Below are 57,671 nucleotides of genomic sequence, written 5' to 3'. Positions count from 1 at the left end.
AAATCGTACCTTAATGCAGCGCTCAACACTGAGCCTAACAACGAAAAGCTACGCGCAAAATTGGTTGAACTACATATAGGGCTTAGTGAGTATTCACAAGCCACTAACGAACTTGAAAAACTACCAAGAGGTGAGCGCAAAGCAACTCTAGAAATAAAGCTGCTTTACTCATTATGGCTAGCAAGCGGGGCTAAAGTTGACGATCGCTTTGAAGATCTATCTTTAAAAATAGGTGTCCATAAGCATTGGGACGAACAAATACTAACTATTGCAAAAGCAGTTGGGTTAAACGCAAAAGTTGCTCTGTACTATCAAAAAAATAAACAACCACTACTTGCAGCTGATTACTGGTTGAGCGCTGGCGAACCAGCCAAAGCTCTCGCTATTTATAAAACAAATATAAATGCTGACATTGCAGCTAAAGCGATTGAGACTGCACTTGGCGCAAATAATCCGATACAAGCTTACGCCTGGTGGAAAACTTATGGCGACCAAGCTAATGTTAAACGCACCCTTTATTTAGCTAACTTAGCTGGCAATACAGAAGATTCAGCTCAAGCCATTGAAAGCTTATTAAAGAGCGATCCAAATAACACCGAGTACTTAACAAAAGCCATGCACCTGCGTTTAGCAAATGGGAATGCAAAAGGGGCTGAGCAATTACTCGCCAAGCTATTACTACAAACTCCAAATGACAAAGAGCTACGCTTACTAAATTGGAAAATAAAGCGCTGGCAGAACAAGCCTAAAGAAGCGCTTAAAGAGTTTAAATGGCTAATGTCGAACAGAGCTGTAACCCCAGCGATGCTTACTGACAGTGTTAATGACGCTGCGGCATTATATTTATACCAAGACGCCAACGATATATATGAATACAAAGCACAAAACCGACAATTAAAAGGCAATGGCTTTGCTAAGTGGATGCAAACAAACGAATTTATAGGCAACACAAAACAAGAACTCAGTAATATTGACCGTTTTGAACAAATAAATGGTAAGAGTGCATTATCGCAATATTGGAAAGCGAAAGTACTTCACGATTCCGGAAATTTAAAAGCACTAAGAGCTTTATGGCCTAAATATAAAGGGCCTAAAAATGAAGAAGACTTACTTTGGATAGCTCGTGCATTTTGGCTTGAGGATGACTTTAAAACAGCATTGTCTATTTTAAAAAACAAGCAACAAAGTACTAATGGAGAATTTTGGACTGCACGAGTAGATATGGCAATGCGTGTTCAAGATAAAAAAGATGAGCTTTATGCTTTTGAGCAACTAAAAGCAATCAGCACACTAAGTGTTGGCGACACGCTTTATTACCAACAGCTGCGCTTTGAAGGACGGCCTCAAGAGCTTCTCGATTATCTATGGGAAAATGAGTCACTTACAGACCGCCAACTGATACAAATTGCATTATTAAGCACGCAAGTAAACGATGCTAAATCGGTTGCCCGTATTCACACAGAGCTTGATAAACAACGTTATAATAAAGCTCTCTACCCTGCTTGGGTTATTCTTTCAAATTGGTATCAAAATCAAAGTGATTTAAATTCGGCTTATACAACTCTAAACCGCGCCGCTAAATTAAGTGAATACGACCCCGATGTTGTACTCGCACAAGGTTGGTTAGCGCTACAAATGCACGACACTATAATGATCAGCCGTATTTTAACTCGCTATTCGGACAGCGATCCTACCTACGCGTGGACGCAATTATTAGCTAGCCTATCTATTTATGAAAAATCATATAACAGTGCTTACTTTTATTTACGAAAACTAGCTGTTGCAGATCCAAGTGACTTAACAACACTGGTTAACTTAGCCGATGTAATGAAGCAGCTTGGTTATTATGCGAATGCTGCCGAGCTAAATCACTATTTATTACAGCATTTACCTAAAGATAAATACGCATACAGAGGCCTAATGTACCGCTGGGCAGGTGCAATGGCTGTTCCTCATTTAATGCAATTAAACTCCATGGATGAGCTCGCGCCCGACACTATTGGTGAGCCTCAAGCAAACTGGTGGTTAGCACGTCGAGCTGCACAAAAGTTAGAACCTTGGCAAAAACTACAGCTTTATATGACCAACGGCGAGTTTAATAAAGCGAAACAGCTTATAGCTGAAGGTTCACTAAGCAAATTAGATGAGCTAAACGCCCTACTCTATTTAAAACAACCCTATGCCACCATGCAACGTTGGTACGAAGAACTTACTGGCGAGGCAAATGAATCGCAATTGAGTTTACTCAGAAATGCACGCGCATCCTATTTTAGAGCACTTGAAATAAACCTATCGCCAGTGGCTGGTTTAAACAGTAGCCAGTACGATGTAAACGTTTATTTTCCTTATGCTAATGGGCAATGGAAATTAAGTTTAAGTAATCAGCAAAATCTTGATAACAACGGATTACTGTTTGCGATAGAAGATAAGATGACATTTGGTCGTTGGTATTTTGATGCAAAAATAGATTCTCACCAAGGCAGCTTAGTTAGTCGCCAAGGTCTTAGCTTAGACTCTCGTTATCAATGGGATTCGCGTACTCAGGTAGGTTTAAAGCTTGAATATAATGTTGAAAACCGCCAATCAGAAGCGCTACTTAGCTATGCTCAGCTAGATAAAGCCACGGCCTATGTTAACTACAATATTGATGGTAGACAAAATGTACAGCTATCAGCAGCAGCGATGTCTTTTTCTCGAAGAAGCGATGGCAGCTCACTAATAAATGGCCAAGAATATAATGCACGTTACCAATACAGTATTTTAAAAGACCGCCCAATTTGGAACGCTTATTTTAGTGCACAGTGGCAAGACTTTGAACGTGTTAATGCATTAATAAATACAGATGCAAGTAGAAGACCGCTAAGAGTTGACCTTCAACCATTTAGACGTTTTGCACTAGGGACCTCATTTGCTTCAACAGGTTCGTTGGAGCCGCCTTATTTAGGCGCAAGCCCTTCATGGTTATTTGATATAAGTACTGGCTATCAAACACTTAACGATACAGTAGATGTATCAGTTTCAAGTGGCGCTGGTTGGTCTGTACTGGGCGATGATTTATTTAAATTACAGCTGGGTTACCAAAGTAGTAATAAAGTGGGTAACTCAGATACACAATTACAATTAGGTTATTACGTACATTTTTAATGTTAGGAGAGAGTATGTTTCGTTTAATTATACCGTGTTTGGTATTACTATTATCAGCATGTACCACCAGCAGAGTTGCTGATGATGTAGAGCTTAGCCCTTCAAAAATTGTGGCATTAATGCCACTTGTTAATCATGCTCAAACACCGCTTGCTGGTGAGCGTGCTGAAGATATTTTGGCCAGTATTTGGCAGCAAAATAAATTGCCAACTCTTATACGCGCTCCTCGCGTAAACACTAAAGAGCTTCCACCACTGGACGATCAATACCGTTTAGACAATGCTATGCAATGGTTAAGCACTCAACAAGCTGACTATGTACTAACAGGTAGCATTGAAGAGTGGCGCTATAAAGCCGGTCTTGACGGAGAACCTGTTGTAGCACTGACCTTATCACTCACAGTTAACGGGCAAACAACGCCAATTTGGACGGGAACTATTGCTAAAAGTGGCTGGGGTCGCGATAGCATTGCAGCAACAGCACAAGATGTGATTGCCGATTTAATTTCTTATATAGAGGTTAGTGAGTGAAAACACATTTCCTTAGACCAAGAGACGTTCCTGAGCTACAAATATGGGCTGAGGTATTTATATTTACCGCGCTTGCTTTAGGGCTGCCTGTATTATTTAACGCAGAGGACCCATTTTGGACTGAGGGAGGGTTTTCGTGGCCTGTACTTGGCCCACTTTTAGTTTCTCTACGTTATGGCTTTTCAAAAGGCTTTATTAGTATTTTATGTTTGCTTGTTGGTCAACTTTGTTTACTTCAAGCAAATATTTTATCACCACAAAGCGACTTCAATATTAACGCCATGATTGGCTACATTATTGTAATTATGATCACTGGCGAATTTAGGGATGTGTGGGAACGTACTAATCAACAACAAAGTATTCAGCTTGAGTACGTAACCGATCGCCTTGAAACATTTACTCGTCAGTATCACTTAATTAATTCATCTCACGATAGAATAGAGCAAATGCTTGCTGGCCACACGTTAAGTTTGCGTGAATCGCTACAAGCAGTAAGAACCTCTATCGGGCTATTAAAAGAAAGAAGGCTTGATAGCGCAGCGCAAAAAATAATCGACCTATTCGTTGAATATGGCTTATTAGAAAGAGCGGGATTATATAAAGTTGAAAACGACACTGTTTTAGAGCCACCACTTGCCTCTATTAGCCAAATGGGTCAAATAGCTGAAAATGATCCTCTTATATTAGCGATGATTGAAGAAAAAGAATTAGTATCAGTAAAAGACGCAAAAACTGCATTAGGTATAAGTAAATACCATATGGCAATCCCACTTATCGACGTAAATAATACAATTTACGGCGTTATTTTAGTTGAAAGAGTACAATTTTTTGCACTTAAAAATACCACTCTTACACTACTTGCTGTTATGGCTGGGCATATTGGCGACCTGCTGCGCCATGAAATAACAAACCCAGTAATGACGTATGAAGAGTCTCCATACTTTATTCGCCAAGTTAAACGCGCGAATAAAGAAGCAAAACGATACAACATTCCATCGCAGCTGCTAAAAATAAAAGCCAATAATATTACTGATAAATCGACTCAACTTATGAGTTATTTAAGTGAAGCACGCCGTGGTTTAGACATTTATTTGTATGATAATCAAAATCAGGTATTACTGCTATTAATGCCATTAGCTGATGAACTTGAAAAAGCAGGCTTTATTGCCCGAATGAACACGTGGTGTAAAGAGCGCACTGGTAGCACTTTAGCTGAGCTTGATATTGTTATTGAGCAACAACTTGCACTACCAATAAGCTCAGATGATATAAAGAGATTGGTTTCACTTTCATGATTATAATTATTATAGCGGCTATTTTAGGGTGTATTTGTCAGTACTTTGCACTAATAGAAGTACTGGAAACACCTAATTGGTTTTTAGCTATACTATTGCATGCTATTGCTAGCATCCTTTTTGCTATTGTTAGTTATGTGTTTATACCTAAAAAATACAAAACGACTCCTTATAGCTCTTTTTTGCTCATGTTTTTATTATTGTTTACATTACCAGTACTTGGAATTATAGGTGTTGTAGTAGCGCTTACGTTTGCTCTGTGTAAACCTCTAAAAAACGATGATATAGAAATTGAAGAGCATAAAATACCTGAGCTTCCTTTTGAAGCCAGAGCTATATCAGCAAATCCAACCTATTCTATGGGCGGGCTTAAAGCAATTTTAAAGCACGCGAGTGAACCAAATAAACGTTTAAGTGCTGTAATGGCAGCTCGTCACATGAGTGACTCACAAGCTATTCCTATTTTAAAGCTAGCACTTAAAGATTTAGAAGATGATATTCGCCTACTCGCCTACTCAACCCTTGATGGTAAAGAAACCAAACTCAACGAAAAAATCAGTTTATATCAGCAAGAAATAGCCGTTACGACTAAGCAGCCTAAATTGAGTCATTTACAAAAACAACTAGCCGAACTTTATTGGGAACTTAGCTACTTAGGTTTAGCCCAAGGTGCACTGCGAAAATACGTTTTAGAAAAAGCCGAAACACTTGCACAGCAAAGTATTGAGCACGTAAAAACACCTGCAACCTTTATATTTTTAGGCCGTATATCTTTAGCCTTAGACAAATACGAAATAGCCCATGAGTACTTACTTAAAGCAACCGAATTTGGTATGGCAAGGCGTCATGTTCTCCCTTATAAAGCCGAAGTTGCCTTTTGTATGAACAAGTTTGACGACTGTAAACGCTACTTAAAAGAACTCCCAGAACAACCTAAAGGCAGTGAATTACGTCATTTGCAGGAGTATTGGCATGAGTAATAAAAATGCAGACATTTTACTGCTTTTGGAAGGTACCTACCCTTACATACGTGGTGGTGTATCTAGCTGGGTTCATCAAATAATTGAAGGGTTACCTCATTATAACTTTGAGCTTGTTTTTATAGGTGGAGCGCCAGAGCATTATGGCGAGATTCAATATACTTTACCTAAAAACGTTACCAAGCTGCATGTTCATTATTTAGTGGAAAATGACACTTCTGAAATAAAAGCTAAGCATGGCATTAAATATAAAAAAGAGCTCTTTGATTTTTGGCAGCAACTACAAAATTATTTTAGAGATTGTAACGAGCCTATTCCGAGTGAATTGTTAAAATTTGCATTTGAAACTTTGGCTAAAAAAGACGGTATTAACGAAGCCGACTTTTTATATAGTGAATCATCGTGGCAAGTGCTCATCAATTACTATTCAACTTTTTGTGATGAATCCTCTTTTATTGACTTTTTTTGGTCATACCGCAATTTATATAAACCGCTATTTAAAATAGCCGAAATTGCACGTGGACTTCCAAAAGTTAAACTTATTCACTCAATATCTACCGGGTATGCTGGTATTTTAGGATCTGGTGCCAGTGTAATAAGCGATACTCCCTTTTTGTTGACCGAGCATGGTATTTACACCAAAGAGAGAAAAATAGATCTTATTCAAGCCAGTTGGATCAAAGAGTCTGAACAAAGCCTAGGTAAAAACTTAAATACCGAGATGGGCTTTATTCGCCGAATGTGGATCAGCTTTTTTGAGCAAATAGGCCGAACAACATACCAAGAAGCAGATAAGATCATTTCGCTATACGATGGTAACAGACAGCGCCAAATAAAAGATGGTGCAGCGCCTGAAAAAGCATTTGTTGTACCTAATGGTATTAAAACAGTGCGCTTTATTGAAGCGCTTGAGCAGCGTCCAAAACAGATACCACCGGTTGTTGGATTAATTGGACGTGTAGTTCCTATAAAAGATATTAAAACCTTTATACGTGCGATTAAAGAAGCGCAATCGATATTACCAGAGGTCGAAGGCTGGATCATCGGCCCTTATGAAGAAGATCCGCAATATTACAAAGAGTGTGAACTACTTGTAGGCAGCCTTGATTTACAAAACAGTGTTAAGTTTTTAGGTATGCAAGATATTACCAAAATTTTACCTAAGCTCGGAATTGTTGCTTTAACCTCGATTTCCGAAGCGCAGCCTTTAGTGCTTTTAGAAGCAATGGCGGCCGGTGTGCCTGTACTTGCTAGTGATGTTGGCTCGTGCCGCGAAATAATCGAAGGCGGCACCGATGAAGATAAAGCATTAGGTAAAGCTGGTGAAGTTGTCTCAATTGCTTCACCTAGCGAAACAGCACAACAAATATCAAATATGCTAACAAATGAGCAAGCTTGGCTTGAGTATCAAAAAAGTGGTTTAGACCGCGTACAAAAATTTTATGACGAGAGCCACATGTTTGCCCGTTACGATAAACTTTATAAGGATACAATGGCATGGCCGGAATAGGTTTTGAGATACGAAAAATTCTCAAAAAAAATACCCTGCTCTCAGTTTTTGAAGCATACGGCTACGCAGGGTTAATAGGCTCAGGCCCCTGGCTGCTCTCTATTGTAGCGTTAATGCTAATTGGTATTTTAAGTTTAGGAATTGTATTACCTAAAGTACTTATTATTCAGTTTTTAACGCTTGTTACCTACATGATGGCAGCCTCACTTATTTTAACGGGTGGCTTGCAGTTATTACTAACTCGGTTTATTGCCGATTTGTTTTTTCAAAAAGAAGAGGCAAAAGTACTCCCTAATTTACTTGGTGCGCAACTTGTAACAACAATAGCTGCGTTATTGGTGGGCTTAGCTGTATGGCCTATGCTCCCTATACCCGTTGTTACTAAGATTATAATTTTAGGTGCCTTTGTAAGCTTATGTAATCAGTGGCTTGGCGCTATTTTTCTATCAGGTATGAAAGAGTACCGGTTAATTTTAATAACTATGCTAAGTGGTTACGCCTTTATGGTATTGCTTGCATATTTATTAAGAGACTGGCAGCTAGACGGCTTATTTTTTGCGTTTTTTGCAGGCGAAGCACTGCTCTTTTTTAGCTTTTTATTTATGATTATTCGCCGCTACCCAGGTGAAAAACTTATAAGCTTTGACTTTTTAAGCAATAAAAAAGTGTATTACAGCCTATTCTTTTGTGGTCTGTTTTATAACATTGGTGTATGGGCTGATAAAATCATTTTTTGGTATTCTCCAAGCACATCAATTCAAATTATTGGTACATTAAGAGCCAGCCCAATTTATGACTTACCTATATTTTTGGCTTATTTGTCTATTATCCCCGGTATGGCGGTATTTTTAGTAAAAATGGAAACAGACTTTGTAGAAGAGTACGACCGTTTTTACACCGCTATTCGTGGTGGCTCATCTCTTGAAGAGATCTACATATTAAAAGACAGTATGATCCAAACTGCGCGTGCCGGTTTATACGATATATTTAAAATTCAGGGTATTACCGTTGCCTGCTTATTATTATGGGGTGAGCAAATACTTACCTTTATTGGCATTGATCCAAACTATAAAACGCTTTTATTTATTGATGTAGTAGGTGTAGGCGTACAAGTTATATTTTTATCTATTTTAAATATTTTGTTTTATTTAGATAAACGCTCAACAGTGCTATTTTTAGCGGGGTTATTTTTGGTAATAAACGTTGTTTTAACTTTGTTATCAATTGCTTTTGGACCGCAGTTTTATGGCTATGGCTTTGCATTAGCAACCATTATTACCTCGGTAGTAGGATTATTTTGGCTTTCAAAACAATTTGAAGATTTAGAATACGAAACGTTTATGCTGCAATAGCATAATATAAAAACTTAGCATAAAGGCTGTAAGCTACAGCCTTTATCGTTACGTTAAAAACTCTAATAAACCGCGCTCAAACCGACTAAGATACTTTGTTTTACGGGGTAATTTAAAATTGTCGCGCCAATGAGTTTGTTCTGATTCATTTTTCTTACAAAGCTCAATAACATCAGGATGAATATAAGAATTACGCGCTATTGTTGGCGTATTCCCAAGCTTTGAAGACACTTCATCAAGCATTTTTTTTAATGTAATAGCGCCTTTTGCTTCATACACTTCTTTAAAAGCAATCACACTTGCTCGCCATGTTCTAAAGTGTTTTGCGCTAAATTCTTCACCCATTATATTTTGAATATACTGATTGATTTCAGTAGAGGTAACGTTAGAGCGCTCCCCCTCTTCTATATATTGAAACAAGTGTTGCCCGGGTAAGTCCTGAAGCTCCTTAATAACACTACTCAATGCTTTATCCGTTATATTTACTTCCCTTTCTTTGCCTGACTTTGCACGGTATTTTAATCTAATATTTTTTCCTGTTAATTTTGCATGCCTTGATCTTAGGGTTGTCGCACCAAAACTTTTATTTTGTTTTACATTACGTTCATTCCCCACCCGTAAAGCACTTAAATCCATTAATCTAACAATGGCTGCTAAAGTACGTTCATAATCGAGCTCATCACCTTGCAATGCTTCCTTTAATTGAGCCCTAAGTAACGGCAGCTTATGTCCAAACACACTACAAGCTTGATACTTTTTAGCATCTTGTTGTTGTGTAAATAATGGATGATATCGGTACTGCTTTCGTCCTTTACTGTCGTAACCTGTTGCTAAAATATGCCCATTTTCTTCAGGGCAAAACCATACACTTTTATAAGCAGGCGGGAACGCGAGTGAATTTAAGCGCTCAATAACGGCCTTCTCTTTAATTATTTTTCCTATTGGGTCAAAATACTGCCAATGTTTGTTTTTTTTCTTTCGGGTAATTCCGGGCAAACTATCATCAACGTAAATCAATTCCATCATTCCTCCTCAAGCATTTAAAAGAGATATTGTTAACTCGCTTAAGCTTATATTTCAAAGCATAGAATGTACCACTTTAAAATAACCTTAAACTGAACGACTTTATTGATATATAATCAAAAATTGAGCAAAAACAAAAATACGATATATATAATGGTTATTATAACTACGCTTATATTCTCCCTTAATTGGGCATGCTGTTTAAAAGGAGCATTCAATGGCTTTTGATTATGGATCGATTGATCTTGGACTAAAAAACCCCTTCAAACTTGAAGGTAAAGTAACAGCTGTAAGAGGACTCATTGAGTCTATAGCGGGTATTAGTTTACTTGTTATTGCTGCGGGATCAGTAAAAGAAGATACAACCGCTGGATGGATTTTAATGGTGTTTGGCATGCTTATTTTAGCATTCGGCATTCGCTCACTTTCAAGTGGTATTTATGCAACTCTTAAGTATTTTGTAGGCAGAAACCACCCTACTTCACTTGCTTATAACTACAGCAAATCACAAGCATCAACCGCCCAAGAAGAACAAAAAGAAGTAGCCTACACCGCGCAATCACTCGAAGAAATGCTGGTTGGTCGTAAAAACAGTACGTTTAAAGAGCCTAATGGTTTTTTATCACGTTTACTTCACAGCTTAATCCCTAAGTTATTATTCCTACCTTATCCTATTCGTAATGTTGCTCAGCGCTTATTTGGCTCATGGGTAAGTACCCTTGTTGCACTTATTGCTTATGGCCTTGTAGCATTTGTATCTTTATCGGGTTTTACCGGTGAAGCAGGCGAATTAGCATTTCCTGTTTATAGTGCCATATTAATGTTCTACGTGCTTTTTTCGTGGCGCTCTACGGGTAAACCTATTTCTAGAAACGCTGAAAAAAATATTGAAGCACTTGGTACTGGTGCACTCGCTAAAATTATTTCTTTATCTTTTATTCTACCAATCGCTATTGGCCTTTCTATGTCATGGCTGATGAAAGAACAACACATTAGCAAACAAGAAATAGATGGCTGGATTGAGCAACTACCTAGTCTTCATGCTGGCATGTACTTAATTGCGATTATTGTATTAGCCACTCTGAGCTGCGCAATTGCTTTTATTATGATTAAAGCGCGTTTAAATGCAGTTACCCCTTCTGCTGAAGTATCAGAACTACGTGAAAACTGGCAAGAGTCTGTTCATCCAGACGAAATTTTTATAAACCTAGACAATCTAGTAATGGCTAACCGTCGTTATAAAGAAGTACCTAACAGAGTTTATCGCGAATTAGATCCTAAGCTTCAAGAACAAATTGAAGGTAAAGGCGGTTTTAAAGGTGAAATGATCCAAGAGATTCAACCTAAACTGCACTCAATAGACTTAGGTAAAAACTTTACGCTAGCAAGGTTACTTGCTTTAGTAAGTGGTAACTTGCTTTATATTATAGCCTTAGCGTTTACTGTGTTTTTAGCGTATTCGTTTATTAATATTTATCATTACGTTGACGCTGCAAATATTAGTAGCTTTAAACAAGCATTTAATAACCAACATGTTATTCAATTTAGTGAGCTATTAATGACAAGCTTTCACTTATTGCTAATAAGTATACTTATTAAAGCATTTGCGCAATTGCTTACAAATACAGCTCATCTATTTTTTGCTGAAATGCAATTTGAATCACTACTAGTGTACTTTAAATGCGAAGGCACATTTACTGAGTCTAAAATATCAACAGGTACTGGTATTCATGATAGTACCCGCTCAGAAAATACTTTAGTACGCAGTAGCATAACGCCTTGGATTATTGTTTCTCGTGTTATTTCTACTACGTTTGCAGCAACAGGTATGAAAAATCTTGAACATCCTCGCCATATTATGGAAATGCATAAAGACGAAGGACAATTACAAGCAATCAAAAAAGACGTTATCGCGTTCTTGAAAGACCGTGAATCTATCGCCTCAATCACCAGTGAGCGTGATTTAGGTAATGCTTCACAAATACATCAATTAAATCAGCAAACGCGTGCTATACCTACTCAGCAAGCGATAGCTAAAGATGACGAAGAAGCTGCCGGGTATTTAAGACAAGAAGAAAGCTTATCTCCCGAGCCAAAGGGTTAATTAACTTAAACTCTGGATTATTAGTATTAATGCCACCTTGTAAATTAGGTGGCATTTTTTTATCCTTTATTAACCTCTATTCAATACCTTTTAACTTTACTACCTCTTTTATACTCAACAACATGATTAATATTGGATTAGTCCACAAAGCCCTTGCTTTATGTGCCAAAACACAAATAATGAAGTATTAATCACAGGGTAAGAATGAGGACAATGAGCTATATACTAACCACCCAATGTGCTGACGACGTAGGCTTAATAGCTAAAATCACAGGGCTTTGTCATAAAAATAATTTAAATATTACGCGTAACAACGAGTTTGTAGATAAAGACGCACAGCGATTTTTTATGCGCACAGAGCTTACAGGCAAGCCACAAAGCGACTTTTTAGATCAACTACGCGCACTGTTGCCACAAGGCGCTAAACTTGCCCTACATTGCGGTGCAAAAACTAAAGTAGTTTTACTTGCAACTAAAGAAGCCCATTGTTTAGGTGGTATGTTGCTAAAGCAATTTGAACAAACTCTTAATATTGAAGTATTAGCAGTTATTGCTAACTACGCTGATTTAGAGCCTTTAGCAAAAGGGTTTGATGTGCCGTTTCATGTTGTATCGCACGAAGGACTAACTCGTAGCGAGCACGATCAAAAAGTAGGTGATTTAATTGCCAGCTACAACCCTGATATTATTGGTCTTGCCAAATACATGCGTATTTTAAGCCCTGAATTTGTGGGTCGCTTTGAAGGCAAAATAATTAATATTCATCATTCATTTTTACCCGCATTTATAGGTGCTAAACCTTATCATCAAGCATTTGAGCGCGGCGTAAAAATCATTGGTGCTACCGCTCACTTTGTGAATAATGAGCTTGATGAAGGACCTATCATTCTTCAAGACGTAACAAGCGTAACGCACGCTAATACTGCAGAAATGATGGCTAAAATGGGTAAAGATGTAGAGAAAACAGTGTTTTGTAAAGCACTCCAACTTGCATCAGAGCATAAGCTATTTATTAATGGTAATAAAACTGTAGTGTTTTCTTAGCATTGTACCAATTCGCTTAATTAAGTAGTTTATTTTGAGGTAATAAAACAGTGTTGATAACAAGGTATGCATTTTGTTATTAACCTGAATTCTGATTAACTATTCTACACATAAAAATATGCCAGCATTGTTGCTGGCATTTTTTTGCTCATAATTAAGCAAGTGACTTTTTAAATGTAAATTATGCCTGCTCTATTGGCTCGAGTTTTAATTTCGCGGCAATTAAAACGGCTTGGGTACGATTGTACACGCCGAGTTTTCTAAATATGGCTGTAATGTGTGCTTTTACTGTTGCTTCTGATATGTGCAGTTCATAAGCAATTTGCTTATTAAGTAAACCTTCGTGCAGATATTGCAGCACTCGGTATTGTTGAGGTGTTAATGAGGCAACTTGCGCTGCTATTTCTCGGTCTTCACCTTCAATTTCAGCTACTTTGTTTTTTAACTCTTTTGGTAGCCATGTATCGCCTTCAAGTATTTGGTTAATTGCACTGGCAATATCATCAGACGATGACGATTTAGGAATAAAACCCATAGCGCCGTAACCCATTACTTTAGAAACTATATTAGCGTCTTCACTACCCGAAACAACGGCAATAGGTAAGCTTGGGTATTCTTCTCTAATACGAATAAGACCATATAAATCACCATTACCTGGCATGTGAAGGTCTAGCAGTAATATATCAAGATCCTCTTGCTCGCTTAACACTTGCAGTGTGCTGTCAAAATCGGATGATTCAAAAACCTCTAAACCTTCAAATTTTGCGCTCAATGCGCCCTTTAGTGCTTCACGAAATAACGGATGGTCGTCCGCTATTAAAAACTGACTCATGGTTCACTCCTAATAAATTCGGCTGCCAGTTAGGTATAAAACCCTTACTGACAGCCGATATACTACGTTTAGAATCAACTTGTAATCAAGTTTTTAACGCACATTTAACGATTTAATCTGTTCTCGATTAGTTCATCGACTACAGATGGATCTGCAAGCGTTGACGTATCACCGAGTTGTTGGTGCTCATTTGCAGCGATTTTACGTAAAATACGACGCATAATCTTGCCTGAGCGCGTTTTAGGTAAACCTGGAGACCATTGAATCATATCTGGTGATGCTATTGGGCTAAGCTCTTTACGAACCCAGTTACGTACCTCTTTGGTTAACTCATCGCTTACTGTTACACCTTCATTTGGCGTAATATAAACATAAATACCTTGGCCTTTAATATCATGCGGGTAACCTACAACAGCGGCTTCTGCTACTGCTGGATGTGATACAAGAGCACTTTCAATCTCCGCAGTACCTAAGCGATGACCTGATACGTTAAGTACATCGTCCACACGTCCTGTGATCCAGTAATAACCGTCTTCATCACGACGACACCCATCACCAGTAAAGTAAACACCTGGGTAGGCGCTAAAATAAGTTTGTTCAAAACGTTCATGGTCGCCATAAACAGTTCGCGCTTGCGATGGCCAACTATCTAAAATAACTAAATTACCATCTACGGCACCTTCGAGTGTATTACCTTCAGCATCAAATAATGCTGGCGCAATACCAAAAAATGGATGGGTTGCAGAGCCAGGCTTTGTATCAGTTGCACCCGGTAAAGGCGTAATCATTATGCCACCGGTTTCTGTTTGCCACCACGTATCAACAATCGGACAATTAGATTTACCAATACTCTCGTAATACCACGTCCATGCTTCTGGATTAATTGGCTCACCAACCGAGCCTAAAATACGTAAACTATCGCGATTTGACGAAGCAGTTGGCTCATCACCTTTCGCCATTAGCGCACGAATTGCTGTAGGCGCAGTATATAAAATAGTTACACCGTGTTTATCAACAATTTCGCCCATACGTCCTGCAGTTGGATAAGTTGGTACACCTTCAAATAATACTTGTGTACAACCGTTTACTAATGGCCCGTATGCAATGTAACTGTGGCCTGTGATCCAACCTACATCGGCACTACACCAATACACATCGTCTTCTTTTAAATCAAATACGTATTCATGTGTCATTGATGAGTAAACTAAGTAGCCACCAGTAGTATGCACAACACCCTTCGGCTGACCTGTTGAACCTGATGTATATAAAATAAACAATGGATCTTCAGCGTTCATTGGCTCTGGTTCACACTTTGCTGGTAAATCAGCAACTAGGTCATGCCACCATATATCGTGCTCATTCCAATCAACTTCACCGCCGGTTAATTGGTGCACAATAACATGCTCAATTGAGGTTACAGTTTCTTGCGCTACCGCTTCATCTACATTTGCTTTTAATGGAACACAATTACCTGCTCTGCGCCCTTCATCCGAAGTAATAACAATTTTGGCACCCGAATCTCGAATACGATCTGCAATCGCAGAAGGTGAAAAGCCACCAAATACAACCGAATGAATAGCACCAATACGTGCACAAGCCTGCATTGCATAAACAGCTTGAGGCGTCATAGGCATATAAATCGCTACACGATCACCTTTTTGAACACCTAGCTTTTTTAAACCATTGGCAAACTTAGCCACTTCATCATGCAATTGTTGATAAGTAATATTCTCACTTTGAGATGGGCTGTCACCTTCCCAAATAAGCGCCGTTTTGTCTGCTTTGGTTTTTAAGTGACGATCGATACAATTGTACGAAGCATTAAGGTAGCCATCCTCATACCATTTAATATTTATATGTCCTTTGTCGAATGATGTGTTTTTAACTTTTGTATAAGGGGTAGACCAATCAAGACGTTTGCCATGCTCACGCCAAAAACTTTCTGGGTCATCAATAGATTGCTTGTAAAGCGTATTATATTTATTTTTATCTACAAGAGTCGCATCTTTAATATGCGCCGGAACTGGATAGATACTTTGTGACATCTTCGTCTCCATTAAATTACTTGCCTTAGGCTCTTATCAAGGATTACTCAGCAGTACTTTATTAAGTATTAGACCTTAGTTGTATTCCTCACCAATTTGCTCATTTGTAGTTTATAATCCTTCTGCTTTCAATTTTTTTACATAAATAATACAACGCGTTAAATGTAAGTGAATACAAACTTATCAACTCTAAAACCTTAGTCTTATAGACCAATAGGTAATTGAGTAAATATTGCGCATATTCAACAGTGTTCGGTACTGTAATAAACGTATTTACTGCAGTACTTAATAAAAGCTTTATTTAACGAATGAAAACAATATGTGTATTGAAAAGCTAAATTAACACCCTTTTTATTCGTAAGTAATACTCGTAGCAAGTAATACAACCTTACATGAAAAAAAAAGTAACAGACAACAAGTAGCCTATAAAGGACACCACAATGAAATTTATCCCATTAAAAACATTGGCAGCAAGCGCTGTACTATGTGCACTATCAAGTACTGCATACGCGGCAACTGCTGCAAAAATTGGTGATACCGAATTTACTTACGGTGGATACATCAAGCTAGACACAATGTGGAGTGATTACTCCGCAGGTGCACCGGCTGGTACAAACGTTGGCCGTGATTTTTACGTACCAAGCACGCTAACCGTTGGTGACGACAATAGCTCTGATGCAGTATTTGATATGCATGCACGCGAGTCACGCTTTAATTTTGGTACATCAACTTTAATGGATAACGGCAAAACCGTTAAGACTAAAATTGAGATTGATTTTTTAGCCTCGGCTGCTGGCGGTAATGAGCGAGTTTCAAACTCTTACGCACCACGTATTCGCCACGCGTTTGTTACTTACGATGGTTGGTTATTTGGTCAAACGTGGTCTAACTTTCAAAACGTGGGTGCCCTTGCTGAAACGCTTGATTTTGTAGGGCCTGCTGAAGGCACTGTGTTTGTGCGTCAATCGCAAATTAAATATACCACTGGCGCATGGTCTTTCTCATTAGAAAACCCAGAAAGTACAATTTCTACGACTAGCGGTATGGTAGTCACTGATGATGCATCATTACCCGATTTTACAGCTCGTTACACACACAAAGCTGATTGGGGTAACATTGTTGTTGCCGCGCTTGCTCGCCAACTTACTTATAAAGTAGGCAGTGTTGATGCCGATGAAACATCTTTTGGTATTAGTGCATCGGGTAAAATAAACCTTGGTGAAGACAACCTTAAATTTATGCTTACTCAAGGCAAAGGCTTAGGCCGTTACGTAGGCTTAAACGTAGCTCACGGTGCAGTACTTAATGGCGATGAACTAGATGCGATTGACTCAACTTCTGGTTTTGTTGCTTACCAGCACAAGTGGACAAGCAAATGGCGCTCAACGTTCTTATACTCATTCTTTAGCGCTGATAACAACACTGATTTATTAGCTATTTCTGGCGATCCGACAGAATCAAGCCAAAGCTACAGCGCAAATATTCTATACTCACCCGTTAAACGTTTAACGTTTGGTGCTGAACTAAAGCATGCTGAACGTGAAACTGAAAGTGGCGTAGATGGCGATCTAGATCGCTTACAGTTCTCTGTTAAATACTCTTTTTAATAACTAAAAAGCTAACTACTTTAAAAAAGCGGCCTAGGCCGCTTTTTTATAAGGGATATTAAGTTCTATATAATTCATCAATTCGTACCCATAATCTCTTTATGTGACGCTAAAATCCAACAAAATAGAATAATAATAGGTAAAAACACACAACCTAATTGCAAATCGATATCATTTAGATTAAGTTACGCACTTCTTTTTGAACTAACTGGAAAAACTTATGTCGTCCCCTCAAGTTTTGCGTTTATCTAAATTAAGCTTTGCTACTTCTTTAATTCTATCTGGTTATGCACTTGCTGATGAAGCAACTGTAAAAGATGAACCTCTCGAAAAAATTGCGGTATATGGTCAACATCACAAAAACTACATAACAGAAGAAGCGCAATCAGCTACCAAACTAGGTCTAACAATTAAAGAAACACCACAGTCAATCTCGGTAGTATCACGCGCATTAATGGACGACTTTTCACTAGACGATATAAACTCAGTACTTGAAAGCACCCCCGGCGTAACAGTAGAGCAAATAGAAACAGATCGCACTTACTTTAAAGCTCGTGGCTTTGAAATTACTAACTTTCAAGTTGATGGCTTAGGTATTCCACAAAGCTCTGGATCTATTCAAGGCAGTCTTGATACTTCAATTTATGACCGTGTAGAAATAGTTCGTGGCGCTAATGGCTTAATGACCGGTGCCGGTAATCCTTCTGCAACTGTAAATATGGTTTTAAAAAAGCCAACTTACACAACACAAGCAAATGCATCAGCCTCGTATGGCTCATGGAATAAAAAACGTTTAGATTTAGATGTATCTACGCCAATAAATGAAGAACACGCCGTACGTGCTGTATTTACAAAGCAAAAAGCTGATTCATACCTAGATCGCTACGAAACAGATAAAACAATTATTTATTTAGCCTACGAAGGCAAATTAACAGACAGCACATTATTAAGCGTTAACTACGTTAACCAACAAAAAGATGCTAATAGCCCACTTTGGGGGGCACTACCTCTTTATTACACCGACGGCTCACCAACTAACTATGACGAATCAACCAGTACTGCTGCTGATTGGTCTTACTGGGATAACAGTGCAGAGCAAGTATATGTAACGCTTGAACAAAACTTATCAGCAACATGGGTGGCTAGAGCACGCTATGCTCACATCGAAAACAAGCAAAACTCAGAGCTGTTCTACGTATACGGTACCCCTGATAGAGATACTGAACTTGGTTTAACAGGTTATGCTAGCCGTTATGATTACGAAGATAAGCATGACTTATTTGATTTATACGCCAGTGGTAAGTTTGATTTATTTAATCAAGAGCACGACCTATCATTTGGTGTTAGCCAAGCTAAAATGGATTACAACGAGCAGTCTCTTTACGATTACACTACAGGCAATGGTTTTCCAGATATGCCATCACTTAAAACGTGGGATGGTGTAGTACCAGAGGCAACACTTGTTGATGGCGTAAATGGTAGTGATATTACTAACGAGCAAAAATCAGCTTACATATCTACTCGCATTAAATTAAGTGAGCCTTTAAGTGTGCTCGCTGGCGTGCGTTATACCGATTGGGAAACAAAAGGCACAGCCTATGGCGTTGCTCAAACTCGAAGTGACTCTGAGCTAATACCGTACATTGGTACAGTGTACGACTTTAACGAATCTCTATCGGCTTATGCAAGCTATACAGAAACATTTGTACCGCAAAAAGAACTAGACATAAATGCCAATCAACTACCTGCTGTTACTGGCAAAAGTAGCGAAATAGGTGTCAAAGCACAGCTTCTAGACGACCAGTTATTTGTAACGTTTGCTTATTTTGATGCAAAACAAGATGGCCTTGCTGTTGCTATAGCTAACTCATTACCAAGTGATACGCGTTATTATGCAGCTGATGGCATTAGTAGTAATGGTTTTGAAGTAGAGTTAAGTGGTAAATTTACAGATGATTTAAGTGCAAGTATTAGCTTTAGTAATTTAAATATTGATGGTGATGATTTAGTAAAAGATTACACACCAGAAAACCAACTTAAAGTGGCCGCAACCTACCAAGTGCCTTTAGTTGATGGCTTATCATTTGGTGCAAACTATCGCTGGCAGGATTCAACTAGCCGAGTTCAAGTTAAAGATGCTAATGGTATTGCAAGTGTTACTACCAACCAAGATGCATACGGGTTACTTGATTTAATGGCCACTTACAAAATTACAGATAACGTAGGAGTCACTTTCAACGTTAATAACACCACAGGTGAAAAATATTTGCACAGCCTATACTGGGAACAAGGTTACTACGGTGCACCGCGTAACTACGCTCTATCTGTAAATTGGCAGTTATAAATATATTTGATTAATTAAAGGCTGTAGATTTTTGCGGTTAAATTAAAAAACGACACATTTTTAATGTGTCGTTTTTATTTTTATCTAACCTAAACTCTGGTTAAGAGATTTACTAACGTATTGAATCATAGTGGTATTTAAATTTATTTTCTCTAGCCAGAGATTTTCAGTGGAAACAAGGCGAATTTACGCGTCAATAGCTGGCCTATTGTAAGTAAATTCAACGCAGTTAGCGCTGAAAATAGCTGCTCGAGATAGATTTATTATCCAGAGCTCAGGTTATCTACTTTAAGTTTTTAATAACAAAAAAACGCTAATCATTACTGATTAACGCTTTTTAAAGCTCGGGTCAAATCAAGCTTAAAAACTCATTTTGAGGCTGTTAAAGATCAGCGTCATCGCCCAACTTATCTTCACCATCATCTGGTTCAATAGTTGCTTTTAATAAAAGCATTTCGCGTAACTTGCCTTCAATCTCATCTGCAATTTCTGGGTTTTCTTTCAAAAACTTAATTGAGTTAGATTTACCTTGGCCAACCTTGTTGCCACAGTAGCTATACCAAGCACCTGCTTTTTCAACAATTTTATGCTTAACGCCTAGGTCAATTAGCTCGCCTTGCTTAGAAATACCTTCACCATACATGATGATAAATTCAGCTTGTTTAAACGGCGGCGCTACTTTGTTTTTAACAATTTTAACGCGAGTTTCGTTACCAACAACTTCATCGCCTTCTTTAACAGAACCAATACGACGAATATCAATACGTACCGATGCGTAAAACTTAAGTGCATTACCACCCGTTGTTGTTTCTGGGTTACCAAACATAACACCAATTTTCATACGGATTTGGTTAATGAAAATACATAACGTGTTAGAGCGTTTAATGTTACCAGTAAGCTTACGTAATGCTTGCGACATTAAACGTGCTTGTAAGCCCATGTGCGAGTCGCCCATGTCGCCTTCAATTTCAGCTTTTGGTGTTAGTGCAGCAACCGAGTCAATTACAACAACATCTACTGCGCTTGAGCGTACTAACATGTCACAAATTTCTAGTGCTTGCTCACCTGTATCTGGTTGAGATACAAATAATTCATCTATATTTACACCCAATTTTTGGGCATATACTGGATCTAGAGCATGCTCAGCATCAATAAAGGCACATGTTTTGCCTTCTTTTTGTGCTTCTGCGATAACTTGTAAAGTAAGCGTTGTTTTACCAGATGACTCAGGTCCGTATACTTCAACAATACGTCCCATAGGTAAACCACCTATGCCTAAAGCAATATCAATACCTAATGAGCCTGTAGATACAGATTCAATGTTTAACGCTTTGTTATCACCCAATTTCATAATTGAGCCTTTACCAAATTGACGTTCAATTTGTGATAGTGCTGCGTCCAACGCTTTTTGTTTGTTATCGTTCATTTTATTCTCCAAATCCAGCTAATGGAATCAAGTATACTGTATGAAATCACAGTATCAAGCTAATTTTTTTATTTTATCTCATCTATTACACTTTTCAATGCAAATACAATAGCTTGCAGTCTAACTTGAGCCCTATCGCCAGAGAATACTTGTTTAAAGGTCAGTACTTTGTCATTAATTTGTATGCCAAAGTACACAAGTCCCACAGGTTTGCCATCAGTTGCCCCGCCAGGTCCTGCAATACCCGATACAGCTATAGATATATTTGCATTTGTTGCTTTAATAGCACCTAATGCCATTTCACGCACTGTTTGTTCGCTCACAGCACCGTACTTTGCTAATGTGCTTGCACTTACATTTAGCAAATCTTGCTTTGCTTGGTTGCTGTAAGTCACAAATGCGCGGTCAATATAAGCAGAGCTTCCGGGCGTATCTGTAAGGGCATAACTCACTCCGCCACCAGTACATGACTCAGCACTAGTGATCCATAAGCATTTATCCGTTAAAATAGCGCCTAATTGCGCAGCAAGTGTTTTAATCTCTTGATGTAATTCCATATTCAGCCTTTGGGTAAATACATGTCGTTTGATCTTTATGCACCACACACTATAAAACAACAAACCCCTATGATGCAGCAGTATCTAAAAATAAAATCAGAGCATCGCGATATTTTATTGTTTTATCGTATGGGCGATTTTTACGAACTCTTTTTTGATGACGCTAAACGCGCCGCTCAATTACTCGATATTTCGCAAACTCATCGCGGTAAAGCCGGTGGCGATCCTATCCCTATGGCGGGCGTGCCTTATCATGCCGTAGAAAACTACTTAGCACGCCTAGTTCAAATGGGTGAATCAGTCGCTATTTGCGAACAAGTTGGGGATCCCGCAACCAGTAAAGGCCCTGTCGATCGAAAAGTTGTTCGTATAGTTACACCCGGTACAATTTCTGACGAAGCGCTTTTACAAGAACGACAAGACAACTTACTTACTAGCGTTTGGCAAAGTAAAAAAGGCCTATATGGCATTGCATACCTTGATATTAACTCAGGTCGCTTTAACATTGTTGAAGTAAATACCGACGAAGCCTTTAGCTCAACTATTCAACGCCTATCGCCAGCAGAACTTTTGTATAGCGAAAGCTTTGAAAATTTTCATTTAATTGAGCATATAAAAGGCGCTCGTCGTCGCCCAGAGTGGGAGTTCGACTTAGATACGGCTCAGCACTTATTATGCGATCAGTTTGGTACTAAAGATTTAGTAGGTTTTGGTGTTGATAAAGCCCACAGCGCGCTTGTTGCTGCCGGTTGCCTGATGCAATACGTAAAAGATACACAGCGTATTGCACTGCCACATATTCGTGCAATTACGCTTGAGCATAACGAACACGCTGTTATTTTAGATGCCGCAACGCGTAAAAATTTAGAGCTTACCGTTAATTTATCAGGCGGGTTTGAAAACACCCTTGCTCAAGTACTTGATAAAACAGCAACACCTATGGGTTCTCGCTTACTTAAGCGCCGTATTCATACTCCGGTGCGTAACAAAGATGAGCTAAATTCTCGTTTAAATGCAATTAGCGCTATTTTAGATGTACAGCTTTGTGGTGAATTGCATGAGTCATTAAAAGACATTGGTGATGTAGAGCGTGTTATTGCACGCTTAGCTTTATGTACTGCTCGTCCCCGCGATTTAACTCGCCTGCGCAGTGCATTACAAGCACTTGCACCACTGCATACTTTGTTAGGTGATGCTAACGATCCTCGTATAGCGGGTATTATCAAAAACTCACCTGAACTCCCTGATTTACAGGAGTTATTAGAGCGCGCTGTTATTGATAACCCTCCTGTACTTATTCGTGACGGTGGCGTTATTGCCCCTGGTTACAACAGTGAACTTGATGAATGGCGTAACTTAAGTAAAGGTGCAACCGATGTACTTGATCAACTAGAGCTGCGTGAACGCGAACGCACGGGCATTAGCACGCTTAAAATTGGTTATAATCGCGTACATGGCTTTTTTATTGAAGTAAGCCGCGCCAATGCCCACTTAGTGCCAGCCGACTACATTCGTCGCCAAACGCTCAAAAATAACGAACGCTATATTATTCCTGAGCTTAAAGAGCACGAAGATAAAGTACTTGGTAGCCAATCAAAAGCCTTAGCGCTTGAAAAGCAACTATACGAAGAGCTGTTCAGATTTATCGCTCCACATATTGAACAGCTGCAAATGATGGCAGCAGCACTGGCCGATTTAGACGTGTTAAATAACTTGGCCGAACGTGCATTTGCACTCAATTATGCAAAACCAGAACTGTGCGATAACGACAATATAAGCATTAAGCAAGGTCGTCACCCTGTTGTTGAACAAGTAATGAAAGAACCGTTTATTGCTAACCCTGTTGAATTAAACAGCCAACGTAAAATGTTGATTATTACGGGTCCAAACATGGGCGGTAAATCAACCTATATGCGCCAAACAGCACTTATTGTACTAATGGCTCACATTGGCAGTTATGTACCTGCAGACAGCGCTAAAATAGGTAATATTGATCGCATATTTACACGTATTGGTGCTAGCGATGATTTAGCATCAGGTCGCTCAACCTTCATGGTAGAAATGACCGAAACAGCGACTATTTTAAATAATGCCACGGCGCAGTCTTTGGTATTAATGGATGAAATTGGTCGTGGTACAAGTACCTATGATGGGCTCTCGCTTGCGTATGCAACAGCCGATCATTTAGCGTCAAAAATATCAGCTAAAACATTGTTTGCAACGCACTACTTTGAGTTAACAGAACTTGCTGAACAAACAACAGGTCTGGTAAACGTGCACCTTGATGCAATAGAGCATAACGATACAATCGCCTTTATGCATACAGTTCTCGACGGCGCTGCAAGTAAAAGCTTTGGCTTACAAGTAGCTGCCCTTGCAGGAGTTCCTAAAGCTGTGATTGCACAAGCAAAGCAAAAACTTAAGTTACTTGAAAATCATCAAAGCGTTACTGCACCAAATACAGAGCAACAAGCCTTTACTTTTAATAACGAAATTGCACAAAGTGCCCCTTCTGAAGTAGAAGAACAATTAAGCGCAATTGACCCTGATAATTTATCGCCACGCCAAGCGCACGATTTATTATATAAACTAAAAGCATTGTTGTAATACCAACCTGCATAAATCTTTGATCAATTTAACGAATTAAATTGCACTATAACGTCGTTAGAAATTTTTTATTTAGAACAACTAGATACAAAAATTTTTGCCTAGTTCTAGCGTAATTTCCTTAACGTTAAATAGACCCCGTATATAAGCAGATTGGTATAATTTATATCATCTAATTTACAAGCATAAAAAAGCCGAAGAATAAATTCTTCGGCTTTTTAACACACATAGTCTTTTAAATTATTTAAGCTGTTACGAAAACTGATTAAACAAGCTATCTGTACTTAAACCTTCTTGTTGCAAAATGTCTTTTAGACGACGTAATGCTTCTACCTGAATTTGTCTTACACGTTCACGTGTTAAGCCTATTTCGCGGCCTACATCTTCAAGTGTAGATGGCTCGTAGCCAAGCAATCCAAATCGACGTGCTAACACTTCGCGTTGTTTAGGATTCAATTCACCTAACCAATCTACAATATGCTTATTAATATCATTGTTTTGTACTTCGCCTTCAGGGCCAGCACTTTTTTCATCAGGAATGATATCAAGTAAAACACTGTCGTTTTCACCACCAATCGGCATGTCTACTGATGCAATTCTTTCGTTTAAACGTAGCATTTTAGTTACGTCTTCAACGGGTCTATCTAGGCAAGCTGCAATTTCGTCAGCTGTTGGCTCATGGTCAAGTTTTTGAGTTAATTCTCGAGCTGTACGTAAATAAACATTAAGTTCTTTAACTACATGAATAGGTAAGCGAATGGTGCGAGTTTGATTCATAATGGCACGTTCAATTGTTTGACGTATCCACCATGTAGCGTAAGTTGAAAATCTAAAGCCACGCTCAGGGTCAAATTTTTCAACTGCGCGGATTAAACCTAAGTTCCCTTCTTCAATTAAATCGAGTAAAGCCAGGCCGCGGTTGTTGTAACGGCGTGCTATTTTAACAACTAAACGTAGGTTACTTTCAATCATACGTTTGCGTGAGGCTTCACAACCTCTAAGTGATTTACGAGAAAAAAACACTTCTTCTTCTGCACTAAGCAAAGGAGAAAAACCAATTTCGCCTAAATAAAGTTGGGTTGCATCAAGATTTTTAGTGACTTCTTCTTTAGCAAAAATTTCATCATCTTCTACTTTATCTAGTAGAGTTGTGCTTTCATCAGCAGCGATGTCATCGAATTTTTCGTCAGTCGTAGTGTGTGTGTCAAGTTTTGCTGCGCTAGCCATAAGCCTTCTCCCGAGCAATTATCAATACCTAAAAATTAGGGTAGGTATTTAGCAGGATTGACAGCTTGCCCTCGGTAGCGAATTTCAAAACGAAGCGCGGTGACCGGAGACTCTGAATTACCAATTTCTGCTATTTTTTGTCCTGCCTTAACCTTCTGCTTTTCTTTAACAAGTAATTTCGAGTTATGTGCATAAGCACTTAGGTAATCATCATTATGTTTCAATATGATTAAACTACCGTATCCTCGAAGAGCGTTACCCGCGTATACCACTGTTCCTTGTGCCGCAGCTAAGACTGAAGCCCCTTTGCGATTAGTAATCTGTAAACCTTTATAACCGTTTTCCTTATTAGAAAAGCGTTTGGTAATTTTGCCCTTTGCAGGCCAAGACCATTTAACTTTACTGCTCGACAAACGTTTAGTATTACTAACTTTGTTACTGGCTTGTTTCTGAACATACTCTCGTTGTTTTGGGGGATCAAGCTCTTTCTTTAATATTATGTTATTTTTTTGTGTGTTTTTTATAGACTTTTTACTCAAGTTCGTATATTTTTCATCCCTTTTAATTTTTTCAGGCTTAGGGATTAAGGAGATATTTTGCCCAGGAAAAATGGTGTAAGGTGATGGAATTGAGTTGTTTTTTGCTAGTAACCTAAAATCCTGCCCGGCACTAAAAGCGATAGAATAAAGCGTATCTCCTCTTTGCACTTTATAACTACTTCCATTAATGTTAATAGTATGACCTAAATCATTAACATTATTATTTAGGCTGCTAACAGGTGCTGGAATATGGCGAGAAGAACAACCAAAGAGAAAAATACTAATAAATATAGTCACATACAGTAAAAACTGTTTATTCATTGTATTTTTCTCCCAAATTAGACAATTGATATTTTTAACGCTTAACGCAATAAAAAGTACGCTAGTACAATTAATACCACTAATCCCCAACCAAGTATTTCAATATACTGACGTAATTTTGCTTCCATTTTAGCCCCGCCCCACTTCATTAAAGCTGAAACTAAAAAGAAACGTGCACCGCGCCCAATAGCTGATGCGAGTAAAAATGGCAAAAATGCCATTTGCAAAACACCTGCGCCAATTGTAAATACTTTATACGGTATAGGCGAAAAACCAGCTAAAAACACAACCCAAACACCGTAATCTTTAAACCAATTTAATGCGATATCAAACTTTTCTTGCCAGTGCATTTGTGCAATTAATGGCTCAACAACCGGTTCGAATAACCAAAAACCGAGTAAGTAGCCAATTATGCCACCAAAAACCGACGCTATTGTGGCAAAGCTTGCAAAGCGCCATGCTTTTTTAGGTTGCGCAAGCGACATAGGTGCAAGCATTACATCGGGTGGTATTGGAAAAAAAACTGACTCTGCAAAGCTCATTGCAGCTAAATAACGTTCTGCATGACGGTGTTTTGCCCACACTAGGGCCATATCGTATAACTTGGTAAACAACTTCAAAATGAATTCCTATTCAATATCGCCAGGTACTAGCGGCACAAATCTAACGGGAGCAATAACATGCTCTTTATAATTATCGCCTTTGCGGATAACCATTATTAATTTTTGATCACTCTCACCAATTGGGGCTAATAACACGCCGCCATCGGCTAACTGTTCAAGTAAGTCTTGCGGTACTTTAGAGGCCGCAGCAGTCACTATAATACCATCAAACGGTGCTTGTGATTGCCAGCCTTGCCAACCATCGCCATGCTTCATGGTTACATTATATAAATCGAGTTGCTGCAACCTGCGTTTTGCCTGCCACTGAAGTGTTTTAATACGCTCTACCGAGTAAACCTTAGTAAACGTTTTAGCTAATATTGCAGTTTGATAGCCAGAGCCAGTGCCAATCTCCAATACTTTATCGCGTACACCAGCAAGCCTAAGCAACTCTGTCATGCGCGCTACTATATAAGGCTGAGAAATAGTTTGCCCTTGCCCAATAGGTAACGCTGTATTTTCATAGGCTTTATGTTTTAGCACATCATCTATAAAAATATGGCGAGGAATGTCAGCTATAGCACTGAGTACTTGTGTATCTTCAACGCCTTCACGCTTTAGTAAGTCAGATAACGCTTTTGCACTGCGAGTATAATTAGCGAGCACGATTAATCTCCAAATCGGCTAACCAGTCTCCTACGGCTTTTAAGCTATCTTTGGCTGTCATATCAACACTCAATGGCGTAACAGAGGCATAACCGTTATTGATTGCGTAAAAGTCGGTACCCTCACCTGCATCGCTTTCTATGCCCAGCGATCCATACCAATAAATATCTCGACCCCAAGGATCGGTTTGTTTGGTCATGGTTTCGGCTTTGTGGCGAGCGCCTAGGCGTGTTACTTGCACCCCTTTTAATTCACTTAATGGAATATCTGGCACATTAATATTTATTATTTGATCTTTTGGCAGCGGGTGCGAAGCCAAGCCTTTAATAATATTTACGGTAACCGCGGCGGCTGTTTCAAAATGCTCGCCCTTATGTGAGCAAAGCGATACCGCAATTGCAGGTAAGCCTAAATGGCGACCTTCAGTTGCAGCGGCAACGGTACCAGAATAAAGCGTATCGTCGCCTAAATTGGCACCATGGTTAATGCCTGCAACAACTAGATCTGGTTTTTCACCAGCTAACTGGTTTACACCTAAATGTACGCAATCAGTAGGCGTGCCATTAACCGACATAAAACCATTTTCGAGCGTTGTAGCTCGCAGCGGGTTCATTAATGTTAAAGAATTACTAGCGCCACTACAGTTGCGATCAGGTGCAACAAGGGTTACATCTGCAATTTGTATAAGCGCCTGATATAAAACCGCAATGCCTTTAGCATTTACGCCATCGTCGTTACTTAACAGTATCTTCATTTATGCCATTATCCTTTTCTTTGCGCTCTCGTGGGCTTGCATCTGTGTAATCCACCAGCTCACGTAATAATGCGGTTGCAAAACACCCTTTAGGCAAACCAAAACTCAGTTTTAAACTGGTTTCATCTATGGTCTCAACCGTTAAGTTTTGCGGAATTAAACGCAGCATTCTGCGCTCATTTTTAAGACCTAGCTCACCTAAACCATCACACCATGCTTGATATGGTTCGAGCCATACTTTCTCTTGCTCGGTCAAACCTTTTTCGCTTTTACCTACCATAGGTGCCGACATCATAATATCGCCAGTGGCTAGTCGTTCTATGTTTTCGTCGTTAATTGCATCTTCAAAAAATGCGTTACTGCCGCTAAGCATAAATACTTCACGGTGCATTGTTTTAGCTAAACCATGCTCTTTAACACGCAGGCTTACTAACTGATTAAACACATGTGAGCGTGCTGCTGAAATAATGATACCGCGTAACTTTTTATCGCGAATACGCTCACCTGCAAACATTTTTTCTGCCATTACTAAGTTATGACCGCCATGCCCAAAACGTTGTTCGCCAAAGTAATTTGGCACACCTGCGCGCACGGCATTAATACGGCATAGAATATCAAGGGGCTTGGTTACATTACGCAGCGTAATAGTAAATTTATTCCCCTTGTGGCAACCCGTACGTAATTTACGGTCGTGGCGCTGTTGCGACACAATAAAAATACTCTCGCTATTTAAATCACTAAAATCGATAGGCTTTTTAATCGGTACTTTTACGCTAAACCACTGCGAGCACACACCGTGGCGATCTTTCATACCTGCGTAGCTTACGTCTCGTGGTGACACACCCGCACGTTGTGCAATTAGCTTTGCAACGTATTGCGTATTTTCGCCTTTTTTAACCACCTGCAAACACACGTGTTCGCCACTGCCGGTAAATTCTATACCTAGGTCTTCATCAACCATAAAATCTTCAGCGGTGGTTTTAAAATCAGCTTTAGAAAGCGGTGCACCGTATAAATAATTTAAATCGCTCATGCGCTTTTTGTACTCGTAAACTCTTTACTCATAATAACCACAGCATGGCTCGAAATACCTTCCCTGCGCCCTTCAAAGCCTAGCTTTTCGGTAGTAGTGGCTTTAACGTTAATTTGCGAAAGGTCACAATTTAAATCGCTGGCTAAATTAGCGCGCATAGCTTGAATGTGTGGCAGCATTTTAGGCGCCTGTGCAACAATAGTTACATCGCCATTGCCAAGTACATAACCTTGCTCTTTAGCTAAGCCAACTACATGGCGAAGTAAAATACGGCTGTCGATATTTTCATACTCGCTTGCCGTATCGGGGAAGTGCTTGCCAATATCGCCCATTGCAAGCGAGCCTAAAATAGCATCGCATAATGCATGAATAGCCACATCGCCATCTGAGTGCGCTAAAAAGCCCTGTGGATAATCAATTTTTTCACCACAAATAGTCAAAGGGCCTTCGCCACCAAATTTATGTACGTCAAAACCATGGCCAATTCGAATCATAATGCACTCTCGTTTTGTTGTTTATGTAGTAAAAACCCAGCCAGGTCTAAATCCTCTGGCGTGGTTATTTTAATATTATCGCTGCGACCCGCTACAAGCTTTACTGGTTTGCCTGCCCATTCAATTGCGCTGGCTTCATCGGTAATAGTTACTCCACTCGCTAATGCGTTTTGAAGTGCACTTTTAAGCTCGTCATATTTAAAAAACTGCGGGGTAAGTGCTTGCCATAAGTCATCGCGAGGTACAGTTTGTTCGCTGTACTCGTGTCCGCGTTTTATGGTGTCTTTTACTTTACTCGCTAAAATACCGCCTTCATCAGCGCGTATACATTCATCAATTAAACGCTCTATATCACTAATATTAACTAATGGGCGCGCAGCATCATGTACTAATACCCACGTAGGCGGGTTAGGTGCTAAAAAAAGTAAGCTATTGAGTACTGAATCTGCTCGCTCTTTTCCACCACTGGCTCGCACAATGCGATTATCAAGCAGTGGGAGTTCGTCAAAATAGGGGTCGCTGTCGCTGAGGGCAACAACAATAGAGCTTAATTGGGGTAATTGAGAAAGTTTAGCTAAGGTATGCTCTAAAATAGTTTTACCAGCTAATTGTATGTATTGCTTAGGCGCATTGTGCTGCATTCTACTGCCAACACCCGCTGCAGGAACAATTGCAGCAATAGTCTGTTTATTTGTCATATTGTTTGCCCGGTAAAACACGAATAAATGTTTCGTCCGGTTTAATCATTCCCAATTCGTTGCGTGCACGCTCTTCAATGCCTTCTTGGCCAAGCTTTAAATCTTCAATATCTGCTTTAAGCACTTTATTTCGTTTAATGAGCTTTTCGTTGGTTTGTTGATGCGATGCAACAGCACCTTTTAGCCGTGTGTAGTCTTGTAAACCATTATGACCAAACCATAATCTGTATTGTACAAACAGTGCTAAGCACAGTAAGCCAACTTGAAAAATACGCATTTAACACTCCTTATTTTAAATTCCAAATACCTTAACTTTCATACGCTAAGGGGCGCTTTAGATTGCGCCAATTAATACTACCCGCTAAAAGCATTTCACGTAGTGATAAAACCCGTGGCATACAACGCTTCGAAAATTGCCACTGGTGCCCACAACATGCCCCCGTTAAACTCACTTTACTTGGCTTTATTAGCTGAGCATTTTGTTGCTCGAGCCCATTACCTAAAAAATCAAACCAACCGAGCTCATTGCAATGCAACTTATTTTCACCTAACTGATCAATGCTATCTATTCTAAGGCGCACCTGATCGTAACCATGCAATATAACGGGCACTATAAGCCCCACTTTGGCATACGTTTGATAAAAAAGTTCATTAGCGTGAACATTCACATCGGGTGGAGTCGGTTTTTGCTTTTCAAGCCACGTCCCGTTTTGCGCATCCAGCGTAAAAGGCGTGTCGCCATTAGCTACTAACGTTGCCGCTCGCTCAATATAATAAGGTAGGCTTTTTAACTGGCGGCGCAATTTCTCGGCATTAGGCTCTGCAACTAATCGCTGAACCTCACGCTGATAAAACGCATTACACAATTGTGCATACAACACTTTTTGTGCATCAGTTTGCCAAATTTCAACTTGCTGCTGAGCACCAAGTGACTGATTTTTAGCGACCAATAGCTATACTCAAAAATATTCAGGTAAATGTTTTATAACACAGTATTGAGTATTTTTTAAGCGCAGCGCACTATTTAAGCGCTTGGCTTTTCACCTAATTTTGCTTTACCTGATTCTAAAAATTGCACAACCGTATTACGCTTTTTACCGATCAATAAACTGCCATCGGCTAAAAACATAAAGTTTTGCCAATTGCGTTTAAATACATCAAACGTCGTTTCGATAATATTATCGCGCGCCATACAAAAATAAACCGTGGTATTAGCTTCCCAATCTAAAAAAGTTAAGATTGCTTCTGGTGGTTGCGCATCACCATTTTCCCATGCATCTTGCCAATCTACTTCTTGGCTAAAGCTTTTTTCTTGTCCGCACCAATCGGTGTCTTCAAAAAAATCTGGGTGGTCAAACTCACGGCTCACCATGGTTGTCCAAAGTACGGCTGCACGCTCATCGCCCATAGGCTTTATTTTTGCTGCGTCTTCATCAGATACAGGTAAGTCTTTATGACGAAAAACCCATGCTTTTTTGTAATCATCTAGGATAATATAGTTCATAGTGTTGGCAAATTAGTTAACATTAAAAGTGCAAAGCCAAATTATACAAGAGATCAAAACATGACTACAGCAATAAAACCACTTTCCCTCAAACCAGGTATGTACCAACACTACAAAGGGCCGCAATACAAAGTTATTCACGTTGCCACCCATAGCGAAACCGAGGAACAACTTGTGATTTACCAAGCACTCTATGGTGAATTTGGAATCTGGGCGCGCCCACTTAGTATGTTTTTAGAAACTATTGAAAAAGACGGTGAGGTCATACCGCGTTTTGCCTACCTTGGACCTGCCGTTTAACTATGGCATTATAACAAAATAACTTACTCCTCAGACCAGACAAGGGTACACCGTGCAATTTAATTCTACTGACAATTACATCGCAAGCAGCTCGCTAAAACAGGCAGTAAATGCCGCCATTATGCTCGAAAAACCACTTTTAATTAAAGGCGAACCAGGCACAGGTAAAACCATGCTGGCTGAGGAGTTGGCTAAAAGCTTAGATACCACGCTTATTCAGTGGCATATAAAATCGACCACTAAAGCACAGCAAGGCTTATACGAGTACGACGCGGTTTCGCGCCTGCGCGACAGCCAATTAGGTGACGAGCGTGTACACAATATTGGCAACTACATCGTTAAAGGTAAGCTTTGGCAAGCGTTTACATATGCAGAGCTTAACGGCAAACGCCCAGTGCTTTTAATTGATGAAATAGACAAAGCCGACATAGAGTTCCCAAACGACTTACTACTTGAGCTCGATAAAATGGAGTTTCATGTTTACGAAACTAATGAGCGTATTGTCGCAAAAGAGCGCCCTATTGTGATCATCACTTCCAATAATGAAAAAGAATTACCGGACGCATTTTTACGCCGCTGCTTTTTTCATTACATTGATTTTCCTAGCAGCGATGAAATGCAGCAAATTATTGACGTGCACTACCCTAACGTTAAACAGGATTTAGTACGCCAAGCACTTGAAGTGTTTTTTAATCTGCGTGAAGCTAACGGCCTTAAAAAGAAGCCATCCACCAGCGAATTACTCGACTGGTTAAAGCTTTTAATGGCTGAAGACATAGACGCTAAAACACTGCACGACAAAGCTAAAAAAGGTGGTTTAATGCCCATGTTTGGCGCATTACTTAAAAATGAGCAAGACATAAGCCTAATCGAAAAACTTGCCTTTATGAGCCGCCGTTAAGATGTTGATTGCGTTTTTCTTCAAACTGCGTGAATACCGCTTGCCTGTAAGCCTGCGCGAGCTACTTGATTTAATTAACGCCTTAAAAAAAGGCGTTATATTTGCCGACGTAGACGCCTTTTACCATTTAGCACGCACCATAATGGTAAAAGATGAAACGCACTTTGATCGATTCGACAAAGCTTTTAGCGACTACTTTAGCGGTATTGCCGACCTTGATTTACTCGAGAGTTTAAAGCAACAGCACAACTTACCTGAAGATTGGCTACGTAAAGAGTTTGAAAAAAACTTAAGCGATGAAGAAAAAGCTCAGCTAAAAGCTATGGGTGGGCTCGACGAGCTTATGAAAACCCTAAAAGAGCGTTTAGAAGAGCAACAAAAACGCCACGCAGGCGGCAATAAATGGGTGGGCACTGGCGGCACATCACCTTTTGGTGCATACGGCTATAACCCAGAAGGTGTGCGTATAGGGCAAGACGGCAACCGTAACCGCCAAGCGGTAAAAGTGTGGGATAAACGAGAATACAAAAACCTCGACACCGACAGAGAAATTAGTTCGCGCACAGTTAAACTCGCCCTTAAAAAGTTACGAAAGTTTGCCCGCACTGGCGCAAGCGACACGCTTGATTTAAACGAGACTATTCGCGCTACTGCAAAACAAGGCGGCATGCTTGATGTAAAAATGGCACCCGAGCGCCATAATGCCGTAAAAGTGTTGATGCTATTTGATATTGGCGGCTCAATGGATGACTACATTCATACCTGCGAAGAGCTATTTAGCGCCGCCCACAGTGAGTTTAAGCACTTAGAGTTTTACTACTTTCATAACTGTTTATACGAGCACGTTTGGCAAGACAATGCGCGGCGCCACTCAAACGTAATAGACACCATGACGCTGATTAATAAATTTACCAGCGACTATAAAGTAATATTTGTTGGCGATGCCACTATGGGACCTTACGAAATAGCTTATGCGGGCGGCTCGGTAGAACACTACAATGAAGAGCCCGGCAGTGTATGGTTATCACGAATCACCAACCACTTTGATAAAGTCGCTTGGCTCAACCCACAATCCGTTGAACACTGGCCGTACTATCAATCAATTGGCTTTATAAAAGAGCTAATGAACAACCGCATGTATGCGCTGAGTTTAGATGGGATAAGTAAAGCGATAAAAGAGCTGAGTTAAAATGAATAATAGGAATATATTAAAATTAGTTTTGTTTGCATCACTTATTATAAATATGGTTTTTATTACTATCTTTATAAGTGACTCTAAAAAGGATGAAAGCATTTATTTATTAGCAAGCAATGTTGAAGCTAAATGCTTGAATGATTGGAAATCACAAGACTCTAGGGTGCCTTTTATTACCTCTCATCAAATTTTAGGGCCAGATCCTTTTACTGAATATAACCTTTTAGAGCTGGGAGGTTATGATCAGTCAACATCTTTCACATACGAATTCTCAGCATGTTTTAAAGATAAATTTTCTACAGTAAGAACAATTGCAGAGATGAAATATGCTATTGATTTCATGGGTAAGCAATCAAAAAATGTTGGATTTTATAAATCACCAAATTCTGATGAAATTGTTGTTTACTCAAATGAGTAACAATTAAACTAGATTGGCTAAACTCATAACTCGTTGAGCATTAGCTGTACTATCAATCAATTGGCTTTATAAAAAAGCTAATGAACAATCGCATGTATGCGCTTAGTTTAGATGGGATAAGTAGAGCGATAAAAGAGCTGAGTTAGATTAAAGTATTGCCAAAAAATTAAAACTGTTTAAAAATAATAGCTCCCTCAAATCAAAATATCTAACTCAATGGGGAGCCATCAATAAATATTGGAGATCCATAGTCATCTGAAGTAGTTAACCCTTTTGGATAACGTTTTTTTATTCTGTTTTTTGATAGTTCTTCAGCTGTAGAAAGCATTGCAATTAGAGGTTTGAGCTCTCCCAAACTAATATCGATACCTTCAAACTGATACAGCTCACATATGAGATTTTTATGAAGCTCAAAAAGCTTGTTTAAACAAAATGGATTTTTGGTCGGGAAAGAAATTCCATAATATCTAAAACCTCTCAAATAATCTTGTTTTAAACTATATATAGTCACTTTAGGAGTATGAATGTCCGAGTTAGGGACACTACCTACAAACTTTGACTTCTCATTTGTAGTTTTTATATAGAAGCGAGCAATTTCGAGAGTTACTTCTGTGTTATAACTCTTCTGAGCGCTTTTAGAAAATAGTGATTTGTATAAAACTCTTTGTTGAATTTCAAATCCAAAACTTTTCTCAAGATACTTACAATACTTGTCAAATATTTCGCAGTGCTCGTAATAATTTCTAAGTGTTGTTTGGCTTATTATTTGCTTAGAATTATGAATTCTTATAATTATGAGACTAAAAATAACAGCCAAGGGTAATAAACTAAGCGAAAACGAATAATAACTCACGAATTCCTTTAACGATGAAGAGCTTAAGGAAAGTTGAAAATCATTACTTTCGATTAATTCACATGTTGGTGTGATTGAAAAAAATATAGACAAAAAAATTGGTATAATAATAGCTAATTGAAATAACTTACCTTCATGAACCGCTTTTTTTTCGTCAATTAAGAGCTTTATTGATAACCAATTAAAAATGCTATTTAAAGTCATAATATCTCTCAATTAATATGAATAAATAATTAGTTCGCGTCTATCTTTGTCTTTTAAATAAGTAATACAGAGTAGATTTGAATTACTTAGATACGTATCATGAACTTACAACTCAGCTATGTGATTTAGCGTCTCAGGATGACGCTGCACAAGCTTTAGCAATGTTATCGCTTGCCCATTAGGTGCACTGCGTCCTTGCTCCCAGTTTTCGAGCGTTCTTGCTGATGTATGTAAAATGTTTGCAAATACCCCGCGCGACATATTAAATGTTTCTCGAATATTTACTATTTCATCGGGTGAGATAGCAAGATCATTAATATCATTTACCGTATGAGTACGTAACGTAAGCTTTCCTTGTGAATGCGCTTTAGCGTTCACAAGTGCTGTAGTTAATTCTGAAAATAAATCACGTTTGCTCATTGCGCCACACCTCTAAGAATTCTTTTAATTGCTTTTTCTGATCTGCTGTTAAATCGGTTACTTCGTTTTTACTGTAGATAGTGAGTAGATAAAAACGTCTTTTATCGTCCAAGTAATAATATATAACTCTTGAACCACCACGCTTACCCTTTCCTTTACTCGCAACTCGTATTTTACGTAAGCCGCCTGTTCCTTGAATCACATCGCCCTGTTTAGGATTAACCATTAGATCTGCTTGAAATAAACGATACTCGTCATCACTCAAGTACAGCTCTCGGTACTTTTCGAATATGTTTGATTCAACAAATAGGCTTTTCATACATTAAAGTATACGCAGATAGCGTATAAATTCAATTAAAGATTTTAAACGATTGGCGGCAGGTATCTCTTGCTTTAGCTAAAGCCCTTTACTCATAAACAAGCTGTACGGGTCTAGCTCATAATCACCAAACGGCTCACACTCTTTAAAACCAAATTGAGCATAAAGCTTTTGTGCCGGTAAAAATGCCTCTGCGGTGCCGGTCTCTAAACTTAGTGTTTTATAACCACGCAGTGTGGATTGCTCAATAATATGGGTGAGCAACTTAGTAGCTATACCTTGGCGTAAATGGTTACTTGAAGTGCGCATTGATTTAATTTCGCCATGCGTTGTATTTAGTGCTTTTAAAGCGCCAACACCCGCTAAATTATTATCAATCCATAAGCTATAAAAAGTTATGCCGGGCTGAGTGAGTTTACTTACATCAAGTGCATGCACGCTCTCGACGGGTGAGTGCTTTAGCATATCGTTATGATGCCCTTGTAGTAGCTTTATAACGTGTGGGTTTGAAAGTTCACCTGTTCTAATATCCATTTATACCTCGTTTAATCCTAGAATTTAATGCTTGAGGGCTTTAGGGCTTTAATTAAAACCCTAAAGTAAGGGGTTATATTTAGGCTGCTAGCTCCCACACTATAAACGCTACTGCAAAACCTACTAAATACACTAGTCCTAACCACGTTAAGCTACGTAATAACACGCTGTGTTTTATTGCTAAATCAAACTAGACATCCACCTTAATTAAACAAACAAAGCTATCTCAATTAAGATAGGTGTTGTCTTAATTTTTTTACCTCGCGAGTAGTAAAAAAAAAACCAAAAACGCGGCTTAAAGCCGCGCCTACAAATATAACCCCAATCCTGTAGGCGCGAGTTTACCTCGCGAACATGCTTAATAAAACATACTTAACAACAAAATTTAGGGTGGGTGTTTTGTTGGTGTCTTGTTTATTTTTGTTTTATGAGCGACCTGATAAAAAGCGGATCGTTACCCAAATCAGAGGGCGAGTATTTTTTTGTTCGCACTACTGAATAACTTATTTACACGTGGTTTTCAATTGTGAGTAAGGGTAATCTTTACCAAATTGAACTTTTGATTAAAACCGTTATAATTCACGCACTTTTGATTAAAGCTGTTGTAATTCATCCATTATGAAAAATATTTTTATTGTTATTTCACTCATTTTAGCCGTTTTTTTTGGCTACAACTATTTCACTTCCAACTCGACAAAAGTTGTATTAGATAGCGCATCCGAAACTTCAACACAAAAACTTGCTAACAATTGGGATGATATCACTCTTCCAAAAGAGATTGAAAATCATTCAAATATTGAAGCTTGTGATACAACAGAGGCAAACATTTGTTTTGGCTCAGGAAGTATATTTTACAAAGAAACCAAAGATGTGACTGTAGCAAGCTTAGTATCAACTGCAGAAACATCGCGTTACGGTGTCCAGGTTAAAAAAACAGGTGAGCTGTTTGTGTTTTCTATAGAGAATGACATTTCTGACGACGAACTGGATTTTGGTAATATTGCTTGTTACAAATATGAGGGTAGTGAAGAAGGCTTTACCGAAACGCGTGAATTAAAATTAGATATTTACGGTACAAAAGTAACAGGGACAAAGTTAGGTTACTCCCAATCAGTTGAATACAGCGTTGGGTATGAAGGTATTGTTGAAGGAGTACTAAACAGCCTTGGAGGAAATACTGTAAATGCTATCACTACACTTACTATTGCAGATGGAGGGGAGATCCGCCAAGAAGAAATATACATTTTAGGTGAAAACTCAATGACTGAAATGCGATATCGTTTAGTCGATGATTTTAAAAATAGTATTTTACGTATCGATAAGAGTATAAAAAAATCCGCAGAAGGTCAGATTTTCCCTATTGAGTATAAATATAACAAAGTAGAGTGCCCGTTATAGGGCTTTGATCTTTAATTAGGCTGCCAACTTCCAAATTATAAAAGCTAAAGCAAAGCCTACTAAATACACTAGCCCTAACCACGTTAAACTACGTAGTAACACGCTATGTTTTATAGCAGGCTCTGATCGCACAAGGCTAAAGTTAAGCCATGCAAAAATAGGCGTTGTAACAAATGAAAGCGTCATCGCAAACGTAAGCATGGGGCCAAGGGCTGATTTAAAAAATAAAATAACCGCCATACCGGCAAGTGCTTGTAGTATTAACCAAATATTTAGACTGTTTTTTGATTGTTTAAAGCCAAGTAGTTTATGAGATTCGTTAAGCGTACGGGCGTAGCCATCAAGCACGGTGAGTGTCGTACCAAACATACATAAAAAAGCGATTGCTGATACAAGCGGCCTTGCCCACTCGCCTATTGTTAATGCGTACATATCAATAAGCTGCTTGGCAAACGCGACACCACCGAGTTCTATGCTGCTGGTTTGCCCGTATTGCACTAATACACCTAAGCTAAAAAACACCAAGGCTAAGCCGGCTGTAAGCCAGTAACCTACGTTAAAATCGAACAGGCCTTGGCTTTTAGTGACTGTTTGCTGCGCTTGTTTTTCTTTTAGCCATAAAGAGCTTAATGCAGATATTTCGATAGGCGCTGGCATCCACCCCATTAAAGCCACCATAAAACTCAGCATTGCAAGTTCGTACGGTGAAGGACCAACGTAGTCAGCAGGTGCCATTGGACCGTTACTAAATGCTATAGCAAGAGCAATTAATGTTGCAAGTGTAAGCAGCCCCATAATGCCTTTGGCAACGTTATCGAGCGCTTTAAAGTGCCCAAGTAGTAATATAACTAAACATACCCCTAGCAGCATCCAACAAAGTAAGGTTACTTCAATAACAATAGGTAGAGCGTAATGCAGTAAGCTTGCGGTAAGCAGTAATACGCCGGCGGTATTAACAACGGCGGCTACAATGTTTAAACCAATAAAGCTGTAAAAATAAAATGGACCTTTGCTTTTGTAACCCTCCACCAAGCTATTTTTAGTGGCGAGTGTGTACTCCATACCAAAGCGAAAAAACGGATACTTTAAAACATTAACAACAAGTATTAGCCAAAATAATTGCCAGCCAAATATTGCTCCAGCTTGTGTAGAGGCAACTAAGTGAGAACCACCAATAGCGGCCGTTGCCATTAAGATCCCAGGTCCAAGCGCACCTATTTTAGATTTCCATACTGCTTTTGTTTTCTGCATTAATTTCTCAAAATATGTGTGTTGTGTGTTCTTTTTATTAACTTTTATAATTAATAAACTGCAAGAACGCATAACTTACCTAAATTACAGGCAATAAAAAAGAGCCATGCGGCTCTTTTTTACAATACTTTGTGACTAATTCTTATTTAAGATCCATCTCTTGGATGATCTCGTGTGCGATTTCAGGTGTCGTGCTTACAGGCTTTTCGTGTAAGTTAGCTTTTATTTGCCCTTTTCGATGTTTTAGTGCCGCATCGAGTTTTTTAGCTGCGCTTGCAATGGCAGGGTACATAACTTCGTTTTCCCCTTTTACCGATATGCGCGTGCCTTCGTAATTTGTGCTAATTTCAGCTTGGATCTTATGATGCTCTTTAGACAAAATAATATCGAGCGCAATAAGCGATGGGAAATGGCTCTCGATTTTTGAAAATTTTTCGTTGATGTGCTCTCTAATAGAGTCAGTAACTTCAACATGGTGACCAGAAAGATTAATTTTCATAGGGTATCCTTTTATTTGTTACCTACAATTAGTATTGGGGGCTATTTAGATTAACACAAGGAAAAAAGAGAGATATTTGAGGATTATTTACGGCTTTTGGTGATTTAAATCATGTGTTGCGCAAAGTTTATGCAAAGCCCACATTGCATGGGCTTTCAGACGTCTACTTAATTTAAGCTCTGATTGATTAATCTGTATACGAACAACAGTAGTCAGCAAAATCAGATACTTTTACTTTAAAGCTTACGTTTGCATCAACATTAAACGATTCACCCGCGTTAAATGTTTTCCACTCACTTGCACCTGGTAATAAAATATCCCATTGGCCAGCTAAAAGCTCCATGCACTCTTTTTGGTTTGTATCAAAAACAAACTCACCTGGTTGCATAAAGCCTAACGTTTTCGCTTCGCCATCACCTAAAATAACGGTACGGCTCGACACTTTTCCGTCAAAATATACATTGGCTTTTTTTACTACACTTACGTTATCGAACTTTGGCATTTTTAGCTCCTGCTATTAATTTAAGATTTTTATTTATAAATTTTATCGCACTACATTGCCTGATAGGTAAATAGCTTGCAAGAGAAGCGTATTGAAAGTTACTCACTTAAAGTATTAATAGCAGCCCTTTGGGTAGTATTAAATAAATTAGAAGCTGCCTTCCCACATGAGCAAACTCTACGCCTACCACTCAAAATTATACCAACCTGCATAAATCTTTGATCAATTTAACGAATTAAATTGCACTATAACGTCGTTAAAAGTTTTTTATTTAGAACAACTAGATATAAAAACTTTTGCCTAGTTCTAGCGTAATTTTCTTAACGTTTAATAGACCCCATATATAAGCAGATTGGTATTAAACTCCCTGTAGACGCGCAGCTTGCTGGCGTTTTAAAGCAACGCTTTTACAGTTATTCAAACAAAAAAGCCCGCGCTGTTTTTCACAGTGCGGGCTTTTCAATTACTTACTTTATTTAATCAAAGCGATTAAAAAAGCTCGTTTGCTTTGCTTACAATATTTGCCACTGTAAAACCAAAGTGCTCAAACAGCTCGCCTGCAGGTGCTGACTCACCAAAGGTAGTCATACCTACTACTGCGCCGTTTAGACCTACGTACTTGTACCAGTAGTCAGCAATACCCGCTTCTACTGCTACGCGGCGTGAAACAGATGCCGGTAATACGCTTTCTTTGTATGCTGCGCTTTGATCTTCAAAGGCATCAGTACATGGCATAGATACAACACGTACCTTTTTACCTTGGCTGCGTAGTTCGCTTGCTGAATCTTGTGCTAGTTGCACTTCAGAGCCCGTCGCAATAAAGATAATCTCTGGGTTGCCATCACAGCTAAGGATGTAACCACCTTTTTTAACGTCACTTAATTGCTGTGCGTCACGTGCTTGTTGCTCAAGACCTTGGCGAGTAAAGATAAGCGATGTAGGGCCGTCTTTACGCTCAATAGCTTGTTGCCATGCAATTGCCGACTCAACTTGGTCACACGGACGCCAGTTGTATAAGTTAGGCGTTAAACGCATGCTTGCAATTTGCTCTACTGGTTGGTGAGTTGGACCATCTTCACCTAAACCAATTGAATCGTGCGTGTAAACAAAAATGCTTGGTTGCTTCATTAATGCAGCCATACGTACAGCATTTTTTGCGTATTCAACAAACATTAAGAACGTAGCACCGTAAGGAATAAAGCCTTTATGAAGGGCAATACCATTCATGATGGCCGACATACCAAACTCACGTACACCGTAGTAAATGTAGTTACCGCTTGCATCATCGCGTGTTAAACCTTTAGAGCCATCCCAAATGGTTAAATTTGAGCCTGCTAAATCGGCTGAGCCACCCATAAATTCTGGTAATAACGGACCAAATGCATTTAGTGCATTTTGCGATGCTTTACGAGACGCTGGGTTTGCTGGGTTTGCTTGTAATTGCTCAATATACGCTTGAGATTTTTCAGCCCAATCGCCAGGAAGTTCGTTGTTAATACGACGCTTGTATTCAGCTGCAAGCTCTGGGTATGCTTTTGCGTATGCTGCAAATTTTTCGTCCCAGCTTGATTCAAGCTGTTGACCTTTTTCTTTGCTATCCCATTGTGCGTAAATATCATCAGGAATTTCGAACGCATCGCCAGTCCAACCTAAAAATTCGCGAGACGCTTTAATTTCGTCATCACCTAGTGGAGCACCATGACAATCGTGGCTACCTGATTTGTTAGGTGAACCATAACCAATAATTGTTTTACAACAAATTAGTGATGGCTTGTCGGTTACACTTTTAGCCTCTGCAATTGCAGCACTTACAGCATCGCTGTCGTGGCCATCAACACCACTAATCACATGCCAACCGTACGCTTTAAAGCGCGCTGGTGTATCATCGGTAAACCAACCTTCTACTTCACCATCGATTGAAATGCCGTTGTCATCCCAAAACGCAACAAGTTTACCAAGGCCTAATGTGCCTGCAAGTGAACCTGCTTCATGTGAAATACCTTCCATAAGGCAACCGTCGCCCATAAATGCATAGGTAAAGTGATCAACAATATCGTGACCTTCACGGTTAAACTGTGCAGCTAGCGCTTTTTCAGCAATTGCCATACCTACGGCATTTGTGATCCCTTGACCTAAAGGACCCGTAGTAGTTTCGATTCCTGGTGCATAGCCATATTCAGGGTGACCTGGTGTTTTAGAATGCATTTGACGGAAGTTTTTAATTTCGTCTAGCGGTAAGTCGTAACCACTTAGGTGCAATAGAGAATATATAAGCATTGAACCGTGGCCGTTTGAAAGAATAAATCTGTCACGGTCAGCCCACTCTGGATTCGTTGGGTTATGTTTTAGATAATCGCGCCATAGTACTTCTGCGATATCAGCCATGCCCATAGGGGCTCCAGGGTGACCAGATTTGGCCTTTTGTACTGCGTCCATTGACAAGACGCGAATAGCATTTGCAAGTTCTTTGCGAGATGGCATGAATTCTCCTACCTTTATTTGTATTTGCGCGGGTATTTATGTAATCGTTTATGCTCATAAGTCACTTAAGAGCTTTTATGGCACCATTCTTACTTATTGTGGGGGCGGTGTGCAATTAAAAACCCCATAAAAATGAGGCATTATGAATATTTTTTAAGACCAAAAAGTTATTATACATTTTATTTAGACGTCTAGGCGTAAAAACACTATGCAAGATGTTTTGTTTTCGATAAAATACGCCCCTTAATTTTTTAGCGCTAATACCGACGTTTGTGAAGCGCAATATTTGTGAGCAGAATTACAATGGCAAAACATTTATTTACTTCTGAATCAGTTTCTGAAGGTCATCCGGATAAAATCGCCGATCAAATCTCTGATGCGGTACTTGATGCTATCCTAGAGCAAGACTCTCATGCCCGTGTTGCATGCGAAACTTACGTAAAAACCGGTATGGTTATGGTTGGTGGTGAAATCACTACTAGCGCATGGGTTGATATCGAAGAAATTACACGTAAAACAATTCGTGACATTGGCTACACAAATTCAGACATGGGCTTTGATGCCGATTCATGTGCAATTTTAAACACTATTGGTAAACAGTCTCCAGACATTAACCAAGGTGTTGACCGTACTAGCCCAGAAGAGCAAGGCGCTGGCGACCAAGGCTTAATGTTTGGTTACGCATGTAACGAAACAGAAGTACTAATGCCTGCTCCAATTACTTACTCACACCGTTTAGTTCAGCGCCAAGCTGAGGTTCGTAAAAGCGGCGAGCTTAACTGGTTACGTCCAGATGCAAAATCTCAAGTGACTTTTGCATACGAAAACGGTAAGCCAGTAGGTATTGATGCTGTTGTACTTTCTACTCAGCACAGCGAAGACATTTCGCAAAAAGATTTAGTAGAAGCGGTGATGGAAACAATCATCAAGCCGGTACTTCCTGCAGAACTTATTACAAGTGCAACTAAGTTTTTCATTAACCCAACAGGTCGCTTTGTAATTGGCGGACCAATGGGTGACTGTGGTTTAACTGGTCGTAAAATTATTGTAGATACATACGGTGGTATGGCTCGTCACGGTGGTGGTGCTTTCTCTGGTAAAGATCCATCAAAAGTTGACCGTTCAGCAGCATACGCTGCACGTTACGTTGCTAAAAACATTGTTGCTGCTGGTCTTGCTGACAAGTGTGAGCTACAAGTTTCTTACGCAATTGGTGTTGCAGAGCCTACTTCTATCAGCGTTGAAACGTTTGGTACAAGCAAGCTAGAAGAAAGCCGTTTAATCGAGCTTATTCGTGAACATTTTGACCTGCGCCCTTACGGCTTAATTCAAATGCTTGATTTAGAGCGCCCTATCTACCTTCCTACAGCGGCTTACGGCCACTTTGGTCGTGACGAATTCCCTTGGGAACGTACAGATAAAGCAGACGCACTTCGCGCAGCTGCTGGCCTTTAAGTCAAAATTGTTGTAGTAAATTAAAAACGGCCCTTTTAAGGGCCGTTTTTGCATCTAAAACTTATTCGCTATATTGTTTGTAGAGCGTCTACAAAATAACTATTAAATCGACCTCGAATTCTTTTGTACTTTAGGTATATACTCATTTCATTATAAAAGCTTTAGGGACAGTTAAATGGCCGATAACTTTCGCGTTATATTTGCAGGACTTGCCGATAACGTTGACATAAAAACAGCATGTACAAATTTAGCTGCAAAATTAAAAACGTCAGATGAAAAAGTAGCTCTTTTTTTTAAAGGTAAGCCACTGTTTGCACCAAGCGATAAAGACAAAGCGTTAAAACAGGCTAAGTTACTAGCAAGCTTAGGCATTAAAAGTAAGCTTCAAGCTGTTTCAAACATCATTCAAAATGGCTCAAACCCTGCTGCAAATAACAACCAACGTGACGAACGTATTTTTGATGCACTCGATTACATCACTAGCAGCTTAATTCGCCTTGAAGAAAAGTTAGACGAGTTAGAGCAACGCCTTCCTGAAGCTCAATTAAAAGCACCAGACGAAAGTATTGACGAATGGCAAGGTGACGATCTAATGCTAGATGATGATTTAGCGCCTCCTAAAAAACGCAGCAACTTACTTTTATATTCATTGATTGCAACTGCCACAATTTTGCTAGTCGTACTGGCTGTTTTTTTAATTTTTCCCGATTTATTCTCTTTTTAAGAATGGCTAATTAATTTAATGAGTAATAAACGCGCAAAAATAAGAGCAGAAATTCGTAATACCCGTAAAAACTTGTCAAATAATCAGCAAATAATTGCTGCGCAATCGCTAAAAATGAATTTTATTCAACATTTAAAAAGCGAAAAAACAACGAATTCAAAGCATATTGCCATTTACTTAAGTAACGATGGGGAACTAGACACTTCATTGTTAATTAAAGAATTATGGAGTTTAAACCATACCGTTTACCTACCTATAATACACCCATTCAATGACGCTAATTTACTATTTCAGCGCTATGAGAAAAACTCACCCATGAGAGCAAATCGCTATGGTATCTTGGAGCCTAAGCTGAACTGCTCTCAAATATGCCCATTACCAGTGCTTGATTACCTCCTTATGCCATTAGTTGCATTTGATAAACAAGGTAATCGCCTAGGAATGGGAGGTGGGTTTTACGACCGGACATTGGCACGTTTACACGAACAAAATTGGCAAAAACCACAACTAATTGGCCTTGCACATGAATGCCAAAAAGTTGATGTTCTACCAATCGAGTCGTGGGATGTACCACTTAAAACCATTATCACCCCAGATAAAACATACTGTTGGTAACAATTAAATTTGATTACTAACCGCATATTTCTGACATACATGAGCACAAAGCAATGACACAAGACGAATTAAAAAAAGCAGCTGCTTGGGCAGCACTCGAGTTTGTAAAAGAAAACACTATTGTAGGTGTGGGTACAGGCTCTACTGTTAATCACTTTATTGATGCCCTTGGCTCAGTAAAGGACACTATTGTAGGCGCTGTATCAAGCTCAGAAGCCTCAACCGCGCGCTTACAAGCGTTAGGTATTGAAGTATTTGAGCTTAATAACGTTGCTGCTTTAGATGTATACGTTGACGGCGCTGACGAAATAAACGATCAAAACGAAATGATTAAAGGTGGCGGTGCAGCCCTCACTCGCGAAAAAATAGTAGCCGCTGTAGCTAAACAATTTGTGTGCATTGTAGATGACACCAAATTAGTAAAAACATTAGGCGACTTCCCGCTTCCGGTAGAAGTTATTCCAATGGCTCGCAGCTACGTTGCACGAGAATTATTAAAGCTTGGTGGTGACCCCGTTTATCGCCAAGGCGTAGTTACCGATAACGGTAACGTTATATTAGATGTATTTAACTTAAAAATTACCAATGCTAAACAACTTGAAGCACAAATAAATTCAATTGTTGGCGTAGTTACCAACGGCCTATTTGCAATGCGTGGTGCTGATAAAGTGATTATCGGTACTAAAAATGGGCCACAAATTAAATAGGATGAGGTTATGAGTAAGGTATCGTTAGCAAAAGACAAAATTAAAATTCTCTTGCTTGAAGGTGTTCACCAAAGCGCTGTTGAAACGCTAAAACGTAACGGTTACAGCAATATCGACTACGTTAAAACATCCTTACCTGAGGACGAATTAAAAGAGCGCATTAAAGATGTTCACTTTGTAGGACTTCGTTCTCGTACTCATATTAACCAAGCCGTATTAGACTCAGCTGACAAGCTAGTTGCTGTTGGGTGTTTTTGTATTGGTACAAACCAAGTTGATTTAGATGCAGCACGCGAACGCGGTATTGCTGTATTTAACGCACCATTTTCTAATACTCGTTCAGTTGCTGAACTTGTACTTGGTGAAATCCTACTTTTATTACGCGGTATTCCAGAGCGTAATGCAGCGGCTCATCGTGGTGGCTGGTTAAAAACAGCAAATGGTTCGTTTGAAGCACGTGGTAAAACATTAGGTATTATTGGCTACGGTCACATTGGTACTCAGCTAGGTATTATGGCTGAAAATATCGGTATGAATGTGGAGTTTTACGATATCGAAGATAAATTATCACTCGGTAATGCAAAACAAGTTCACAACCTAACTCAGCTGTTACAACGCTCTGATATTATTAGTTTACACGTACCAGAAACACCGCAAACTAAAAATCTTATTGGTAGTGCAGAACTTGCTGTTATGAAGCAGGGATCTATTTTGATCAACGCTTCACGCGGAACTGTTGTTGATATTGATGCACTTGCAGAAGCACTAACAGAGAAAAAACTAAGTGGTGCAGCAATCGATGTGTTCCCTACTGAGCCAAAATCTAACGATGAAGAATTTGTATCGCCACTGCGCCAATTCGACAATGTTATTTTAACGCCGCACATTGGTGGTTCTACACAAGAAGCGCAAGAAAACATTGGTATTGAAGTAGCGGGTAAACTGGCTAAATACTCAGATAATGGCTCAACTATTACAGCTGTTAACTTTCCTGAGGTATCACTACCAGAGCTTGCTAATCGTAGCCGTTTATTACACGTGCACCACAACCGCCCTGGTGTACTAACGCAAATTAACCAAGCGTTTGCACAGCACGGTATTAACATTGCTGCGCAATACCTACAAACAGACGCATCTATTGGTTATGTAGTTATTGATGTAGATACAGATCAATCTGAAGTAGCACTTAAAGAACTAAGCGCTGTTGAGGGTACAATTAGAGCACGTATTCTGCATTAGTAATTTAATCAGCTATTCTAATATCAAAAAGGGTCACTTCATTAAGTGACCCTTTTTTGTATTTAGATTACATATACTTTCTTAAGTATTTTTTGAATACCGGATCTGTTGCTGCCAACTCTTTTTGCTCAGCTAATATCTCTTTTAAAATAGCACCTGAAGTAAGCGGGTTAGCTAGTACCACCCTAAATACAACTGTTGGTTGATTGTCGTATTTAGAAGGCGTTAAACGAGTACGTGATACAAATGAGCGACCAGACTCTCGCTGACGTTTTTGCATACTGGCAGTAAAACGGTTCAGTGAAGCAAAAATATCTAACCGAGTTGCAGCATCTGCATCGGCTATTGCTTGTTTAATTTGCTTAGGTACATAACGATACGTTAATAAGCACAATTCAGGTTCTGAAATAAGCTCAAAGTCTTCATCAGCTTTAATTAAATCAGCAAAGTAATGTGCTTTTTTGATGCTTCGATCAATCAGCATTTCGTAACCTTTACGACCAATAACACGTAAGCAAGCATGTACTAACATTGCCATACCAGGTCGGCTGCCTTCTAGCGTGTGGCTACCTAAGTCTTTTGAACCTTTACGTAATATGTACTCAGCGTGATGCTCTATTGCATCAGTTGCAGCGGGATCTTTAAATAAAACTAAGCCCGCTCCCATTGGTACATACATTTGTTTATGTGCGTCGATGGTAATTGAATCTGCTCTCTCAATCCCTTTAAGTAAAGGGCGATGCGTGTTCGATAAAAGGGTCGCTCCTCCCCATGCAGCATCTACATGAAAATGGCAGTTAATGTCTTGTGCTAAGTCGGCCATTTCATCAAGTGGGTCAATATTACCGGTTTCGGTTGTACCCGCTACCCCAATAATCGCCATTACTTTAATGCCTTGCGATTCAAGCTCACGTGCTTTTTCGCGCATAGCTCCTACATCAACTTTATTATTTTCGCAGGTTTTAATACCAATTAAGTTATCGCGGCCAATACCGAGTAAATCAACCGATTTACCTAATGAGTAATGTCCGCGTTCTGATATTAATACTGCTAAACCTTTATAGCCGTAATGCAGCATACCGGCAATTAGGCCTTGTGCGCCGATACCTCTAAAATCGCCATCGGGTTTTAATAAGCGGTTTCGAGCAATCCAAAGCGCAGTAATATTAGCAACCGTTCCACCAGAGCAAAATGCACCTAATGAGGTTTTAGCACTGTGCATCCATTTAGAATAAAATGAATCTTCTTGCCCATAAGCTAAATGATGCATCATTCCAAGCACTTGACGCTCAAGAGGCGTAAACGCTTTAGACGTTTCTATTTTTACTAGATTTTGATTTAGCCCTACCATCAATTTTGACAGCGGTAATAAGAAATGCGGCAAGGCAGAGGTCATGTGACCAATAAAGCTAGGCGCAGCTGTATGCACAGAATGTGCAACAAGTTGCTCCATTATGTCTTGGGCATAAGCAGATACAAACGTTGGATCCTCTGGGATCACTGCCGACTGAAAATCTTTTTCGATTTCATGTAATGGTTTTTCAATTGCCGCTATATTTTCGTTTAGAAAACCTGCTAAATTACTCGAAATTTCAAGCTCAATTTTGCTTAAAGTTGAGTCTGGCGCTTCAGGTACAGTAAATATACGCTTAAGGCTTTCTTTAGAGGCGACGGCACAACGCTTTTGATCCATCTCAATACCTAGTGTGTGTAGCTAAAACACGCGCTTACCCATCAAAAACGCCTAATTATTAGGACATTTAGAGCAATCGTGTTTCTTTAAAAATTGCGCTAACTTTACTGCAATATAACTAAAATGTCTCGTTTAAACCTATAAAAGCAATCAAAGCGATGACAAAAAAATGATAATTTAATTAAAACTCTACCAAACCTAATTATTTATTGGGCATTTACTTATTTTGGGTATAATAAATTTGATAACAAAAAAGGGACACATATGCCAGAAGGAAGAGTCAAAGTTAGTTGGATAGTGGCAGGCTTTAGCTTGTTTTTAATAAGCTTACTTACCTATGTTTACTACACTTACCAAACCACGCGTGCTGAAATAATGCAGTCGGTTGATAATCGCTTACTTAATGCAGCCACCAGCGTAAAACATATTTTAGGTGAAAATTACTTAAGTGCGGTTAATCAAGGCGACAACATAAGTTTTTCTTACTATCAAGATAAAAGTAAACAGCTCTCTGAGTTTGCTCAAGCACTTGATATTGCTTATGTGTATTCAATGATTTTAAAAGACGGAAAGGTTCTTTTTAGCTCATCAAGCTACACGCAAGACGATCAGAATAATGGCAAAGTAACTCAATTTTTAGATCTCTACCCTGAAGCTACCGATGCCAATATAAGTGCTTTTTACTCAACCGAGCCTGTATTTGAAATATCGAGCGATCAGTGGGGCCACTTTAAAACTATTTTTATTCCTTACGTTGACCCTATTAACGGCAATACCTATTTAACGGGTGCCGATATAACTATTTACAATTTAAACGAGAAACTTAAAGAAAGCGTATCAAAAGCAGCTGCAATGGCTAGCTTCTTCTTTTTTATCGCGATACTTGTTGCCGCCATATATATTTATTTACTAAAGCGCTCGTTAGCAACTGACTCAAGTACTGGTTTTTCAAATCATATTGCTCTTGAGTACTTTATTAAAAAAAGTAATGCTCATCACATGCAGTTAGCCGTTATTTGGGTTAATGAAATAGAAGATATAAACAGTTTCTACGGCACTGAAGTGGGTGATAAAGTAATGAAAAACTTACTTATTCACTTTAAATTCAGAAGCTCTGCGCATTGCCATATATACAGACTAGCAACCAACAAAATAGTATTACTCGCGCCTAAAGAAATGAGTAATGACGAATTTACCGATCTCGTAAAAACATATAACTTTAATACCCCAGTGTTAACTGACCCTTTTATTTATATAACTCTATGTGCAGGTATTGCCAGTGGCAATAAATCGCTACTACTTGAAAACGCTCATATAGCGGCGCTGCAAGCTAAACAAGGCAGGCATAGCGTAGTTAACTACTCAAAAGCGCTACACGATGTAAAAACGCAATATCAATACAATGTTGAAATGGCTAAAGAGGTGCGTGAAGCGTTTGATAACAACCGTATAGTGCCTTACTTTCAACCCATTATTGATACAAATACCAATAAAGTTGTTCAGTACGAATGTTTAGCTCGAATGGTAACGGCGCAAGGGGAAGTGTTGAAACCTGATGCATTTTTAAATGTTGTTACTCGATCAAGAATGGACGGAATACTTACCCGTACTATATTTTCACAATGTGTTAGTCGCTTTAGAAAAACCGATATTTGCTGGAGTTTAAATATAACAGCACAAGATATGCTCGACCCTAATTTAAGTGAGTTTATTGCGGACGAACTTAAGCGCTACCCGCATCCTGGTAATATCACACTAGAGCTTTTAGAAACCCAAGCTATTGCCAACTTTTCTGAGGTAAAAGCATTTATTGGAATGGTTAAAACGAAAGGCGTTAAGGTTATTATTGATGACTTTGGTAGTGGTTATTCAAATATATCAAACGTACTTAAGCTGGAAGTAGATGGTATTAAGCTAGATGGCGCACTAATAAAGCAAATAGTGAATGACAAAGATATCTATTTATTTATTGAACATATAGCCAGTTTTGCTAATCAACTTGGTTTGCAATTAATGGCAGAGTCGGTAGAAAATGCAACCATAGTAACCGCACTTAAAAAGGCGAATGTGACACTAATGCAAGGCAACTACTTTGCCCACCCAGTGTCACATGTTAGTACGGTTATAGAAGAAGAATTAGCACTTTAACTTACTTTAGCGAGGTAAGTTAATAACGAGTCGGTGGCTTTGCTGGCCACTGGCCCAGTATTTACGCTCAAAAGGCGTAATTGCGTCGTCTGACTCATAAAGAGTGACATCGCAAGGGTTGCCAGTTAATTCAAGCGCCCTTGCGAACTCTTTCACGTAAATATCCCAATTGCTGCGCACTTCTAATTGCCCACCTAACTTAACGATAAACGGAAAAATAGCTGCTCCATGCCAGCGCCTACGAATATGCTTAGATTTAGGCCACGGGTTTGGATACAACAAATAATGGTGCGTAGGTTGCCAATTAGCAGCAACCGCTAAGCGCCAAAAGTCGTTTAAGTCTGCTTGAACTAAGATGTACTGCCCACTGTCGGTTTGCTTATACTCAACATCGTGCTTATCTAATCGATGCGACGATTTATCAATACCAATCACAAGGGCGTCAGGATGGCGCTTAGCTAAGTTAGCTGAGCTTTCACCCACGCCACAGCACGAGTCTAAAATAAGCGGGCCATTAAAGGCGTGTACTTTAGCATTAACCTCGTCAAATGCAGCTTGAGTATGCGCTGCAATTGGCTTTTTAAACTCAGCATCTAGGTGCTTATTTACTATTTCATCAAGCTTTTCGTGAATACCCGCTTGATTAGATACAATACTACGTGAATTTGCATCACTCATTAGTGTCTTAGCCCCACACCTTTTTTGATCAATGTAAGCGCTAATGTAAATAACGCTGTTATAAATACTAAAATAACCCCAAGAGCCACGCTCAAATCAACATCCGACACACCTAAAAAGCCATAACGAAATGCGTTAACCATATAAATTATAGGGTTGATTTGTGATACATTCTGCCAAAATTCAGGCAGCAACGTAATTGAATAAAATACACCGCCTAAGTAAGTTAGTGGCGTTAGTATGAAGGTGGGGATAATGCTTATATCGTCAAAGCTGTTTGCGTAAATCGCATTAATTAAGCCACCTAAAGCAAACACGGCTGAGGTTAAAATAACCGTTGCCATAATTACAAAAATATTATGAATTTGAATATCAACAAATAATAACGATACACAGGTAACTATAAAGCCCACCATAATACCGCGCGTCATACCGCCACCCATATAGCCTAGAACAATGATGTAGTTAGGTACAGGTGCAACTAAAAGCTCTTCAATGCTTTTTTGAAACTTTGTTGAATAAAAACTAGAGGCTACGTTGGAATAGGAATTGGTAATGACCGACATCATTATAAGGCCCGGTACAATAAACTCCATGTAGCTAAAACCGCCCATATCGCCAATTCGTGAACCAATTAAGTTACCAAAAATAACAAAATATAAGCTCATTGTAATTGCTGGCGGTACTAAGGTTTGCACCCAAATACGTAAAAAACGAATACACTCTTTAATCCATAAACTCTTTAAGGCTACGCCATATTTAAACATTTATTCGCCCCGCCCTTGCTCTAGTAATCCTACAAATAACTCTTCTAGTCTGTTTGCTTTATTTCGCATACTCAATACAGTATTACCTTGAGCTGTTAATGCACTAAACACAGCATTTAACCCTTGTGATTTAGCAACTTCCACCTCAACAGTGCGATCGTCTGTCATGGTAAATTTATAGCCATCAAGCGTTACAGGATTTGCAGGCGTTTTTAAATCTAAAATAAACGTTTCTTTATCAAGCTTTGCAAGCAGTGCTTTAATTGTGGTGTTTTCAACAATTCGACCATTATCGATAATCGCAATGTTTTTACACAGTAACTCTGCTTCTTCAAGGTAATGTGTGGTTAAAATAATGGTAACGCCTTGCTGATTTATTTGGCGTAAAAAATCCCACATTGAGCGACGAAGCTCTATATCTACACCTGCTGTTGGCTCATCAAGTATAAGCAACTTTGGTTCGTGCATAAGCGCACGTGCAATCATTAAGCGGCGTTTCATACCACCTGAAAGCGTACGCGCTTGCTTGTCTTTTTTCTCAAGTAAACCAAGTTGAGCTAGGTATTTATCAGCACGCTTATGGGCTTCAGCGCGTGGAACACCGTAATAACCAGCTTGATTAACAAGTATTTGGCTAAGCGTTTCAAACTGACTAAAGTTAAACTCTTGCGGCACTAAGCCTAAATGCGCTTTTGCGGCTTCTAAATCAGTATCAATATCGCAACCGAATACTTCTACTTTGCCTTTTGTTTTATTAACAAGTGAGGAAATAACACCAATAGTGGTTGATTTACCAGCTCCATTTGGGCCAAGCAAAGCGAAAAAATCACCTTCGTAAACTTGTAAATCAACGCCTTTAATGGCCTCAACACCATTTTTATAAACCTTAGTAAGGCCTTCTATATTTAAAGCAATATTTTGCTTAACCATTACTTACCCTCACCATAACCCCAACGTTTTGTTAGGTTATGTTCAATGTTTAAATGATCTAAAATTCTTGCCACCATAAAATCGACTAAGTCTTCAATACTTTGTGGCTTATGATAAAAACCAGGTGCTGCTGGCATAATAGTTACCCCTAAACGAGATAACTTAAGCATGTTTTCTAAATGAATTTCGTTAAATGGTGTTTCGCGCGGCACTAAAATTAGCTGCCCGCGTTCTTTTATTACAACATCGGCGGCGCGTTCTAGTAAATTATCTGACGCCCCTACCGCAATTGCAGAAACCGATCCTGCACTACACGGGCATACCACCATTTTTTTAGGTGCCGCAGAGCCCGATGCCACAGGGCTAAACCAGTTATCTTTACCGTATACTTTTAACTGCCCAGATTTAGCATTAAACAGCGTACTTAACTGCTCAGTGGCTTTATCTTCGTTACCAGAGAGCTTAATATTTGATTCTGTATCAAGCACCACTCGCGCTGCACTTGAGATAAGTACGTAAACTTGAAATTGCTGTTCAAGCAATACTTCAAGTAACCTTAAACCATAAGGCGCACCTGATGCACCGCTAAAAGCGAGCGTAATTCTATCTTTAAATTGCACACTATTCTCCGCTGTATTTATCAGCTAAACCATCAACAAGGTGTTGATGAAGGCCATTAAAACCGCCATTACTCATAATTAAAATATGTTGATTAGGCTCAATATTTTCAAGCACCGTATCAATAATTGTTTGCGTGCTGCTAAAGCACTGCATGCCTGCTTTATCTGCTTGCTCTTTTAGCGACCAATTTAGATTCTCTGGTTCAAAAAGTAGTACGTCGTCAGCATCACGCAGTGAATCTAATAATGTATATTGGTGCACGCCCATTTTCATCGTGTTTGAGCGCGGCTCTAAAATAGCGATAATTTTTTCATCACCTACTTTTGCGCGCAGTCCTGCAAGCGTAGTTTTAATTGCTGTTGGGTGATGCGCAAAATCGTCATACACCTTAATATTATTAATATCAGCCTTTAGCTCCATACGCCTTTTAGGGCTAATAAATTCTCCTAAGGCATCAATACTATGATCAACAGCTATACCCACATGACGCGCTGCTGCGATAGTCATAATTGCATTTTTAACGTTATGCTCGCCTATTGCTTGCCAGCAAACAGTGCCCTGCTTTTCGTTATTTAAAAGTACATTAAACTCACTACCATCGGCTTTTATTAATTCATAGCTCCAATCATCGCCTAGCGTTTCGCTTTCGCTCCAAAGCCCTTGTGCTATTACGTCATTAAGCGCTACGTCTTGCTTAGGCCAAATTACCTTGCCGCTTTGAGGTAATGTACGCATTAAGTGATGAAATTGTTTTTTTATTGCGTTCAAATCTTCGAAAATATCAGCGTGATCGAATTCAAGATTATTTAAAATAAGTGTACGTGGAAGGTAATGGACAAACTTACTGCGCTTATCAAAAAAAGCAGTGTCGTATTCATCGGCTTCAATAACAAAAAATGGCGTTTCACCCACTTTTGCCGATACACCAAAATTTTGGACTATGCCGCCAATTAAAAACCCTGGTTTTAAACCTGCATACTCTAAAACCCACGCAAGCATACTTGCTGTGGTTGTTTTTCCATGCGTACCCGCTACAGCAAGTACCCACGATTTTTGTAATAAATTATGTTTAAGCCATTCAGGGCCTGAGGTGTAAGGCAGACCTTTATCAAGCACATATTCAACACACGGGTTACCACGGCTCATTGCATTACCGACAACTACCATATCTGGTTTTGGCTCTAATTGAGATACGTCGTAGCCTTGAGTCAGTTCAATGCCAAGCTCTTCAAGTTGCGTACTCATTGGTGGGTAAACGTTTTGATCAGAACCCGTTACTTTATGACCTAATGATTTAGCAATGGCTGCAATACCACCCATAAACGTGCCACAAATGCCCAAAATATGTATATGCATATACTTTCCTTAAATCGTATGCTCACTTTACAGCTATGCAAAGTTTAATGGCGCTATAATGCCAAAATTCGTGCTTAGTTACTATGTACGTCTGCACAATTCACTCGTGCCAAAAACACGTTAATTAGTTTTTTAAACGCTAAAAATCAAAAAATAGGCACGTTCACCTACCCTGTATTGCTTTTAATCAATTATTATCAATGTTATAAACCAGCTTGCTGTATAACTTTAAAACTTAAAAAGGACTTAATATGAAAAAACTATTCTTTATAGCCTGTATTTTACTTAGTCAAAAAAGCTTTGCTTTGGAATTTGCTAAGTACCCAATAGAACTAAGTTCGGGCGAAGGCGTTAATGTTGTTATTGCCCCAACAACAGATAAAAAACAAGCTTTAGTAAAAGTAACAGGCATAAACCATGATATTGATGGGATTGTATTTTTAACCGAATTAAAACCTCATGGTAGTAATAAAGCTTACAAATATACTTACGATGGTACACAAAGAAGTTTAGTAAGTGTTGAGGAAGGCTACCGCTGTTGCTCTTACAATCTTTATATTCCAGACACTCGTGATGGAATTTACTTATCAAAAAAAGAAGAGTCAAACCCTGCCATTGTTGAAGACTTAAAAGCGCAATACGATCAACAGTTAAATAAAGGTACTCAAGCTAAACTAGCGAAGTTTAATCGTGAAAAGCATTTAGGGTATCAACAAAAAAATATAGCTGCCGCTAATAGCGAAATAGATAAGCAATGCGGATTAAAAATAAATACCAATGTTGATTGGGAAAGCATTGATGATGAAAACCTAAAAGAATATCCAGTGGGTTCATTTTGTGCACAAGTTGCAAACGAAATGGCATATATGTGCGAAAAAGACCAAAGTTTTAAAAACGACATAGCTCAGTTCAATGCTATCGAATGTAAATTTACTAATGAGCTAAAACTACGTAAAAATGGTAATACACTTATATTTAAAACAGCGCCAAAAGCCGCTAACCAACGCCGCTTTATTGAAGCTTATTTATTAAATTTATAAGCTGAGTTTAAAACCAAAAAAGCACCTAAAGGTTAATGCCAGTCAGTTAAGCTGACTGGCATTTTTCTTTTTATGGGGATACTTAGATGGTTTTGGCTTAACCCATCGGGGATATCTTCTATCCTCTCGTCTAGCTGGAAGCTTAAATAAGACCAGTGTATTGAGTAAGTGCTGCCAGTGTATTG

General features: G+C 39.1%; 53 protein-coding genes and 1 pseudogene (1 of these 54 running past the window's edge). 23 read left to right on the top strand and 31 right to left on the bottom strand.

What is annotated here, in order from left to right:
• The 6 genes in view from I6F50_RS16630 to pelG are tightly spaced (at most 14 nt apart) and all read left to right on the top strand, a layout consistent with a single transcriptional unit that may run on beyond the window.
• Positions 1-3,144, top strand: the 3' portion of a protein-coding gene (locus I6F50_RS16630; protein ID WP_165740975.1) for a tetratricopeptide repeat protein. Its footprint begins 144 nt before the window's first position; 3,144 of the gene's 3,288 nt are visible here — the last part of the coding sequence; its start codon lies off the left edge, out of view; the stop codon is at positions 3,142-3,144.
• Positions 3,145-3,158: 14 nt separating this feature from the next.
• A complete protein-coding gene (locus I6F50_RS16625) occupies positions 3,159-3,674 on the top strand; it encodes a protein PelC (RefSeq protein WP_165728463.1) in 516 nt (171 codons plus the stop codon).
• Positions 3,671-4,969 carry a PelD GGDEF domain-containing protein gene (locus I6F50_RS16620; RefSeq protein WP_165728462.1) on the top strand — a complete coding sequence of 433 codons (1,299 nt, stop codon included), beginning with the start codon at positions 3,671-3,673 and terminating at the stop codon, positions 4,967-4,969. The genes I6F50_RS16625 and I6F50_RS16620 overlap by 4 nt, the downstream gene beginning before the upstream one ends.
• The gene (locus tag I6F50_RS16615) at positions 4,966-5,949 is read left to right on the top strand and encodes a HEAT repeat domain-containing protein (RefSeq protein WP_165728461.1); all 984 of its coding nucleotides are present in this window, start codon (positions 4,966-4,968) and stop codon (positions 5,947-5,949) included. The genes I6F50_RS16620 and I6F50_RS16615 overlap by 4 nt, the downstream gene beginning before the upstream one ends.
• Complete coding sequence (gene pelF / locus I6F50_RS16610; RefSeq protein ID WP_165728460.1) at positions 5,942-7,459, top strand: GT4 family glycosyltransferase PelF; 1,518 nt, start codon at positions 5,942-5,944, stop codon at positions 7,457-7,459. The genes I6F50_RS16615 and pelF overlap by 8 nt, the downstream gene beginning before the upstream one ends.
• The gene (gene pelG / locus I6F50_RS16605; protein ID WP_007584803.1) at positions 7,447-8,811 is read left to right on the top strand and encodes an exopolysaccharide Pel transporter PelG; all 1,365 of its coding nucleotides are present in this window, start codon (positions 7,447-7,449) and stop codon (positions 8,809-8,811) included. Before pelF ends, pelG begins: the two co-directional genes overlap by 13 nt.
• A 48-nt stretch (positions 8,812-8,859) precedes the next feature.
• Here the strand turns inward: pelG and I6F50_RS16600 are convergent, their stop codons facing one another.
• Positions 8,860-9,834, bottom strand: a complete 975-nt coding sequence (locus I6F50_RS16600; protein ID WP_197176760.1) for a DNA topoisomerase IB — start codon at positions 9,832-9,834, stop codon at positions 8,860-8,862.
• A gap of 217 nt (positions 9,835-10,051) precedes the next feature.
• Between I6F50_RS16600 and I6F50_RS16595 the strand changes: the two genes are divergently transcribed.
• Complete coding sequence (locus I6F50_RS16595; protein WP_165728458.1) at positions 10,052-11,938, top strand: hypothetical protein; 1,887 nt, start codon at positions 10,052-10,054, stop codon at positions 11,936-11,938.
• Positions 11,939-12,151: 213 nt separating this feature from the next.
• A complete protein-coding gene (gene purU / locus I6F50_RS16590) occupies positions 12,152-12,982 on the top strand; it encodes a formyltetrahydrofolate deformylase (RefSeq protein ID WP_197176759.1) in 831 nt (276 codons plus the stop codon).
• Between the two features lie 181 nt (positions 12,983-13,163).
• Here the strand turns inward: purU and I6F50_RS16585 are convergent, their stop codons facing one another.
• Positions 13,164-13,814: a response regulator transcription factor gene (locus tag I6F50_RS16585; protein ID WP_007584799.1), complete on the bottom strand. Its 651-nt coding sequence runs from the start codon at positions 13,812-13,814 to the stop codon at positions 13,164-13,166.
• A gap of 104 nt (positions 13,815-13,918) precedes the next feature.
• Entirely contained in the window at positions 13,919-15,859 is a 1,941-nt protein-coding gene (acs, locus tag I6F50_RS16580) for an acetate--CoA ligase (RefSeq protein WP_165741001.1), read from the bottom strand.
• A gap of 440 nt (positions 15,860-16,299) precedes the next feature.
• Here acs and I6F50_RS16575 point away from each other — a divergent pair, with 440 nt between their 5' ends.
• Together I6F50_RS16575 and I6F50_RS16570 are read left to right on the top strand one after the other, a co-directional pair.
• On the top strand, positions 16,300-17,466 hold the full coding sequence (locus tag I6F50_RS16575; protein WP_197119077.1) for a DcaP family trimeric outer membrane transporter: 1,167 nt from the start codon (positions 16,300-16,302) through the stop codon (positions 17,464-17,466).
• 220 nt (positions 17,467-17,686) lie between these two features.
• Entirely contained in the window at positions 17,687-19,810 is a 2,124-nt protein-coding gene (locus I6F50_RS16570) for a TonB-dependent siderophore receptor (RefSeq protein ID WP_165742066.1), read from the top strand.
• Positions 19,811-20,192: 382 nt separating this feature from the next.
• On the opposite strand, the gene recA is transcribed toward I6F50_RS16570, so the two are convergent.
• Together recA and I6F50_RS16560 are read right to left on the bottom strand one after the other, a co-directional pair.
• Complete coding sequence (recA, locus tag I6F50_RS16565; RefSeq protein WP_024591486.1) at positions 20,193-21,236, bottom strand: recombinase RecA; 1,044 nt, start codon at positions 21,234-21,236, stop codon at positions 20,193-20,195.
• A 68-nt stretch (positions 21,237-21,304) separates the two neighbouring features.
• Positions 21,305-21,793: a CinA family protein gene (locus I6F50_RS16560; RefSeq protein WP_197176758.1), complete on the bottom strand. Its 489-nt coding sequence runs from the start codon at positions 21,791-21,793 to the stop codon at positions 21,305-21,307.
• A 21-nt stretch (positions 21,794-21,814) separates the two neighbouring features.
• On the opposite strand from I6F50_RS16560, the gene mutS reads away from it, so the two are divergent.
• Positions 21,815-24,400, top strand: coding sequence for a DNA mismatch repair protein MutS (mutS, locus tag I6F50_RS16555; protein WP_197119074.1), 2,586 nt, complete (start codon positions 21,815-21,817; stop codon positions 24,398-24,400).
• 252 nt (positions 24,401-24,652) lie between these two features.
• Here mutS and rpoS read toward each other — a convergent pair whose 3' ends face one another.
• From rpoS to I6F50_RS16500, 11 genes are all read right to left on the bottom strand, one after another.
• Positions 24,653-25,627 carry an RNA polymerase sigma factor RpoS gene (gene rpoS / locus I6F50_RS16550; protein WP_149594147.1) on the bottom strand — a complete coding sequence of 325 codons (975 nt, stop codon included), beginning with the start codon at positions 25,625-25,627 and terminating at the stop codon, positions 24,653-24,655.
• Between the two features lie 35 nt (positions 25,628-25,662).
• Positions 25,663-26,487, bottom strand: a complete 825-nt coding sequence (locus I6F50_RS16545) for a peptidoglycan DD-metalloendopeptidase family protein (RefSeq protein ID WP_165728453.1) — start codon at positions 26,485-26,487, stop codon at positions 25,663-25,665.
• A 41-nt stretch (positions 26,488-26,528) separates the two neighbouring features.
• Entirely contained in the window at positions 26,529-27,107 is a 579-nt protein-coding gene (locus I6F50_RS16540; RefSeq protein ID WP_165740814.1) for a YqaA family protein, read from the bottom strand.
• Between the two features lie 9 nt (positions 27,108-27,116).
• A complete protein-coding gene (locus I6F50_RS16535) occupies positions 27,117-27,755 on the bottom strand; it encodes a protein-L-isoaspartate(D-aspartate) O-methyltransferase (protein WP_197176757.1) in 639 nt (212 codons plus the stop codon).
• Positions 27,745-28,509 (bottom strand): 5'/3'-nucleotidase SurE, encoded by a 765-nt coding sequence (gene surE / locus I6F50_RS16530; RefSeq protein ID WP_197176756.1) that lies wholly within the window; start codon positions 28,507-28,509, stop codon positions 27,745-27,747. Before surE ends, I6F50_RS16535 begins: the two co-directional genes overlap by 11 nt.
• The gene (gene truD, locus I6F50_RS16525; RefSeq protein ID WP_165728449.1) at positions 28,490-29,542 is read right to left on the bottom strand and encodes a tRNA pseudouridine(13) synthase TruD; all 1,053 of its coding nucleotides are present in this window, start codon (positions 29,540-29,542) and stop codon (positions 28,490-28,492) included. Before truD ends, surE begins: the two co-directional genes overlap by 20 nt.
• Complete coding sequence (gene ispF, locus I6F50_RS16520; protein WP_197142421.1) at positions 29,539-30,036, bottom strand: 2-C-methyl-D-erythritol 2,4-cyclodiphosphate synthase; 498 nt, start codon at positions 30,034-30,036, stop codon at positions 29,539-29,541. Before ispF ends, truD begins: the two co-directional genes overlap by 4 nt.
• Positions 30,033-30,734: a 2-C-methyl-D-erythritol 4-phosphate cytidylyltransferase gene (ispD, locus tag I6F50_RS16515; RefSeq protein ID WP_197142423.1), complete on the bottom strand. Its 702-nt coding sequence runs from the start codon at positions 30,732-30,734 to the stop codon at positions 30,033-30,035. The genes ispF and ispD overlap by 4 nt, the downstream gene beginning before the upstream one ends.
• Positions 30,724-31,011 (bottom strand): cell division protein FtsB, encoded by a 288-nt coding sequence (gene ftsB, locus I6F50_RS16510; RefSeq protein ID WP_165728446.1) that lies wholly within the window; start codon positions 31,009-31,011, stop codon positions 30,724-30,726. The genes ispD and ftsB overlap by 11 nt, the downstream gene beginning before the upstream one ends.
• Positions 31,012-31,042: 31 nt before the next feature.
• Positions 31,043-31,684, bottom strand: coding sequence for a hypothetical protein (locus I6F50_RS16505; protein WP_197119069.1), 642 nt, complete (start codon positions 31,682-31,684; stop codon positions 31,043-31,045).
• 74 nt (positions 31,685-31,758) lie between these two features.
• A complete protein-coding gene (locus I6F50_RS16500) occupies positions 31,759-32,238 on the bottom strand; it encodes a DUF2947 domain-containing protein (protein ID WP_197176755.1) in 480 nt (159 codons plus the stop codon).
• A 60-nt stretch (positions 32,239-32,298) separates the two neighbouring features.
• Between I6F50_RS16500 and I6F50_RS16495 the strand changes: the two genes are divergently transcribed.
• The 4 genes from I6F50_RS16495 to I6F50_RS16480 are packed head-to-tail and all read left to right on the top strand — an operon-like array spanning position 32,299 to position 35,052.
• Entirely contained in the window at positions 32,299-32,538 is a 240-nt protein-coding gene (locus I6F50_RS16495; protein WP_165728443.1) for a DUF1653 domain-containing protein, read from the top strand.
• Positions 32,539-32,590: 52 nt separating this feature from the next.
• Entirely contained in the window at positions 32,591-33,439 is an 849-nt protein-coding gene (locus I6F50_RS16490; protein WP_197176753.1) for a MoxR family ATPase, read from the top strand.
• Position 33,440: 1 nt separating this feature from the next.
• Positions 33,441-34,628: a VWA domain-containing protein gene (locus tag I6F50_RS16485; protein ID WP_197176752.1), complete on the top strand. Its 1,188-nt coding sequence runs from the start codon at positions 33,441-33,443 to the stop codon at positions 34,626-34,628.
• A gap of 1 nt (position 34,629) precedes the next feature.
• Positions 34,630-35,052 carry a hypothetical protein gene (locus tag I6F50_RS16480; RefSeq protein ID WP_165728440.1) on the top strand — a complete coding sequence of 141 codons (423 nt, stop codon included), beginning with the start codon at positions 34,630-34,632 and terminating at the stop codon, positions 35,050-35,052.
• A 208-nt stretch (positions 35,053-35,260) separates the two neighbouring features.
• Here I6F50_RS16480 and I6F50_RS16475 read toward each other — a convergent pair whose 3' ends face one another.
• From I6F50_RS16475 to I6F50_RS16460, 4 genes are all read right to left on the bottom strand, one after another.
• Positions 35,261-36,109, bottom strand: coding sequence for a hypothetical protein (locus tag I6F50_RS16475; protein WP_197176751.1), 849 nt, complete (start codon positions 36,107-36,109; stop codon positions 35,261-35,263).
• A 105-nt stretch (positions 36,110-36,214) separates the two neighbouring features.
• Complete coding sequence (locus I6F50_RS16470) at positions 36,215-36,529, bottom strand: DNA-binding transcriptional regulator (protein WP_165742169.1); 315 nt, start codon at positions 36,527-36,529, stop codon at positions 36,215-36,217.
• The gene (locus tag I6F50_RS16465; protein WP_039486712.1) at positions 36,516-36,848 is read right to left on the bottom strand and encodes a type II toxin-antitoxin system RelE/ParE family toxin; all 333 of its coding nucleotides are present in this window, start codon (positions 36,846-36,848) and stop codon (positions 36,516-36,518) included. The genes I6F50_RS16470 and I6F50_RS16465 overlap by 14 nt, the downstream gene beginning before the upstream one ends.
• A gap of 78 nt (positions 36,849-36,926) precedes the next feature.
• A complete protein-coding gene (locus I6F50_RS16460) occupies positions 36,927-37,382 on the bottom strand; it encodes a GNAT family N-acetyltransferase (protein ID WP_197176750.1) in 456 nt (151 codons plus the stop codon).
• Positions 37,383-38,000: 618 nt separating this feature from the next.
• Between I6F50_RS16460 and I6F50_RS16455 the strand changes: the two genes are divergently transcribed.
• Positions 38,001-38,780, top strand: coding sequence for a hypothetical protein (locus I6F50_RS16455; RefSeq protein WP_197176749.1), 780 nt, complete (start codon positions 38,001-38,003; stop codon positions 38,778-38,780).
• A gap of 15 nt (positions 38,781-38,795) precedes the next feature.
• On the opposite strand, the gene I6F50_RS16450 is transcribed toward I6F50_RS16455, so the two are convergent.
• The 4 genes from I6F50_RS16450 to tkt all read right to left on the bottom strand — a co-directional run bounded on the left by I6F50_RS16450 (position 38,796) and on the right by tkt (position 43,513).
• Complete coding sequence (locus I6F50_RS16450; RefSeq protein WP_197176748.1) at positions 38,796-40,031, bottom strand: NRAMP family divalent metal transporter; 1,236 nt, start codon at positions 40,029-40,031, stop codon at positions 38,796-38,798.
• 142 nt (positions 40,032-40,173) lie between these two features.
• Positions 40,174-40,530 carry a ribosome-associated translation inhibitor RaiA gene (gene raiA, locus I6F50_RS16445; protein WP_007376058.1) on the bottom strand — a complete coding sequence of 119 codons (357 nt, stop codon included), beginning with the start codon at positions 40,528-40,530 and terminating at the stop codon, positions 40,174-40,176.
• A gap of 187 nt (positions 40,531-40,717) precedes the next feature.
• On the bottom strand, positions 40,718-41,032 hold the full coding sequence (locus I6F50_RS16440; protein ID WP_002958974.1) for a pyrimidine/purine nucleoside phosphorylase: 315 nt from the start codon (positions 41,030-41,032) through the stop codon (positions 40,718-40,720).
• Between the two features lie 489 nt (positions 41,033-41,521).
• Positions 41,522-43,513 carry a transketolase gene (gene tkt, locus I6F50_RS16435; protein WP_197176747.1) on the bottom strand — a complete coding sequence of 664 codons (1,992 nt, stop codon included), beginning with the start codon at positions 43,511-43,513 and terminating at the stop codon, positions 41,522-41,524.
• A 303-nt stretch (positions 43,514-43,816) separates the two neighbouring features.
• Here tkt and metK point away from each other — a divergent pair, with 303 nt between their 5' ends.
• From metK to serA, 5 genes are all read left to right on the top strand, one after another.
• On the top strand, positions 43,817-44,968 hold the full coding sequence (metK, locus tag I6F50_RS16430; protein WP_101164183.1) for a methionine adenosyltransferase: 1,152 nt from the start codon (positions 43,817-43,819) through the stop codon (positions 44,966-44,968).
• Positions 44,969-45,143: 175 nt separating this feature from the next.
• Positions 45,144-45,692, top strand: a complete 549-nt coding sequence (locus tag I6F50_RS16425; protein ID WP_197176746.1) for a hypothetical protein — start codon at positions 45,144-45,146, stop codon at positions 45,690-45,692.
• Between the two features lie 18 nt (positions 45,693-45,710).
• A complete protein-coding gene (locus tag I6F50_RS16420) occupies positions 45,711-46,307 on the top strand; it encodes a 5-formyltetrahydrofolate cyclo-ligase (protein ID WP_197176744.1) in 597 nt (198 codons plus the stop codon).
• 53 nt (positions 46,308-46,360) lie between these two features.
• Positions 46,361-47,014: a ribose-5-phosphate isomerase RpiA gene (rpiA, locus tag I6F50_RS16415; RefSeq protein ID WP_024591469.1), complete on the top strand. Its 654-nt coding sequence runs from the start codon at positions 46,361-46,363 to the stop codon at positions 47,012-47,014.
• A 9-nt stretch (positions 47,015-47,023) separates the two neighbouring features.
• Positions 47,024-48,253 carry a phosphoglycerate dehydrogenase gene (serA, locus tag I6F50_RS16410; protein WP_007584756.1) on the top strand — a complete coding sequence of 410 codons (1,230 nt, stop codon included), beginning with the start codon at positions 47,024-47,026 and terminating at the stop codon, positions 48,251-48,253.
• A gap of 67 nt (positions 48,254-48,320) precedes the next feature.
• Here the strand turns inward: serA and panP are convergent, their stop codons facing one another.
• Positions 48,321-49,946: a pyridoxal-dependent aspartate 1-decarboxylase PanP gene (panP, locus tag I6F50_RS16405; RefSeq protein WP_024594075.1), complete on the bottom strand. Its 1,626-nt coding sequence runs from the start codon at positions 49,944-49,946 to the stop codon at positions 48,321-48,323.
• A gap of 264 nt (positions 49,947-50,210) precedes the next feature.
• Between panP and I6F50_RS16400 the strand changes: the two genes are divergently transcribed.
• Positions 50,211-52,094: a GGDEF domain-containing protein gene (locus tag I6F50_RS16400; RefSeq protein ID WP_165739644.1), complete on the top strand. Its 1,884-nt coding sequence runs from the start codon at positions 50,211-50,213 to the stop codon at positions 52,092-52,094.
• A 6-nt stretch (positions 52,095-52,100) separates the two neighbouring features.
• Here the strand turns inward: I6F50_RS16400 and I6F50_RS16395 are convergent, their stop codons facing one another.
• Genes I6F50_RS16395 through mpl form a run of 5 tightly spaced genes read right to left on the bottom strand, consistent with a single transcriptional unit; the run spans position 52,101 to position 56,446 of the window.
• On the bottom strand, positions 52,101-52,772 hold the full coding sequence (locus I6F50_RS16395; RefSeq protein ID WP_197176742.1) for a tRNA (guanosine(46)-N(7))-methyltransferase TrmB: 672 nt from the start codon (positions 52,770-52,772) through the stop codon (positions 52,101-52,103).
• Positions 52,772-53,539: an ABC transporter permease gene (locus I6F50_RS16390; RefSeq protein WP_007584748.1), complete on the bottom strand. Its 768-nt coding sequence runs from the start codon at positions 53,537-53,539 to the stop codon at positions 52,772-52,774. Before I6F50_RS16390 ends, I6F50_RS16395 begins: the two co-directional genes overlap by 1 nt.
• Positions 53,540-54,469 carry an ABC transporter ATP-binding protein gene (locus I6F50_RS16385; protein WP_024594076.1) on the bottom strand — a complete coding sequence of 310 codons (930 nt, stop codon included), beginning with the start codon at positions 54,467-54,469 and terminating at the stop codon, positions 53,540-53,542.
• Positions 54,469-55,089 (bottom strand): flavin prenyltransferase UbiX, encoded by a 621-nt coding sequence (locus tag I6F50_RS16380; RefSeq protein WP_007584746.1) that lies wholly within the window; start codon positions 55,087-55,089, stop codon positions 54,469-54,471. Before I6F50_RS16380 ends, I6F50_RS16385 begins: the two co-directional genes overlap by 1 nt.
• A gap of 1 nt (position 55,090) precedes the next feature.
• On the bottom strand, positions 55,091-56,446 hold the full coding sequence (gene mpl / locus I6F50_RS16375) for a UDP-N-acetylmuramate:L-alanyl-gamma-D-glutamyl-meso-diaminopimelate ligase (RefSeq protein WP_024594077.1): 1,356 nt from the start codon (positions 56,444-56,446) through the stop codon (positions 55,091-55,093).
• Between the two features lie 251 nt (positions 56,447-56,697).
• Here mpl and I6F50_RS16370 point away from each other — a divergent pair, with 251 nt between their 5' ends.
• Positions 56,698-57,486: a hypothetical protein gene (locus tag I6F50_RS16370; RefSeq protein ID WP_165728432.1), complete on the top strand. Its 789-nt coding sequence runs from the start codon at positions 56,698-56,700 to the stop codon at positions 57,484-57,486.
• 42 nt (positions 57,487-57,528) lie between these two features.
• On the opposite strand, the pseudogene I6F50_RS16365 reads toward I6F50_RS16370, so the two are convergent.
• Positions 57,529-57,671: pseudogene (locus I6F50_RS16365) on the bottom strand (IS4 family transposase); the annotation flags it as partial.

The sequence above is a fragment of the Pseudoalteromonas sp. NZS127_1 genome, assembly GCF_015864295.1.
GTDB classification, from domain to species: Bacteria; Pseudomonadota; Gammaproteobacteria; order Enterobacterales; family Alteromonadaceae; genus Pseudoalteromonas; species Pseudoalteromonas arctica.
Note: the sequence above shows the minus strand (reverse complement) of the source record. Positions and strands in the feature narration are given on the sequence as shown.

Coding starts and splice junctions, on each gene's coding strand:
- I6F50_RS16625 (WP_165728463.1), top strand. CDS start 3,159: ATGTTTCGTTTAATTATACCGTGTTTGGTATTACTATTATCAGCATGT.
- I6F50_RS16615 (WP_165728461.1), top strand. CDS start 4,966: ATGATTATAATTATTATAGCGGCTATTTTAGGGTGTATTTGTCAGTAC.
- pelF (WP_165728460.1), top strand. CDS start 5,942: ATGAGTAATAAAAATGCAGACATTTTACTGCTTTTGGAAGGTACCTAC.
- pelG (WP_007584803.1), top strand. CDS start 7,447: ATGGCCGGAATAGGTTTTGAGATACGAAAAATTCTCAAAAAAAATACC.
- I6F50_RS16600 (WP_197176760.1), bottom strand. CDS start 9,834: ATGGAATTGATTTACGTTGATGATAGTTTGCCCGGAATTACCCGAAAG.
- I6F50_RS16595 (WP_165728458.1), top strand. CDS start 10,052: ATGGCTTTTGATTATGGATCGATTGATCTTGGACTAAAAAACCCCTTC.
- purU (WP_197176759.1), top strand. CDS start 12,152: ATGAGCTATATACTAACCACCCAATGTGCTGACGACGTAGGCTTAATA.
- I6F50_RS16585 (WP_007584799.1), bottom strand. CDS start 13,814: ATGAGTCAGTTTTTAATAGCGGACGACCATCCGTTATTTCGTGAAGCA.
- acs (WP_165741001.1), bottom strand. CDS start 15,859: ATGTCACAAAGTATCTATCCAGTTCCGGCGCATATTAAAGATGCGACT.
- I6F50_RS16575 (WP_197119077.1), top strand. CDS start 16,300: ATGAAATTTATCCCATTAAAAACATTGGCAGCAAGCGCTGTACTATGT.
- I6F50_RS16570 (WP_165742066.1), top strand. CDS start 17,687: ATGTCGTCCCCTCAAGTTTTGCGTTTATCTAAATTAAGCTTTGCTACT.
- recA (WP_024591486.1), bottom strand. CDS start 21,236: ATGAACGATAACAAACAAAAAGCGTTGGACGCAGCACTATCACAAATT.
- I6F50_RS16560 (WP_197176758.1), bottom strand. CDS start 21,793: ATGGAATTACATCAAGAGATTAAAACACTTGCTGCGCAATTAGGCGCT.
- mutS (WP_197119074.1), top strand. CDS start 21,815: ATGTCGTTTGATCTTTATGCACCACACACTATAAAACAACAAACCCCT.
- rpoS (WP_149594147.1), bottom strand. CDS start 25,627: ATGGCTAGCGCAGCAAAACTTGACACACACACTACGACTGACGAAAAA.
- I6F50_RS16545 (WP_165728453.1), bottom strand. CDS start 26,487: ATGAATAAACAGTTTTTACTGTATGTGACTATATTTATTAGTATTTTT.
- surE (WP_197176756.1), bottom strand. CDS start 28,509: ATGAAGATACTGTTAAGTAACGACGATGGCGTAAATGCTAAAGGCATT.
- truD (WP_165728449.1), bottom strand. CDS start 29,542: ATGAGCGATTTAAATTATTTATACGGTGCACCGCTTTCTAAAGCTGAT.
- ispF (WP_197142421.1), bottom strand. CDS start 30,036: ATGATTCGAATTGGCCATGGTTTTGACGTACATAAATTTGGTGGCGAA.
- ispD (WP_197142423.1), bottom strand. CDS start 30,734: ATGACAAATAAACAGACTATTGCTGCAATTGTTCCTGCAGCGGGTGTT.
- ftsB (WP_165728446.1), bottom strand. CDS start 31,011: ATGCGTATTTTTCAAGTTGGCTTACTGTGCTTAGCACTGTTTGTACAA.
- I6F50_RS16500 (WP_197176755.1), bottom strand. CDS start 32,238: ATGAACTATATTATCCTAGATGATTACAAAAAAGCATGGGTTTTTCGT.
- I6F50_RS16495 (WP_165728443.1), top strand. CDS start 32,299: ATGACTACAGCAATAAAACCACTTTCCCTCAAACCAGGTATGTACCAA.
- I6F50_RS16485 (WP_197176752.1), top strand. CDS start 33,441: ATGTTGATTGCGTTTTTCTTCAAACTGCGTGAATACCGCTTGCCTGTA.
- I6F50_RS16480 (WP_165728440.1), top strand. CDS start 34,630: ATGAATAATAGGAATATATTAAAATTAGTTTTGTTTGCATCACTTATT.
- I6F50_RS16475 (WP_197176751.1), bottom strand. CDS start 36,109: ATGACTTTAAATAGCATTTTTAATTGGTTATCAATAAAGCTCTTAATT.
- I6F50_RS16470 (WP_165742169.1), bottom strand. CDS start 36,529: ATGAGCAAACGTGATTTATTTTCAGAATTAACTACAGCACTTGTGAAC.
- I6F50_RS16465 (WP_039486712.1), bottom strand. CDS start 36,848: ATGAAAAGCCTATTTGTTGAATCAAACATATTCGAAAAGTACCGAGAG.
- I6F50_RS16460 (WP_197176750.1), bottom strand. CDS start 37,382: ATGGATATTAGAACAGGTGAACTTTCAAACCCACACGTTATAAAGCTA.
- I6F50_RS16455 (WP_197176749.1), top strand. CDS start 38,001: ATGAAAAATATTTTTATTGTTATTTCACTCATTTTAGCCGTTTTTTTT.
- I6F50_RS16450 (WP_197176748.1), bottom strand. CDS start 40,031: ATGCAGAAAACAAAAGCAGTATGGAAATCTAAAATAGGTGCGCTTGGA.
- raiA (WP_007376058.1), bottom strand. CDS start 40,530: ATGAAAATTAATCTTTCTGGTCACCATGTTGAAGTTACTGACTCTATT.
- I6F50_RS16440 (WP_002958974.1), bottom strand. CDS start 41,032: ATGCCAAAGTTCGATAACGTAAGTGTAGTAAAAAAAGCCAATGTATAT.
- tkt (WP_197176747.1), bottom strand. CDS start 43,513: ATGCCATCTCGCAAAGAACTTGCAAATGCTATTCGCGTCTTGTCAATG.
- metK (WP_101164183.1), top strand. CDS start 43,817: ATGGCAAAACATTTATTTACTTCTGAATCAGTTTCTGAAGGTCATCCG.
- I6F50_RS16425 (WP_197176746.1), top strand. CDS start 45,144: ATGGCCGATAACTTTCGCGTTATATTTGCAGGACTTGCCGATAACGTT.
- I6F50_RS16420 (WP_197176744.1), top strand. CDS start 45,711: ATGAGTAATAAACGCGCAAAAATAAGAGCAGAAATTCGTAATACCCGT.
- rpiA (WP_024591469.1), top strand. CDS start 46,361: ATGACACAAGACGAATTAAAAAAAGCAGCTGCTTGGGCAGCACTCGAG.
- serA (WP_007584756.1), top strand. CDS start 47,024: ATGAGTAAGGTATCGTTAGCAAAAGACAAAATTAAAATTCTCTTGCTT.
- panP (WP_024594075.1), bottom strand. CDS start 49,946: ATGGATCAAAAGCGTTGTGCCGTCGCCTCTAAAGAAAGCCTTAAGCGT.
- I6F50_RS16400 (WP_165739644.1), top strand. CDS start 50,211: ATGCCAGAAGGAAGAGTCAAAGTTAGTTGGATAGTGGCAGGCTTTAGC.
- I6F50_RS16395 (WP_197176742.1), bottom strand. CDS start 52,772: ATGAGTGATGCAAATTCACGTAGTATTGTATCTAATCAAGCGGGTATT.
- I6F50_RS16390 (WP_007584748.1), bottom strand. CDS start 53,539: ATGTTTAAATATGGCGTAGCCTTAAAGAGTTTATGGATTAAAGAGTGT.
- I6F50_RS16385 (WP_024594076.1), bottom strand. CDS start 54,469: ATGGTTAAGCAAAATATTGCTTTAAATATAGAAGGCCTTACTAAGGTT.
- mpl (WP_024594077.1), bottom strand. CDS start 56,446: ATGCATATACATATTTTGGGCATTTGTGGCACGTTTATGGGTGGTATT.
- I6F50_RS16370 (WP_165728432.1), top strand. CDS start 56,698: ATGAAAAAACTATTCTTTATAGCCTGTATTTTACTTAGTCAAAAAAGC.